At 41.0% G+C, this 57,671-nt stretch carries 52 protein-coding genes (1 of these 52 running past the window's edge); 19 read left to right on the top strand and 33 right to left on the bottom strand.

What is annotated here, in order from left to right; translation table 11 throughout:
* A protein-coding gene (locus ACGF5R_RS06050) for an ROK family transcriptional regulator (protein WP_262980086.1) crosses the window boundary here: on the bottom strand, nt 1–892 show its 5' portion. 320 nt of this gene lie to the left of the window's left edge; the window shows 892 of its 1,212 coding nt (coding positions 1–892); it begins with the start codon at nt 890–892; its stop codon lies beyond the left edge, outside the window.
* Between the two features lie 130 nt (nt 893–1,022).
* Nucleotides 1,023–1,937: a LysR family transcriptional regulator gene (locus ACGF5R_RS06045; protein ID WP_112875970.1), complete on the bottom strand. Its 915-nt coding sequence runs from the start codon at nt 1,935–1,937 to the stop codon at nt 1,023–1,025.
* 192 nt (nt 1,938–2,129) lie between these two features.
* On the opposite strand from ACGF5R_RS06045, the gene ACGF5R_RS06040 reads away from it, so the two are divergent.
* Complete coding sequence (locus ACGF5R_RS06040) at nt 2,130–3,371, top strand: MFS transporter (protein WP_387690178.1); 1,242 nt, start codon at nt 2,130–2,132, stop codon at nt 3,369–3,371.
* Between the two features lie 403 nt (nt 3,372–3,774).
* Here ACGF5R_RS06040 and ACGF5R_RS06035 read toward each other — a convergent pair whose 3' ends face one another.
* Nucleotides 3,775–4,311: a hypothetical protein gene (locus ACGF5R_RS06035; protein ID WP_112875972.1), complete on the bottom strand. Its 537-nt coding sequence runs from the start codon at nt 4,309–4,311 to the stop codon at nt 3,775–3,777.
* 409 nt (nt 4,312–4,720) lie between these two features.
* Here ACGF5R_RS06035 and ACGF5R_RS06030 point away from each other — a divergent pair, with 409 nt between their 5' ends.
* Nucleotides 4,721–4,873, top strand: a complete 153-nt coding sequence (locus ACGF5R_RS06030; RefSeq protein WP_387690097.1) for a type II toxin-antitoxin system PemK/MazF family toxin — start codon at nt 4,721–4,723, stop codon at nt 4,871–4,873.
* Nucleotides 4,874–4,927: 54 nt separating this feature from the next.
* Here the strand turns inward: ACGF5R_RS06030 and ACGF5R_RS06025 are convergent, their stop codons facing one another.
* From ACGF5R_RS06025 to ACGF5R_RS06000, 6 genes are all read right to left on the bottom strand, one after another.
* Nucleotides 4,928–9,802 (bottom strand): RHS repeat domain-containing protein, encoded by a 4,875-nt coding sequence (locus tag ACGF5R_RS06025; RefSeq protein WP_387690095.1) that lies wholly within the window; start codon nt 9,800–9,802, stop codon nt 4,928–4,930.
* 143 nt (nt 9,803–9,945) lie between these two features.
* Complete coding sequence (locus ACGF5R_RS06020) at nt 9,946–10,956, bottom strand: hypothetical protein (protein ID WP_387690093.1); 1,011 nt, start codon at nt 10,954–10,956, stop codon at nt 9,946–9,948.
* A 23-nt stretch (nt 10,957–10,979) separates the two neighbouring features.
* The gene (locus ACGF5R_RS06015) at nt 10,980–11,540 is read right to left on the bottom strand and encodes a hypothetical protein (RefSeq protein WP_112875977.1); all 561 of its coding nucleotides are present in this window, start codon (nt 11,538–11,540) and stop codon (nt 10,980–10,982) included.
* A gap of 52 nt (nt 11,541–11,592) precedes the next feature.
* Nucleotides 11,593–11,838, bottom strand: a complete 246-nt coding sequence (locus ACGF5R_RS06010; protein WP_112875978.1) for an acyl carrier protein — start codon at nt 11,836–11,838, stop codon at nt 11,593–11,595.
* A 12-nt stretch (nt 11,839–11,850) separates the two neighbouring features.
* Nucleotides 11,851–12,627, bottom strand: coding sequence for a hypothetical protein (locus ACGF5R_RS06005; RefSeq protein WP_112875979.1), 777 nt, complete (start codon nt 12,625–12,627; stop codon nt 11,851–11,853).
* A gap of 5 nt (nt 12,628–12,632) precedes the next feature.
* A complete protein-coding gene (locus ACGF5R_RS06000; RefSeq protein WP_240000670.1) occupies nt 12,633–13,886 on the bottom strand; it encodes a beta-ketoacyl-[acyl-carrier-protein] synthase family protein in 1,254 nt (417 codons plus the stop codon).
* Nucleotides 13,887–14,559: 673 nt separating this feature from the next.
* Here ACGF5R_RS06000 and ACGF5R_RS05995 point away from each other — a divergent pair.
* On the top strand, nt 14,560–15,186 hold the full coding sequence (locus tag ACGF5R_RS05995; protein ID WP_387690091.1) for an RES family NAD+ phosphorylase: 627 nt from the start codon (nt 14,560–14,562) through the stop codon (nt 15,184–15,186).
* A 41-nt stretch (nt 15,187–15,227) separates the two neighbouring features.
* Here the strand turns inward: ACGF5R_RS05995 and ACGF5R_RS05990 are convergent, their stop codons facing one another.
* Nucleotides 15,228–15,917: a hypothetical protein gene (locus tag ACGF5R_RS05990; protein ID WP_262980087.1), complete on the bottom strand. Its 690-nt coding sequence runs from the start codon at nt 15,915–15,917 to the stop codon at nt 15,228–15,230.
* Between the two features lie 593 nt (nt 15,918–16,510).
* Here ACGF5R_RS05990 and ACGF5R_RS05985 point away from each other — a divergent pair.
* The 3 genes from ACGF5R_RS05985 (at nt 16,511) to ACGF5R_RS05975 (ending at nt 19,218) form a co-directional block, all read left to right on the top strand.
* The gene (locus tag ACGF5R_RS05985) at nt 16,511–18,121 is read left to right on the top strand and encodes an ABC transporter substrate-binding protein (protein WP_387690089.1); all 1,611 of its coding nucleotides are present in this window, start codon (nt 16,511–16,513) and stop codon (nt 18,119–18,121) included.
* 354 nt (nt 18,122–18,475) lie between these two features.
* A complete protein-coding gene (locus ACGF5R_RS05980) occupies nt 18,476–18,931 on the top strand; it encodes a hypothetical protein (protein WP_112875984.1) in 456 nt (151 codons plus the stop codon).
* Nucleotides 18,928–19,218, top strand: coding sequence for a type II toxin-antitoxin system RelE/ParE family toxin (locus tag ACGF5R_RS05975; protein ID WP_112875985.1), 291 nt, complete (start codon nt 18,928–18,930; stop codon nt 19,216–19,218). Before ACGF5R_RS05980 ends, ACGF5R_RS05975 begins: the two co-directional genes overlap by 4 nt.
* Nucleotides 19,219–19,324: 106 nt before the next feature.
* On the opposite strand, the gene ACGF5R_RS05970 is transcribed toward ACGF5R_RS05975, so the two are convergent.
* From ACGF5R_RS05970 to hcaE, 7 genes are read right to left on the bottom strand one after another with little or no spacing between them, the layout of a single operon-like run.
* Nucleotides 19,325–19,597: a hypothetical protein gene (locus tag ACGF5R_RS05970; RefSeq protein WP_387690182.1), complete on the bottom strand. Its 273-nt coding sequence runs from the start codon at nt 19,595–19,597 to the stop codon at nt 19,325–19,327.
* Nucleotides 19,598–19,648: 51 nt separating this feature from the next.
* On the bottom strand, nt 19,649–20,833 hold the full coding sequence (gene hcaD / locus ACGF5R_RS05965) for a phenylpropionate dioxygenase ferredoxin reductase subunit (RefSeq protein ID WP_112875986.1): 1,185 nt from the start codon (nt 20,831–20,833) through the stop codon (nt 19,649–19,651).
* A 1-nt stretch (nt 20,834) separates the two neighbouring features.
* On the bottom strand, nt 20,835–21,788 hold the full coding sequence (locus ACGF5R_RS05960; protein WP_262980089.1) for a 3-carboxyethylcatechol 2,3-dioxygenase: 954 nt from the start codon (nt 21,786–21,788) through the stop codon (nt 20,835–20,837).
* Nucleotides 21,778–22,620: a 3-phenylpropionate-dihydrodiol/cinnamic acid-dihydrodiol dehydrogenase gene (gene hcaB / locus ACGF5R_RS05955; protein WP_112875988.1), complete on the bottom strand. Its 843-nt coding sequence runs from the start codon at nt 22,618–22,620 to the stop codon at nt 21,778–21,780. Before hcaB ends, ACGF5R_RS05960 begins: the two co-directional genes overlap by 11 nt.
* Nucleotides 22,620–22,937 carry a 3-phenylpropionate/cinnamic acid dioxygenase ferredoxin subunit gene (hcaC, locus tag ACGF5R_RS05950; protein WP_011146458.1) on the bottom strand — a complete coding sequence of 106 codons (318 nt, stop codon included), beginning with the start codon at nt 22,935–22,937 and terminating at the stop codon, nt 22,620–22,622. The genes hcaB and hcaC overlap by 1 nt, the downstream gene beginning before the upstream one ends.
* Nucleotides 22,937–23,479: a 3-phenylpropionate/cinnamic acid dioxygenase subunit beta gene (gene hcaF / locus ACGF5R_RS05945; RefSeq protein WP_112875989.1), complete on the bottom strand. Its 543-nt coding sequence runs from the start codon at nt 23,477–23,479 to the stop codon at nt 22,937–22,939. The genes hcaC and hcaF overlap by 1 nt, the downstream gene beginning before the upstream one ends.
* Complete coding sequence (hcaE, locus tag ACGF5R_RS05940) at nt 23,476–24,837, bottom strand: 3-phenylpropionate/cinnamic acid dioxygenase subunit alpha (RefSeq protein WP_112875990.1); 1,362 nt, start codon at nt 24,835–24,837, stop codon at nt 23,476–23,478. Before hcaE ends, hcaF begins: the two co-directional genes overlap by 4 nt.
* A 136-nt stretch (nt 24,838–24,973) precedes the next feature.
* Here hcaE and hcaR point away from each other — a divergent pair, with 136 nt between their 5' ends.
* The 3 genes from hcaR to ACGF5R_RS05925 all read left to right on the top strand — a co-directional run bounded on the left by hcaR (nt 24,974) and on the right by ACGF5R_RS05925 (nt 27,726).
* Nucleotides 24,974–25,858: a DNA-binding transcriptional regulator HcaR gene (gene hcaR, locus ACGF5R_RS05935; protein WP_112875991.1), complete on the top strand. Its 885-nt coding sequence runs from the start codon at nt 24,974–24,976 to the stop codon at nt 25,856–25,858.
* Nucleotides 25,859–25,971: 113 nt separating this feature from the next.
* Nucleotides 25,972–26,874, top strand: a complete 903-nt coding sequence (locus tag ACGF5R_RS05930) for an alpha/beta fold hydrolase (protein ID WP_240000672.1) — start codon at nt 25,972–25,974, stop codon at nt 26,872–26,874.
* A gap of 69 nt (nt 26,875–26,943) precedes the next feature.
* On the top strand, nt 26,944–27,726 hold the full coding sequence (locus ACGF5R_RS05925) for a fumarylacetoacetate hydrolase family protein (protein WP_112875992.1): 783 nt from the start codon (nt 26,944–26,946) through the stop codon (nt 27,724–27,726).
* A gap of 400 nt (nt 27,727–28,126) precedes the next feature.
* Here the strand turns inward: ACGF5R_RS05925 and ACGF5R_RS05920 are convergent, their stop codons facing one another.
* Genes ACGF5R_RS05920 through ACGF5R_RS05910 form a run of 3 tightly spaced genes read right to left on the bottom strand, consistent with a single transcriptional unit; the run spans nt 28,127 to nt 31,282 of the window.
* Nucleotides 28,127–29,260, bottom strand: a complete 1,134-nt coding sequence (locus ACGF5R_RS05920; protein WP_387690086.1) for an amidase — start codon at nt 29,258–29,260, stop codon at nt 28,127–28,129.
* A complete protein-coding gene (locus tag ACGF5R_RS05915; protein WP_387690084.1) occupies nt 29,257–30,177 on the bottom strand; it encodes an MFS transporter in 921 nt (306 codons plus the stop codon). The genes ACGF5R_RS05920 and ACGF5R_RS05915 overlap by 4 nt, the downstream gene beginning before the upstream one ends.
* A 19-nt stretch (nt 30,178–30,196) precedes the next feature.
* Nucleotides 30,197–31,282 carry an aminotransferase class III-fold pyridoxal phosphate-dependent enzyme gene (locus ACGF5R_RS05910; RefSeq protein ID WP_387690082.1) on the bottom strand — a complete coding sequence of 362 codons (1,086 nt, stop codon included), beginning with the start codon at nt 31,280–31,282 and terminating at the stop codon, nt 30,197–30,199.
* A gap of 812 nt (nt 31,283–32,094) precedes the next feature.
* Between ACGF5R_RS05910 and ACGF5R_RS05905 the strand changes: the two genes are divergently transcribed.
* Both ACGF5R_RS05905 and uspE read left to right on the top strand, forming a co-directional pair.
* Nucleotides 32,095–32,850: an FNR family transcription factor gene (locus ACGF5R_RS05905; protein WP_011146433.1), complete on the top strand. Its 756-nt coding sequence runs from the start codon at nt 32,095–32,097 to the stop codon at nt 32,848–32,850.
* A gap of 121 nt (nt 32,851–32,971) precedes the next feature.
* On the top strand, nt 32,972–33,916 hold the full coding sequence (gene uspE, locus ACGF5R_RS05900) for a universal stress protein UspE (protein ID WP_112875998.1): 945 nt from the start codon (nt 32,972–32,974) through the stop codon (nt 33,914–33,916).
* 63 nt (nt 33,917–33,979) lie between these two features.
* On the opposite strand, the gene ACGF5R_RS05895 is transcribed toward uspE, so the two are convergent.
* From ACGF5R_RS05895 to ACGF5R_RS05865, 7 genes are all read right to left on the bottom strand, one after another.
* Entirely contained in the window at nt 33,980–34,945 is a 966-nt protein-coding gene (locus ACGF5R_RS05895; protein ID WP_112875999.1) for an urease accessory protein UreD, read from the bottom strand.
* Nucleotides 34,942–35,577: an urease accessory protein UreG gene (gene ureG / locus ACGF5R_RS05890; RefSeq protein WP_011146430.1), complete on the bottom strand. Its 636-nt coding sequence runs from the start codon at nt 35,575–35,577 to the stop codon at nt 34,942–34,944. The genes ACGF5R_RS05895 and ureG overlap by 4 nt, the downstream gene beginning before the upstream one ends.
* Nucleotides 35,578–35,629: 52 nt before the next feature.
* The gene (locus ACGF5R_RS05885) at nt 35,630–36,316 is read right to left on the bottom strand and encodes an urease accessory protein UreF (protein ID WP_387690080.1); all 687 of its coding nucleotides are present in this window, start codon (nt 36,314–36,316) and stop codon (nt 35,630–35,632) included.
* Entirely contained in the window at nt 36,313–36,909 is a 597-nt protein-coding gene (gene ureE, locus ACGF5R_RS05880; protein WP_112876001.1) for an urease accessory protein UreE, read from the bottom strand. Before ureE ends, ACGF5R_RS05885 begins: the two co-directional genes overlap by 4 nt.
* Before the next feature lie 76 nt (nt 36,910–36,985).
* Nucleotides 36,986–38,701, bottom strand: a complete 1,716-nt coding sequence (locus ACGF5R_RS05875) for an urease subunit alpha (RefSeq protein ID WP_387690078.1) — start codon at nt 38,699–38,701, stop codon at nt 36,986–36,988.
* Between the two features lie 83 nt (nt 38,702–38,784).
* Nucleotides 38,785–39,162 (bottom strand): urease subunit beta, encoded by a 378-nt coding sequence (locus ACGF5R_RS05870; protein ID WP_112876003.1) that lies wholly within the window; start codon nt 39,160–39,162, stop codon nt 38,785–38,787.
* A gap of 91 nt (nt 39,163–39,253) precedes the next feature.
* Nucleotides 39,254–39,556, bottom strand: a complete 303-nt coding sequence (locus ACGF5R_RS05865) for an urease subunit gamma (RefSeq protein WP_011146425.1) — start codon at nt 39,554–39,556, stop codon at nt 39,254–39,256.
* A gap of 371 nt (nt 39,557–39,927) precedes the next feature.
* On the opposite strand from ACGF5R_RS05865, the gene ACGF5R_RS05860 reads away from it, so the two are divergent.
* Together ACGF5R_RS05860 and ACGF5R_RS05855 are read left to right on the top strand one after the other, a co-directional pair.
* Nucleotides 39,928–40,953 (top strand): HoxN/HupN/NixA family nickel/cobalt transporter, encoded by a 1,026-nt coding sequence (locus tag ACGF5R_RS05860; RefSeq protein ID WP_262980094.1) that lies wholly within the window; start codon nt 39,928–39,930, stop codon nt 40,951–40,953.
* Nucleotides 40,954–41,062: 109 nt separating this feature from the next.
* Nucleotides 41,063–41,236, top strand: a complete 174-nt coding sequence (locus ACGF5R_RS05855; protein ID WP_155416457.1) for a hypothetical protein — start codon at nt 41,063–41,065, stop codon at nt 41,234–41,236.
* Between the two features lie 125 nt (nt 41,237–41,361).
* Here the strand turns inward: ACGF5R_RS05855 and pntB are convergent, their stop codons facing one another.
* Together pntB and pntA are read right to left on the bottom strand one after the other, a co-directional pair.
* Complete coding sequence (pntB, locus tag ACGF5R_RS05850; protein ID WP_387690075.1) at nt 41,362–42,750, bottom strand: Re/Si-specific NAD(P)(+) transhydrogenase subunit beta; 1,389 nt, start codon at nt 42,748–42,750, stop codon at nt 41,362–41,364.
* A gap of 10 nt (nt 42,751–42,760) precedes the next feature.
* A complete protein-coding gene (gene pntA, locus ACGF5R_RS05845) occupies nt 42,761–44,290 on the bottom strand; it encodes a Re/Si-specific NAD(P)(+) transhydrogenase subunit alpha (protein ID WP_387690073.1) in 1,530 nt (509 codons plus the stop codon).
* A gap of 399 nt (nt 44,291–44,689) precedes the next feature.
* Here pntA and ydgH point away from each other — a divergent pair, with 399 nt between their 5' ends.
* Nucleotides 44,690–45,643, top strand: a complete 954-nt coding sequence (gene ydgH, locus ACGF5R_RS05840) for a DUF1471 family protein YdgH (RefSeq protein ID WP_387690071.1) — start codon at nt 44,690–44,692, stop codon at nt 45,641–45,643.
* Between the two features lie 199 nt (nt 45,644–45,842).
* On the opposite strand, the gene stlE is transcribed toward ydgH, so the two are convergent.
* From stlE to stlC, 3 genes are all read right to left on the bottom strand, one after another.
* On the bottom strand, nt 45,843–46,085 hold the full coding sequence (gene stlE / locus ACGF5R_RS05835; protein ID WP_112876008.1) for a stilbene biosynthesis acyl carrier protein StlE: 243 nt from the start codon (nt 46,083–46,085) through the stop codon (nt 45,843–45,845).
* A 79-nt stretch (nt 46,086–46,164) separates the two neighbouring features.
* On the bottom strand, nt 46,165–47,313 hold the full coding sequence (gene stlD, locus ACGF5R_RS05830) for a beta-ketosynthase StlD (protein WP_387690069.1): 1,149 nt from the start codon (nt 47,311–47,313) through the stop codon (nt 46,165–46,167).
* Nucleotides 47,314–48,261, bottom strand: coding sequence for a stilbene biosynthesis aromatase StlC (stlC, locus tag ACGF5R_RS05825; RefSeq protein ID WP_112876010.1), 948 nt, complete (start codon nt 48,259–48,261; stop codon nt 47,314–47,316).
* 935 nt (nt 48,262–49,196) lie between these two features.
* On the opposite strand from stlC, the gene ACGF5R_RS05820 reads away from it, so the two are divergent.
* Entirely contained in the window at nt 49,197–50,588 is a 1,392-nt protein-coding gene (locus ACGF5R_RS05820; RefSeq protein WP_112876011.1) for an amino acid permease, read from the top strand.
* A 388-nt stretch (nt 50,589–50,976) separates the two neighbouring features.
* Here the strand turns inward: ACGF5R_RS05820 and ACGF5R_RS05815 are convergent, their stop codons facing one another.
* The gene (locus ACGF5R_RS05815; protein WP_112876012.1) at nt 50,977–51,819 is read right to left on the bottom strand and encodes an alpha/beta fold hydrolase; all 843 of its coding nucleotides are present in this window, start codon (nt 51,817–51,819) and stop codon (nt 50,977–50,979) included.
* A gap of 593 nt (nt 51,820–52,412) precedes the next feature.
* Between ACGF5R_RS05815 and ACGF5R_RS05810 the strand changes: the two genes are divergently transcribed.
* The 4 genes from ACGF5R_RS05810 to ACGF5R_RS05795 all read left to right on the top strand — a co-directional run bounded on the left by ACGF5R_RS05810 (nt 52,413) and on the right by ACGF5R_RS05795 (nt 57,351).
* Complete coding sequence (locus ACGF5R_RS05810) at nt 52,413–52,943, top strand: fimbrial protein (protein ID WP_387690067.1); 531 nt, start codon at nt 52,413–52,415, stop codon at nt 52,941–52,943.
* A 123-nt stretch (nt 52,944–53,066) separates the two neighbouring features.
* On the top strand, nt 53,067–53,741 hold the full coding sequence (locus ACGF5R_RS05805) for a molecular chaperone (protein WP_262980097.1): 675 nt from the start codon (nt 53,067–53,069) through the stop codon (nt 53,739–53,741).
* A gap of 58 nt (nt 53,742–53,799) precedes the next feature.
* On the top strand, nt 53,800–56,340 hold the full coding sequence (locus ACGF5R_RS05800) for a fimbria/pilus outer membrane usher protein (RefSeq protein ID WP_387690065.1): 2,541 nt from the start codon (nt 53,800–53,802) through the stop codon (nt 56,338–56,340).
* An 18-nt stretch (nt 56,341–56,358) separates the two neighbouring features.
* Complete coding sequence (locus ACGF5R_RS05795) at nt 56,359–57,351, top strand: fimbrial protein (protein ID WP_387690063.1); 993 nt, start codon at nt 56,359–56,361, stop codon at nt 57,349–57,351.
* The last annotated feature ends 320 nt before the right edge of the window (nt 57,352–57,671 follow it).

The raw sequence follows: 57,671 nt of genomic DNA, 5'->3' as shown, positions 1-57,671 counted from the left end.
AGAATGACTCAACGGTCAGTGGTTCACCATTTAGTAAAGAATCGGGTACCATTGCCAACTGCCGTTTTGCTCTGGATAAAATATGACTGATACCTACAACCGTTTCCAGACACCCAACATTCCCACAATAACAGCGTTCACCATCAGGTTCAGCCTGAATATGCCCTACCTCCATGACACCACGGTTGCCAGCATGCAATGTTTGCCCCGCAATAATCACGCCAACACCAACATGTTCATCAATGACCATTTGGATAACATTCTGACAATTTTTTGCTGTGCCATATAGTGATTCAGCTATCGTCCAGGCAGTTATTTCATGTTGAAGAAATACCGGTAATCCGGTGCGACGATGCAGATATTCTCCTATTGGTAATTCCTGAACCTGGTAATAAGGGAAATTGTGGATTAAACCTTGGGTCGGATCAACAATCGCATTTACCGTCATGCTAATTGCCGTCAGACGCTCAAGACGAGATTGATAGCGACCAAAAAATGCATCAATCTCATCAATAATGCTATCTAAAAAGGATTTTTCCTTGTTGGCCGGTAATGGTAAAACATCTTCAACAATTAACTTGCTACTTAAATCACGCAGTCCCAATATTAAACTTCCCAAGTTAATACTAACACACAGGAAATGCCAACTTTCAGAATCAAGCTTCAGTCCAGTCGCCGGGCGCCCTCTAAATCCTAAATCCAAAAATTCCGTTTCCATGACTAAGTGTGCATCGACCAATTCACGGACAATTTTAGTAATACTGGCTGGAGCTAGTTGAGCTTTTTTGGATAGCTCAATACGGGAAATTGGACCATATTGATCAATTAACCGATAAACAGTACCAATATTAATCTGTTTTATCTGATCAATATGCCCTGGTTGTCCATCCATTATTTACCCTTTTACGCTCTAATTACTTCACGTTTCAAAATAATTGTTGGCTGATTATGTCGAGGTTTTAGGCAAAAAGTATGATTCTTTCAATAAATATGTGATATTCAGCACGAAATTTAGCTTATTTCTACTTATTTTTTCCATTCAAAATATTAGATATAAGTAGGTTTATCAGCCTGTCTGCGGCGGCCGATATTGGCCGGTTTTTGTGATTTACCAACCAGACCTCAGAATAAGAGTGGTTATCAGCTAATGGAATATACTGGACACCATCCACTTTCATGCGGGTAAAAGATTCAGTCACAACACTGACACCTAATCCAGCAGAAACCAGCCCAAGAATGGTCATCGCTTCGCCTGCTTCCTGTGAAATCATCGGCGTCACGCCTGCTTGAGCAAGTAATGTGATGATTTCATCATACAAAGCAGTCCCCACTTCGCGCTCAAAAAACACCATCGGATAGCCCGACAACATTTCGAGATTTATTCCCTGTGGAGCATATTCCAACAAAGGATGTCCATCATAAACAGCAAGCATAAAAGGTTCCCGAAATAATAGCCGATACTCAAGGTTATCGGGTAATTGGGTATTACGCATGATACCAACGTCGATCCGTCCCGTCAGTAATGGCGCAATCTGCTGTTTAGTATTCATCTGATGCATATGAATAGCGACTTCCGGGTAACGTTCCCGAAATTGCCGTAAACTCAGAGTGACCTTATTCATAAAAGGTATCGTAGAGGTGAAACCGATAGATATTTCGCCTAATTCCCCTTTTTGCATTCTTGCTGCTTTTGTTGCAGCAGCATCAACCTGAGCCAGGATCAGATAAGCTTCTTTCAGAAACATGTTACCTGCCGGCGTCAAGCTCACATTCCGGTTATTACGTTCTAACAACCGCGCATTTATACTATTTTCAAGTGATTGAATCTGTTGGCTTAATGGCGGCTGTGAAATATTAAGCCGTTCTGCCGCACGACCAAAATGTAATTCCTCTGCCACTGCAATAAAGTAGCGTAAATGCCGTAACTCGATAGCCATAATCACCTTTGAGATCTAATACATATTATTGTTAATGATTAATATATTAGACAAAATATTTTGCAATTCATATGCTTGATCTTCATAAAAGTATAAGTTAGCTAATGAGTTAAGTAAGGAAATTATGTGAGCGCCAGCCCTAGTAGTAATACCAGCCTTAGTAATACCAGCCCTAGTAATAATAGTAGTAGTATCGGTGAAAATTTGACTCCCGGTAATCATCTTGTCCAACATGTTCAAAATAAGAAAAGTCACATTCAGAAAGACGATCCTCTGTATATTAGAGTGACGTTGTCACTCTTCACCGTGGGGTTAGCTGCATTTGCCCTACTCTATTTCGTTCAACCAATCTTACCCATGCTGTCGGATGATTTTGGTGTTTCTCCTGCTACCAGTAGTTTATCTTTATCCCTTTCAACCGGAATGTTGGCATTGGGCTTATTAATCACCGGTCCTCTGTCTGATGCTATTGGCCGTAAAAATGTGATGGTAACAGCGCTATTTGCCGCCGCACTTTTCACTTTACTCAGTGCATTTATCACCAGTTGGCATGGAATTTTGGTTGTACGCGCTCTGGTTGGTTTGTCTCTCAGTGGCGTAGCCGCCGTTGCAATGACTTATCTTAGTGAGGAAATCCACCCTAACTTTATTGCTTTATCAATGGGACTTTATGTTAGTGGTAATGCTATTGGTGGCATGAGCGGGCGATTAATATCAGGTGTTATCACCGATTATTTCTCATGGCGGGTTTCTGTCATCGTATTAGGTTTATTAGCATTAATTGCGGCAATGATGTTTTGGCGTATGTTACCTGAATCGCGCCATTTTAGGCCAAGTTCTCTCAAACCTAAGTCTTTATTAATCAATCTGAAATTACATTTTCGTGATAAAGGATTGCCATTACTGTTTTCTGAAGCCTTTTTACTCATGGGCGGCTTTATTACCCTATTTAATTATATAAGTTATCGTTTATTGGATTCGCCCTATCATTTCAATCAGTCAATTGTCGGTATGTTATCTATTGTCTATCTGGCAGGAACATACGGCGCATCCAAAGTAGGCACATTAACCCACCAATATGGACTCGGAAAAGGGCTGATCGCGATGATAACTATGATGCTAATCGGTACGCTTATTACCTTATTATCATCTGTGGTGATGATTATTATTGGGATGATAGTCCTCACTTTCGGTTTCTTTGCTGCACATGCTGTTGCCAGCAGTTGGGTCGGACGCCGTGCTCGCTGGGCCAAAGCACAAGCGTCTTCCCTTTATCTGTTTTGTTATTACTTTGGTTCAAGTGTGGCTGGTACTTTGGGCGGTATATTTTGGCTCCAATTAGGTTGGCATGGTGTTGTTTTATTTATTGCCATTCTTATCCTTTTAGCTCTACTTTTAGGGTTTAAACTCGCCAAACTTCCAGAGGCAAAATAATAGAAGACCAGAATTTTTTATTATTTGGCGTTTTTTATCCATCAGGTAATGTCCTTCACTTTCTGATTTATTGAAAATTAATATGTTTTTTGCGGTGATATTAAAAAGTGTGATAATATTATTGCTCAACAAAAAAATTAATTAATATATAAGTCAGCGTTAATTATGGGTAATTCCAGATTTGAAGGTTTTACTACAGAGAAAATAAAACCGGCATATGAATTTAATATATTAAATTAATCCTCTTTTGGGTGTGTTGACATAAGTCTGCCATCCGAGAGAGGGTTTCAATCAAGGTGATAAATCTGACGCCAAAGAGAACAGATCATGTAACCACAGCATATCTGAAACACCCACCAGCCCCCTCAGCATCATTTACGCAACAAAGCTACACAGCATGAAGCTAATTAATAATAACGTTAAAATCTGTAGAAATTAAATTTGCTAAAAAATTTGAACTAACTTTACTCTTTACAAGAAGAGCAAGATTTGGAAAGACAGCGCTCTTACCACTATAACTCAATTCCCCATTTTTTATAAAATAACAACATGGATCAATGAAATTTACGCTGTATTCTCCAGCCCCTGTATCATCGGAATATATGCCAAAATTATCAAAACCGTTTTCAACGTATTCCCCATTATTGAAAAACCAATCTTGAGTTGGTTTCTCTCTTGACATTTCAGCCACAGCATTTTTTGGCGTGAAAAACTGCGCGTTAAACGTGAATGCAAGATAGAGATTTGAAATATTTGGATAACAAAATAAGTTGCGAAACTCTGAGGTATTTCGGCCATCCAACCATATAAATCCCGGCGTAAAAATGCGAAAATTCAAATTCTCCGCATTCCACTTCTCTATTTTTCTATCGGGTGTCAATGGGAATTTCATCACGATACCATTTGGAGCATATTTGTTTACATAAATATTAGTCATCATTGTGCCTCATCTTTTAATTGATTTACTTGGCTCAATAGCCCCAACCTTGTTTATTATCTCTTTTTTACAGTATAATGCTATAAGTGGATTACCGCTAATATTCCACGGTCAAAATTACTTCACATTCATCACACTGCTAGAAAAAATAAGAAAATACCGAAATTTATTTAGGGTAAGTGCAAAATATTCACCTGCTGAAAAATTATTATCAGGACTGATATCAATATTAAAATAATATACAGTAAGATTATTCCCATATGGAAATAAACAGGAAATAGAGTAACGAAAATACACTGGATTAATATCTTAAAACCTTTTGGGCTTTTCGCCTTATACCTCTGCCCACATTGGGAGAAGATGTACTATTAGCAGATGCAATTAACGAACTTGCTGATTCAGGAGACTGGGAGTGAAACGGGGAGACTTGATAACAGTTGCTCTACAAGAGGCTTATGGTAAGCCCCGTCCTGCACTGGTTATCCAATCTGACAACTTTGATGAGCATCCCAGTATTACCATTTTACCCATGACTTCAACATTAATTGATGCGCCACTCTTATAAAAGGCGACATACACGTCGCCCCATAGTTATTATTTTGTTCAGCTCGCAGAATCTTTATATTGTCAAACGACGTCGCAACACATTACGGGTTTCAATGGATGATTGGCTAAACAGATTCCCGGTACTATTTCGAAACGTTTGATTAACCTCAACCGCCCGAGGTGGGTTAACATTCACTGCTTCTGGTTCCAGTGGCGTGAAACGAGACAATGTATAGGCTTCACTTCCCTCCGAAGTACCTGCTGATGAACTCAGTTCCCAAATTTGATGATTCACTGCATAAGCTGTGCGCGTAAGCTCAATTATCCCTGAGGTTGTCGATACTGCACCAAAACCAAAGGATACCCATCCCAGAATATTAGCTGCATTCGCATTACTGTCTGCAACCGCAGCCGCCGCTATCCCCGTAGAGAGTGACACCGCATTTGCACCCAACGATATCGAAGATAACGCAATATCCCATCGTCTGCTGGAACGGCTAGCAACTTCACCAAATTCAATAGGTACTGACCCGATAACACCCGCGCTGATTGACTGAGAACCACTCCGTGCCGATTTTATCAGCGAAGAGGTAAAGGTTATTGCACTGATGCCAAAGCTTAAAATCCCAAACCCGGTACTAATCCAATTTAATATCCCGGCTGTTTTCGGATCTTTTTCCGATAATGCTACTGACGCAATCCCTATCGAATCAGCAGCTAATCCAATGACGGTCGCAGTAACTGCAAACGCACTGGTAGAAGCAATCGCCCCCATAGCTCCCCCCGCAGCAATGAGACCCGCACTAATTGCCGCGCCAGCCCCCAGTGACACAATCCCAACAATGATACCAATTGCCCCCAGCACAATGCCTAATATTCCTCCAGCACTAAGATGACCGTTCAGATCAATCCGATTTATGGGATCGCCCTGGCAATAAGTGTAGGGATTAATCCCTCCCCGGCCAAAGGGGCTCCAACTGTCGGGACTATGAAATCTCATGAGAACCGGATTGAAAACACGATATCCGTTACCTAAGAAATACCAGCCTGTTACTGGATCGACCTGCGCTCCATTCAAACCCGGTAATGAAGAAATTAAACTCCTAAAGCCATAAGGTGTGTAGGATAAAGCCATCAACTCGTTTTCGTTCTGACTGGCTATAACCGTACTATTATGGTCAGTGCCATATTGATAATAGACGGACTGGCCATTCTTGGTACTCTGATGACCAAGCCGTTGCTTATCGCTGTTCAACCAGGTAATGGTTTCATCACCCAATTGAACATTCGTCACTTTACCGGAAGCATAATGCTGTCGATTAACAGTACCATTCACCAAAACCTGTGCGGTTAATTTGTTCAATGCATCATACTGGTAGTTGCACACCAGATTACCCAACCGGTCTTTGACCTGTACCAGGCGATTATTCTGATCGTAAATGAGCGTTTGCCCTTTCTCGTCGCGAGTTAAATTACCGTTAGCGTCATAACTTAACTCTATTTGCTGTTTATCGCTGATAATACGAATAAGTTGGGTTGGATCGGCTTGACTGAAATGATAATCCACTGTTTCTTTACCATCTCGATATGTATTATCAAGCCGTTTGATATTACCCCATTGGTCATAATGGTAAATTTGCTGATTTAACACTCGACCAGTATGATCAACCGGAGATTGTTCTCCCTCGCATTGGTACTGGCTTAAGCGCTGATTACTATCATATTGATAACGTTCATTTTTCATAACCACCCCATCGACGGAGGTGATACGTTGACTGATTTGATTATTCTTTGTATAGCTTAAGGTAATGACTTGTATTGAGAAGTCACTAATTAGCGAGCGTTTTATCTCTCGATCAAAAGCATCGTATTCAATTTTTGTGACTAATTGGGATAATGACGTTGTGTCTTTTGTCGTCGTTGTTATTAGCCGTCCAACATTGTCATATTCAAATATAGCGTATTGCGAACTCTGTTCTGTTTTAACTAATCTTCCTTGGGCATCGTAACTATAAACATGATCATGACCAAAACTATCTTTATGACGTTGAATCAAACCAGACATCGTATAACGGTAATCGCCCGATGAAATCGGTTTATTATCCCGAGAAAATGATTCGTGCTGTAATACACCCGATGGAAAATAACTGTAACTGCTCTGGGATACGCCTTCTGTCGCAGATAATAATGCCCCCGTTTTCTGATAGTAATGAAAGTTTTGTTGGCTGGTCTCTGTGGTAAATTTGGACATCACACTACCGAGAGAGTAAAGATAATCGATGTTTTGTTTATTATGCGCAGGCGTGACAGACTGAATAGGTTTGTCACCTTGAGGTCCATATAAATATTCCGTTTTGCGACCACCCACCATATCGCTGATTACCCGCCCAAGACCATCATAAGCTAATGAACCCAATTGTGTTCCATTCACGTTCAGTGCAGAAATTAATTCTTCATGGCTAAAGCTTGCATAAGCGGATTCTAATATTGTTCTGTCTGGCAACGTTTTTTTCACTATACGATCAAATAGATCGTACTCAATTTGGGTAGCGTAACCTTCCGTATCTGTTTCAGTCACCGTACGACCAAATCCATCATAACGATAGGTACGAGTGCTATATATCGCACCATCAGGATACACAACTTTAATTGAAGCAGGCTGTTCAAAGTTATTTTGCTGAATATTTAACATTCCCAACCCTTTGACCCCTTGAGTAATTGTCCTCGTAATAGGGTCATGGATTTCCAGCTCTATCCGACCATCACTGTATTCAGTGCTGTAACGGTTTCCCCAACCATCATATTGATAGGTTTTCGTTGTCACTAAAGGAGTCGTCAAGCGAGTCAAAGGATTAGCAGATAAATCCCATAACCAATCATTTGAAATCTCTTTGACCAATTGCCCCAAAACATCATATTGTCTGGCAAGAACGTTTCGATATGTGCCTTGATAAATCCCCGATGTGCCCCAAATACCATCATCATCTTGTTCTTCAATCGAACAAATACGTCCCATTCCATCGTAATGGGTTTTACGTCTGATGCCTTGAGAATCAATTTCTATCATCACCGGCCAAAAATCATTTTCGTCACCACCAGGATATTGATATATATAACTACGTTTAATTTCTTTTGTCGTACCAGGGTCAATAATTTGTCCTATAATTCGGCCGGAAAGATCATAAGACTGGTCTGTAATGACATGGTTTACATCAACTTTACGGAGTTGCCGATGTGTATAAATGGAGGTCACATTTTTCGATTCCATATATGCACCATCAAAACCCGTCACCGTAGAGTTTGTGGTCATCTCACTATCTGAATATTCATATTTAAACGTGGTAACCGTTTGTTGGTTATTCATCACCGACGTTATTTTTGCTAATGAACCATGAGATTTGTTTGTCGGTGAATTAACATAGTTAAAGGTCCTGACTATTTTACTGTCTATCGTCTCTGAGGCTTTACTGACATATTCCTTAACATAAGCGCCGGTAAAAGTGGGCAGTTTTTGATATGTGTAGTGAGTCACCCTATTCGCGACACTTTGAGCAGCATCAGGCGATCCTTTTTGCGTAACTGATTTTAAAAACCGGGAAAAGCCCAAGGGATCAGCAGGACAATTATTACCCTCACCATTCACCGGATAATAAACGTATTCTTTCTGTATCCCACTGGTATCAGTAATAAGTAGAGTATTTCCCCAATCATCGCTTTTAATATTAACACTCTCTTCTCGTGAAGTATTGGTTTGTAAGTCTGTGTAACGCGTTAACACATGAGAGGGTTGTTGTAAATTTTCTGGTTGTTCGGAAAAGCTTTTTGACGGATCTTCATTGTAAGTAATTTCTGTTGTGATTCTCTTATTATCTTGTGTTTTTGCTTCTTTGGTCATTAAATGAAATTTATCAAACACTCGTTCTGTTATTGAAATAACATTTTGACCGTTTAAAACACGTTCAATGGATGAATAGGTATATTTCCCTGTAACCAGATACAAATTATCTTGACTGGAATCAAAGCTTGTTCGGCCAGAAGAATAGCCCAAGAAATTATGCACTGAGCTATATTCATAGGATTTGCTGATCGCAGGCTGCCCATTACCAGGTTGAATAGTCAGCGCAGAAGCATAAGGAATAGATTCCGTGTCCGTCACTTTATGCCCATTCTCTTTATAACTCACCAGCTCAACATAACCGGTTGGCGTACGAAAAGCGCTAATAACTGGAAATATTCCTTTTAATGTCTGATAGGTCATCTTAAATCTGGCAGAATCAATAGGACCAGAAGCATCATAAGGTACAGTCACAGTAATGAGATAATCATTGCGATAATCGAATGCGATTTTCGCAGAGATATTATTATCATCTGGGTATTCAACTGATGTACAATTATTTCCAGAGTAATTGAGTTTAAGATAAGTTTTACCCGTCACACGGTATTTTATTTCGGATAATGCAAACCTTGAATTATAAATTAAATCAAATGCTTCACCATCTGGAAATTCAAGTGCAATCGTTTTCGCAATGTCACTCGATCCAATTCGTTTAAGTGTTTCTATAATGCCATTTTTGTTATAAACATAAAAGGTATTGCTATCGAGTTTATAGACACGCAAATCTTTTAATTTTTTATCTTTAAAGCTAATATCATTATTATTAGGTGGCAATGGCTTACATTTAAATTGTTCTCCATTAGCTCGGCTAAATGTAAGTGTTTTTACATCTAACATTGTTAATGAAAATCGCCAGCCAATACCAAACCCATTATTTAATGTTGTTAATGGCGAGAATGATAAATTAAGTACCTGTTCAATATTACCGACATTATTTGGTCTCAACGTGATAATATTGATATTTGCGCTATATTGACCTGTTCTGGGATCGACACCGGTATTAATATAAGATCCAAAATTAAAAGCATTGGAATATATATCGTTAACTTTCATTTTAAAGTTCCCGTTTGATTAATATCACAGCCAAATTAAATATCCATTTAGCTATTCTTTTATATACAATAATAGAACATCTTAATTGCTGGTAAACGCACATGCGATTACCAGCATAGATAAAGATTTTTTACTAAGGAAAATCAACTTATTCTCGCTATGCTTAGCGCACGTCCAATATTAACCGAGGATATTCTAAATTTATGCTGGCAACCGTAGTTATCAATGATTGTGACATCATAATCTCCATCGAAATAACCGGTCGTCCATGAACATCCTGTTACATGGAGTACCTCAGCAGCAAGCTGTGTGTCAGGAACAGTTACATCATAAGAGTAGTCCATAACACATCCTCCACTCATATCATTCCTAGCATTTACATATGAAGTTCCTCGTTTAAATACTCTTGCTCTTGTCAAGAATCTATCATCTGATGAATTTTTACCAAGGACATATATATTATTAACAGTCCTGTCATTCCCTTCAAGAATCCTCAAATGATATGGCAATGTCCAGCGATAAAGGTTAATTGTTTGATGATGGGTATCCGATTTCGTTGGTTCTTCTGTTTTATCAAACAATATATTGGTACTTTCATGCAATTGATTTGCATTAATTGCATAAGGAGCAATGGCTTTTAATAAAATCTTGCTGTCAAAAACTTCATCACCAACCGACATATTCGTTGTTAGTGTGCGCTTCCCATTCGTATCTTCGAATGTCATTTTTGCCATTAGGTATTCTGTACTTGTCCTATTACTACTAACATAACAATAGATAATTTCAGGAACACTCTTCACACTGTTCTGATAGTTTTCATTTGTACAGCAATCTCCCGCATGATTTATTACCGGCTCCTCAGTAAAAATATCAGCACTATAAACACCATTTAATAACCCAAGATCATATTTATTTCTCGCATCTGTCGTTGTCCATCCTGAAGGCATTTTTAATTGGTCATATATGAGGCTATCACTCAATGCAGCCACCTGAATCGATCTTTTTTCAGCATTACTAAGTGCTAATTTTACCCAATCACCATTCTTATATTCTTGTTTAAGTACAGAGATTTTTACCATACATTGATGACGCCCATTAGCATAAAAATTGTCATCAGTTTTTTCAATGGTAAATGTTGTTATTTTCTTTTCCATCACACTCTCCATAATATTGTGAATTAAGCTATAATAGAAAGAATATCAAGTTCAAAGCCATAATATGGCCCTTGCAATTCAGGAATAATTCTTACACGATAACGTTTTGATAAATCATCTTCAAATTCCTTCAAGGCGTTCATGATAAATTCGCTGTATTTCCCTTGTGCAAAAAAGATAAACTGCGTGGTTGAAGGATTGATAGAAACATATTTACCAATCGCATGGCGTAATGTCTTAATAAATAGTGAACCATCTTCATTTAATTCGAATAATTTTCTGTCTGTCGTCGTCCTATCCATAAAATTGCCTTCACCTAAAAGATAAATATTTATCTCACGATGGTCTCGACGCAGTAAAAACTGTTTATTGATATCCAATTCGAATATTCTTGGTTTAATAGTTTTATCAAGTAAATGTTCTGGAATAACAAATTCAATCAAGAAACGACGCCCATTCACGATAATAGGTAAATGTTCTCGATCAATTGAGAAACAGCACAAATTTCCAACCCACGAAGAACCTTCTGTTTCCGAATATGCTGAATATAAAGCAGCAACCTTACCTTGCTCTAGAATGTTCATTATAACCTCTTAATATTAATGGTGAAAAAACAGCATTAAATCAAAACTCAGCTTACAGTTTTGATTTTACATAACCAGTAAGATCATCTAATGTTGAAATAGAATGATCTGAAAAAAGTTCAGCTTTAAGCATAATGCCATACGTTTCCAATACAAACACTTGAATTTCCACATAGTCAAGGCTGTCAAATTTAAGTGAAATAAAATAAGATTCTGGTGTTATCTCTTCCTCTTCTATATCCTTCATCATTAATATTCTATTTTTTATTGCAGTAAAGATATCACTTTGTGTTGGCATTTCGCTTTCCTTTTATTTCATCTTAGAGATAATTGAAATCTTTGATACAAAAATAGGGTTTTTATCATATAAACATCGATAATAAAAAATACGGATATAATCTTTAGGGCCATTCTTAATCAATAAAGGAGGATTTAATTCAACACAGACATCCGGAGAAGATAGTAATATTGTACTATTAACAATGTCCTCCCTGATCTTAATCGCTTGTCCGGTATGCAAAGTAAAAGATCGATTCAGATAATCCTGTAACTGGTTAAAATGGTAGTGTTCAAAATCAAGAAAACTTGTCGAATTAATAACAAGATGAAAAGCAAGCGCATCCAGAAACCATCCAATAGATGTGACACTGGGGAAATAATGTCTAAAGACAGCATATTTTTCACAAACTCCTTTCCTTGTTATCGTCAATTTCTGGCAGTTATCTTGAACAATCCAATTTTCAATTGACTCCATTGTATTTTCTACCCTGGTATTGCCAGATAACGCACTTTTTCTGCACGGATTTTCCAATTTAAACGTTTTGCTTTTAGTATCAATTCTCAACTGATGTGGCAATGCAGTATAAACATATTGACGGAATGACGTATCAATATTCAGTATTCTAGATGTAAAAGCGGAGGTTAATTGAGAGAACTGTTGCCTGACATAAAGCAGACTCAACATTCCCTGCACGGGGTACTGCTGCATATTGTGTAAAAATCCACTTTTCGCCGAATAATGGATAGGATTAAAATCCCCAGAGAAATTCGACCAATGTTCAATATCTTCCATTTCAAAAATCAACATATCAGTTACCTTATCTTAGAGATAACCAACGCAGCGTTATGTCCCCCAAAACCTGCACTGATATTAAGCGCCACTTCTGGTTGAGCGGTGTAGCAATGTTGATTAGGTAAATAATTAAGGTCGCAATCTGGATCAGCCCGATGTAAATTCAATGTTGCTGGCAAGCAATTTTCAGTTAATGCCTTTACACAGACAATAGTTTCGAAACTACCGGCGGCAGCAATAAGATGACCGGTATAAGATTTTGTGCTTGATATAGGTACCTGATAAGCATATTGGCCTAGTGCTGCTTTAATTGCCTGAGTTTCATAAAGATCATTTAACGGTGTAGAAGTACCATGAGCATTAATATAGTCAATATCTTCCAGCGAAATCTGCGCCTGCTCGATGGCTTTGGTTATCGATAATATTTTAGGTTCAATATCTTCTGTCGGCCGGGTTAAATTAGCGGCATCTGAATATTGAGCGTAACCTTTGATTTCCGCCAGAATTGTTGCCCCACGCGCGACGGCCGAATCATAATCTTCCAGACAAACCACCGCCGCTCCTTCGGCCAATACAAATCCAGAGCGATCAAGACTAAATGGACAACATGCAAGATTGGGGTCCGTTTGCTCTTTCGACAATGCATTCAGTACATCAATACTCCAAATATTACATTCTCGAGTAAGTGATTCAGCGGCCCCGGCAATCATACATTTTGCCCGCCCTGAGCGAATAATTTCAAAGGCATCACCTATCGCCATTGTACCCGTTGCGCAAGCAGCCATAATGGTATTCTGATAACCACGTAGTCCATACATGATAGAACACGCCGCCGTCATGGAACTTGGCATGGTGATAAGATTACTCATGGGATGAGCTAATTTAACTTCCTCATACTGGCAGGCATGATCTCCGGCATTATCGACAGCTCCCCAGCCACTGCCAAGTATGATCCCACATTCGTATTTATCGTAATATTCAACAGGTGATACGTTCACACCAAATGCTTGGGTAAAAGCTTGATAAGTCGCTTTCAACGCCATTTTTCCGCAGTCAGAAAGCATATGAGTCAACTTTTTTGGTAATAACTGATAACGTGATGGATTGGGTGCAAGGAAAGAAAAGAAACGTGAATTAATGAATGAGTCAGGAAATTCAATTCTGCGAAATTGATGTTGTTTCTCGATAATACTTTGCCAACATGATTCAATATCTTCACCAATTGGTGTTACGGCGCCCATACCTGTAATAACAACTCTTTGAGTTCTCTGCATATTGATTACCATTTATACATGGATTGATAATGTCAATTTTTATAGCTATAAAATAGGCTAATGAAGACATATCACCATAATCATAAATAAGTATTTTCAATACTCCTGGCTAATATAATCGTTATTTGTGAATTACATAAAACTAACTGATAGATTATTTTACCCATGTAATAAAACCGATGATAAATATCCATAAACAAATATATTATTATTTTAATATCATTATATTCAGCCTACAAAATAATTGATTACACCATATTAGACTGTATTATCATGGTAAATCCTAAAAATTTATTTACCATTAACTCATTATTCTGTTTAATAAAGCACATCATTGTATAAAAACAAAATATAAATAATGACTTTAATTATTGCACAGTTGTTTATTTCATAACATATGAATTCAATGATTATATTAACAATCTAACAATGTGATTAAAGAAAAGAGAAATAGTAAATATTTCACATCATCCCTGTGAATAAGTACTGAGGTACATTGCCCAATCTTTCTCTGCATCAAATCTGCATCAAAACATATACCCTGCCCCCTTGTTTGTAATATACTACCCACAACTGGATAAATACACAGCATTATAAGTCTTCATTGTCCAGTTAATGTAATAACACCGGAGACAACATATGGCTGAAACAGGCAAGGATACAGGAGTGTTCAGTGGTAACAAAATCTGAGGCAAGCCCTGACTCAGTGATAAAGCAGCAGTTCGATACCCTCACCGTCGATAAAATTACGCAAAGTATCATTATCATCTCAGCCGGCACAGTTTTTTACCGGCTACAAGAGGGTAAACACGGAGGCAATGGAGTATTCTTTAACCGAGATGGAGGACATACCCGATACGGGTTAACGAACGGCATAAATGGCAATTTATATCTTGCCAGTTCTCCAAGAACATCGATGAAGGAGGTGTTTCAACGTCTGCCAGCTATTACAGACCGGGAACTGGATGGGTACCATATGGCTACATTGGTGATAGAGAAAGATCTACGTATTGTAGACATTACCCGGCTTGCGCCGAAAATGCATATCACCGCCCATCAACTAACCGGCACAGACTACCGGATCACACAACAACTCGCGGCAAAGCTATCACCGCACGCGGATGGACTGACCTACATGTCTAACGTCACGCTTGAACCCTGCATCGTGCTCTGGCATGACGATCCTTCTGGCAAAAGCGTGATACGCACCGAGGAACTCAAGGTGCTCAGGGAATTTGAGTATGAAGGAGAAATTGCCGAGGATATCCTGGTGAACGACCTGGATATTCCCGTAATATGATAAAAGAGGGAGCCGGCGTGTGCCCGTTCCCTCTCTTTTTACTATGCAGCATCTTGAGTGCCAAATAACTTGGCTAAACGGATTATCTGTTGAAGCTTGTCATCCGAAACACCATCTCTCAGCAAATCAATAACAGTGAACTCTTGACCTTCTGGTAAACGGTGATCCAGTACATTACGTTTCTGCACGAAAAATCCGTACTGCATCACACCGCTAAAGTGATTAAGATGAAACAAGATCTCCGTCACCCCCTTGAGCACACCTTTTTCGCCTTTGCTTTCATCATCGGTGAACTGAAAAGCCGGATAAATAAACTCACCATCGTATTCCAAGGCCAGTAATTTACCTGTGTCCTTTTTCTTTTTAACTGTTACTTTACTGACACCGAGCAAACTCGCTACCTCAGCAGAATTTAACACACCACCATTTTCACGCACGTTGTCAAAAAAGCGCGCACGGCTACGCACACGATTGAGTAACCTCTTCTTCTCCGGCGTCAGTTCAGCAAGCGCCCGTGCGGGTATCGCCAAAAACAACATATTCATCAGAAACTGATTATCCGGCAACGCTAGCTGACGCTTGATGTTAACCTTACCCTTACTGCGAATACCATCAGCCAGTTCCTTAATGATATTCACAAGGCGATCAGCCGCTATATCAGCGTCATCGTACTCATGATGAGGTGCCGCTACGTTATTACCGAGTCTGGTCTTCCTATATACAGTTTGCATAATGCACCCCAAGTTAACGATTGACAGCATAAAGAATATACATTCAATCGTTAACCAATGCAAACTTTATCCATCTGTGTCGTGTGCTATTTCTCCTCTTAGTATCAAGAACAACCTTCATCAGCGAATTGTGAATTCATTCACAAAACACGATTTTAAAAGTTAAAAACCAACTAATATCTGAAACAGATAATACTGTCGTTAAATAAATTTTTTTAATCAAAAAATTAACAATGTTCATATGGATTTTTATAAAAATAAGTCATTAAGGTTATTTTTATCACTCTTTAAACAGGGTGATTAGAAAAATAAAATTATCAGTCAACGACATCTGGAATGAAATAATACATATTTATACCCTATAGATTTCAAGATGCATCGCGACGGCAAGGGAGTGAATCCCCGGGAGCATAGGTAACTATGTGACCGGGGTGAGCGAACGCAGCCAACAAAGAGGCAACTTGAAAGATGACGGGTATAGCTATAATTACTTTTGGCTTCACGTTCAGTCGAATTACTTACCCTAGATCCGATTTCAGATGTTACAACTTGCAACATTAACCTGAAAAAAATGCGTTATTATTGGAGAAATCATGATGAAAAAAACAATAAAAAACATATCCTTATTTACAGGAATTATGCTTGGAAGCTTGACATTAGCTCATGCAGCAATTATTCCACCCAGTACACAACTGGCAACCAACCAGAATATTGTTCGTCATAATGGTTCAGAACCTGCTTCTCTTGATGTGCATAAAGTTGAAAGTGATGTTGAGTTTGATATTATAAACGACTTTTTTAGTGGATTAATCAGTATAGGAAATGATGGTAAGTTTAATCCTAATTTAGCTATCCGTTGGGAAACTAACGATAATAAAACCTGGGTATTTCATCTAAGAGAAGGAATAAAATGGTCTGACGGTTCACCTATTACCGCTCATGATGTGGTTTTTAGTTGGAGACGTTTAATTGATCCTCAAATGGCGTCCCCGTATGGCAGTTATATTGAAAACATGTATATAGTAAATGCCAAAGATATTCTTGCTGGTAAGAAAAAAGTCGCTGAATTAGGCGTAAAAGCATTGGATAATTTAACGGTAGAAGTAACATTAGAGCAACCATTATCCTATTTTTTAAATATGCTAGCACACCCCGTTATGGTTCCTATCAGCCAAAAAGCGGTTGAGAAGTATGGTGAAAAATGGACTCAACCAAATGTATTTGTCAGTAGTGGCCCATTCAAACTCTCTGAATGGATCGTCAATGAGAAGGTGATTGGCATCAGGAATCCACAATATTGGGATAATGAACACACCGTGATTAATAAAGTCACCTATCTTAACGTCACATCAGAAACAGCGGTGGTAAACCGTTATTTAGCAGGAGAAATAGATATTACAAAGGGTATTCCATCGGTTTTATTTAAATCATTAAAAACCAAGTTAGGTAATCAAGTTCATATTTCACCTAAATTAGCTGTTTATTATTACGAATTTAATACCCAAAAAGCCCCTTTTAACGATATTAGAGTCAGACAGGCATTAAATCTGGCTTTAGACAAAGATATCATAACAAATAAAGTTTTAGGGCAAGGCCAAAAGCCAGCCTATAATAATACTCCACCAAATATAGGCGGAATGAACTTAAAACAGCCTGATTATGCATCATGGACGTTGGCAAAAAGAATTGAAAAAGCCCGGCAGTTATTGAATGAAGCGGGTTATAACAGAAATAATCCATTGAAATTTAATCTTCTTTACAATACATCAGAGGATCATAAAAGGATTGCTATTGCCGTCACCTCAATGTGGAAGAAAAATCTGGGCGTGGATGCTGTTTTACAGAATCAAGAATGGAAAACAATGTTAGATACCATGCATCAAGGTAATTTTGATTTGGTAAGATACGCATGGATATCTGATTACGATAATCCTGCTTCGTTTTTAAATAATTATGTCACCAATAGTTCTAATAATACATCATTATATCATAATGATATTTATGATATAATGATCAGTAAAGCCAAAGCAACAAACAACATAGAATATTTCCAGCAAGCACAAGATATTCTTACAAAAGATGTCCCAGCAATTCCTATTTATTACTATGTTAGCGCCAGATTAATAAAACCTTATATTGGCGGATATTATATCAGCCCACTTGGTCTTATGTCATCGAAAGATCTCTATGTTATTAAGCATTAATAAGAGATGTTTGTAAGATTAAAATAAAGATTACGGTTTTTTAACCGTAATCTCAGACCGCTGATACATCTCCCGCCGGAGCCGCTCTGAATTCGATATTTTCCAGCAGGAAGCGCCGGACTCTCCCGTATTGCTCCACCATTTCATCATGAAAGTTAGTATCCGAAATATGGCAGATCTGAGAAGTAGGAGAGCATAAAAAGCTGTGGGGCATTTATGTGGTAAGGAAAACTGCCTGTTTTACGTTCATTTATTGGGTGAAAAATAATAAATCGCCTTGCAATTTACTATAATTCGCTCTATAAATTACAGTAGTCTACATTGTGAAATATTCAGAAATTGCGAGGTGACAACATGGCTGAAACTATCGACCACGGCACCCTCTCACATCTAGTGGAGGCCGGAGCCGTTAAAGGAGCGCACATCGTAGGCCAGCCAGGTGGCTGGGCCGTGATAGTGCGCTATGGAATGCACGAACGACCACTGGCCGCACAGCGCAGCCGCAATGTGCGGCTGTTCCGCAAGTTTGAAACGCTGGTTTCCTACCTCAAAAAAATTGGTATTGCCCGCTTCGACGTGGATTCATCAAACTACGCCCCCGCTCCCCCCAATACCTCAACGCGCAGGCCAGATCGTGCCGAAGCGCTCAAGCGTACCCACGAGGCTGCTGCATATGATGCATGGTTTCGTGAGCAGGTGCAGCAAGCCATAGATGAACCCGGTCCGGGTATCCCTCACACTGATGTCAAGGCCAAATTTGCCGCCAAACGTGAAGCCTTGCGTAAACGCATTGTACAGGGTCGCGCATGAAAATCATTTGGCGAAAGATCGCGGAAGCAGATCGAGAACGTATCTTTGATTACATCGCACAAAACAACCCCAGCGCCGCACTTGAGCTTGACGCAGACTTTGATGCTAAAATCGAACTCGCTGCGCAGCGGCCTAAACTGTACCGCCCCGGCCGTGTGCACGGTACCCGTGAAATCGTCGTGCGGCCTAATTATGTGATTGTCTATCGCATCAAGGATGAAAGCGGTACGCTGGTTGTGCTGCGCGTACTCCATGCGGCCCAGCAATGGCCCCCGGCCAAGTCCTGACAGCTCATATTTCCTCAATTAGGCCGATGTGATCGCCCTCCGATGCGCCATTTTTGCCCTTGCCGTACCACATGTCCCCTTTATCCAGCAATAAAAAATAGCTCAGTCACATCATCTTAAGCAACATAATGGGATCGATAGCAGGACGGTCATTATTGCGGCAATACAACGGGGCGACTAGTTCGCGGATAAATTCGAAATCAATGGCAGCATCGACTTTACGGACCAAATGATTTTTAGGAACCAGCTCGTCAAGCGAGAGCGTTTCTGGTGGGAAAGTCTGGAGAGGGGGGGTGTTCTTAACATGGTGGCAAGCTCCGTTGAATGAACGGAACTTAATTAAAACAAAGTACCGGATAAAAAACCAGCACTTTGTCAATAATCTGAGATTACGGTTTTTAACCGTAATCTTTCTCAGAGGCTATCAAAGTCACGCCCACTCTACGCCGGACACCACCTGCGCAGGATTAGCAAGTAATTTCCGTAAATTACGCATTTCTCTTCCCTGATTAATCGCGACAGCACCGACTAAAACTTCATTTTCTGTACCAAATAAAATGGCCTTATCTGATTGCAAATCACCCTGGATATGCCACTCTTCAGCCTGCATATTACCAACCATTTGGATGTTAATGCCCCACTGATCGGTCCAGAACCACGGCGCGCCTGGCTGAGGGGGGTCCAACCCCATCATGGCATGCGCGGCAATGGTCGCCTGACGGTTAGCATTTTCCCAAGTTTCACGGCGCTGTAGATCACCTGTCAGCGGTTCTCTCTGAAGGCAAACATCCCCGGCAGCAAAAATATCCGGTTCAGAAGTCTGGCAACGGCTGTCAATGACGATTCCGCCATCAGTCACCAAACCGGCATCAGCGGCAAGCTGATCCCTGAATTCAGCGCCGATACCATAAATAATAATATCTCCGATCACCTTTTCACCGGTGTTCAATATAAGCACTAATTCACTCCCTTGCTTTTGTGCGGAAACAATATTGGTATCAAGGAAGAATTGTACCCCTTTTTCCTGATGACGATTCAAAAGATAATCCTGCAATAATGGAGGAGCACAACGCCCCATGATGTTATCTGCCTGTTCGATAACCGTCACGTTTGCCCCCAATTCACAAGAGGTTGCCGCCAGTTCCAGGCCAATCACACCACCACCAACAATCAAAATCCGTTTGTCTTTTTTCACCGCCTGACGTAAACGTTGCGCATCATCCAGCGTCCTCAAGGTATAAATATTTTCACCCAGCTGATCGAGCAGCGGAAATCGTCTGGCTCTTGCCCCCATAGTGAGCAGGAGTTTGTCATACCTGAGCTTGCCGCCATTTTCTAAAACAGCACAATGTTTCGATGGCATAATCTGGCTGACCAACTGGCCTATGCGCAGATCTATCTGGTTTTTCAGATAAAAATCTTCGGAGAACAGGTATTTAGGCGCTTCCTCTGGGTTGATTAAATAGTCTTTTGATAAAATTGGCCGCTCGTAAGGCGCATGATATTCCTTACCAATTAAAATAATATCGCCATCAAACTGTTGCTGCCTTAAGGTTGCGGCGGCCATAGCTCCCGCTTGCCCTGCTCCAACGATAATAAAAGTCTGATTCCGCATATTATGCTCCTATCTGAGTGACAGGTTGAGCACTGACCATTGCCATCCCTGCCAGCCACTCCTTAATAGGTTGGTAATAATGCCGTTGCGCTTTATATTCGCCATAAACAGAAAGCGCCGCAAAAGCCGCAATCCAACAGCGAATTTCCTGTCCACCTTTCCCGCCCTGAATGGCGATTCCCCCCTCTGTTAACGAAGCAAGACGCCGAATATCGCCACTACAAAAAATACGCAATAACTCGTCATCCCACTGTGGATTCAACGGAGCAACGACATTCTCGCCACGAGCCAACGATTTTCCAACCTCAATTACCCGGATTTGCCGTTTTTGACGCACTTCTTTTGTCGGATTTCTCCCGGCAATCAACCCTTCTTCAACTTCCGGCGGAACCTGTCCCATTTGTGGTATCGGAGGATCATGTGATAAGCCACCAGAACCTAACAGCAATACCCGCTGATCTGTTGTGAATAGGAATTGACCCACTGCACGACCTAACTCAACAGCACGACGGCATGTCGGTAATGGTTTAGCTGCACAGTTAATAAATATTGGGATAGTTGGATAACGCTGTAACTCCTGACAAAGCAGCATCAATGGTTGAGTAAAGCCGTGATCGACCTGCATACGCCAGGAGTGGGCCACATCAATCCCTGAATCATATAAGGCAGAAATTAAATCCTTCGCGGTGTTTTCAGGAACATTGAGTGGACCTTTACCAATATCCCAATCCCCCACTGCATTCGCTCTTACTCCAACGCAAAATGCCGGCATGAGATCATAAAAAAAACCATTAAAATGGTCAGGAGCGAAAATCACTATCAATTGTGGATCGTAGGCCTTTATCTGTTCAGCCAATTGCTGAAAAACCTGCCGAACATGCTTTTCTGTCGCCTCAGGCGGAGAACCAAAACCCATCAAAGGTGTGTGTGAAGTACAAATCAATTTAACGGTCATCTGAACTCTCCTTCTTGGTCGGAGACATCACTCCCGCTGTCGTTTGGCGAATGCCACGGATACTTAATCCGGCATCAGCCGTTATCATCACCCCCGTTAAAGTGCGATTATTGGCACGGGAAGCCAACATGACATACGGACCGGTGAAATCTTTTGGCTGAGGTATGAATTGCAAAGGCAAAATTGCACTGAGACTTTCTAATGACAGGTTATCTGTAATACATCTATCTTGCTGAGATAGTGAAGCCGCCCCACGAAGATCACTTGGCATACCACAAGGCGCAACACCATTAACCCTGATAACTGGCGCTAATTCATAAGCTAACTGGCGAATCACGCCGACCGCACCGTGCTTGCTGGCGGTATACAATACCCCTCCACCACCAGAAAACCATGACGAGTTTGACAACGTAAAAATCATGCTGCCTTCTGATGCGGTTAGCGCCGGTAACGCGGCTTTAGCCCCTAGAATATACCCTTTCAGGTTAACACCCATCAGCTCATCAAATCCTTTATCAATCTGCTCTGGTGAGGCGTCAAGCAGGCTGATTTTGTGATCCCATATCCCGGCATTACCAACAAAGCAGTCTAGTTTGCCAAAACGCCGAACAGTTTCAGCCACTGCTCGTTCATTGTCCTCAAAAGAAGCAACATCACCGTGAATAACACAGATATCGTTACCAAAACAGTGTGCCAAAGCTGTCGCTTTTTCTGCCGATAACTCCAAAACGCCCACTTTGGCGCCTTCAGCAATAAAACGCTCTATTAAAGCCAAACCTAAACCGGAGCCACCGCCTGTTAATAAAATGACTTGATCTTTGATCCAACTCATTATTGCTCCTCCGATACAGTGATATAAATGTTTCCGTCTTTAACAACAACAGGATAGGTCTTCAATGGATCTGTAGCAGGAAGGCAAAGTGCCTTCCCGGTTCTAAGACAAAAACTGGCCGTATGCAGTGGACACTCAACTGTCGCATTGTCTTCCAAATACCCTTCGGATATAGAGGCATTACCATGACTGCACCGGTCATCAACAGCAAAGAATTCGCCATCATAGTGAAACAACGCAATATCCGGTGTGTATTCAACCTTACGCGCTCCTCCGTCGGGCAATTCTTCAACAGTACATACGAATAATTGACTCATCAGAATAAGACACTCAAGTTATGGAAAGTTAAGACTGCCTGATCCAAGGTAATTTCACGTTTACAAATCAGCCAGCTATCCGTTTTCGGATGACGGCGAACACAATCCAGACGCTTACCAACATAAAAAGCTTCATCTCGCTCTTTTTGTGAACGGTACAGCAAATAATTGGACTGAACATGAAATTGGTCAGGCAAATCCGTTTCAGTAATCACTAAGTTTGTCAGTAGATGACGTGTACGGGATGGGGGTTCCTCTGCCCATGCCATACCGGTCTCCAACCGAGCTATCCGGCGTTCAAGCTGAAATTTATTGTCATTGAACAACCAAGTAGTTGGCGGCTGGATACTCTTACGGCGATCGCGGGTTTGGGCATTAACAATGGTGCGCATGGTATAGCTGAGATCTTCTGATAACAACTCAAGCCAATCGCGAAATCTCCACTCATCCAGCAATGTAATTTCGTAATACAAGAACTGGCTTATTTCATAGTGCAGTTCCGACGATACCCTTTTTTCCTGATTAACAATTAACTCTTTCATTTGACCAACTCCTGCTGATAAACCCGGCTTTTTTCCTCTATCTCATCCCAGGTTTCACTGGTGAGTAAGTCAGCCCAACGCTGATACATGCCACGGGCAACGGTTTCGGAAAAAACATAATTGGTCACACCCGGAATTCCATCATCCCGCACTCTTTCTTGTCCCAATCTCATTTCCATACACAAGGTGCTGTTACGGGCTTTGTAACCTCTAAGTACCTTCTGAATTTCCACCCAATTTTCTGAATCATCCTGTTCGAGAAAACCTGCCGGACCAAATGCACGGGTCGCACTGTTTTCAAAAGCGGCTTTTACTTCCGGAGAAGCGGCTTTATCTGCGATGCAGAACGCCCAAACTTCCACCTGATCAGGTCCACGTGGATGCCACACCCGCATGGTTGCAGTACCGTTAAGCCAGGAAAGTGTCGGGAAAATATTGTTGTGACCGGCAAGACGCAGTGCCCTGACTTTTCCCAACCGCTGCTCTACCTCGGCATAGGTTTCACGGTAGTAACGGGCAACGGCACCATCAACCCAAACGTTGGCATCGGGTTTTTCGGTCAAGAAAAATCCACAACCGTGACCATTCTGAGCAAATTGCACGGCATCTTTTGCCGTTTCCCAAACTGGTCGTGAAGTCTGATCAGCACCTAATGCTTTTTTATCGTCGCCATCCTTTACGCTCAAAACCTGTACGGCGGAGGCATGGCTGAATAAAGCATGGTATTGATCGCCGGCAAACTGTTCAGCGGGTAATTTCCAGTTACAATTGATCACCCACTTTTGCACACCACCAATAACCTCAGTTCCTCCTTCACGGCGATCAAGCACACCATCAAGATACCAAGCCATATCACCGAGATAATCAATCAGAGAGGGGGCTGTCGTATCCCAGTTACCAAAAATCAATCCTTTATAACTTTCCACACACGGCACTTCCTGAAGTCCCCATTGCTCTTTGCAAAGCCCATGTGGATAAGCGCACGCTTCCAACGGAACGTCGATTAATCGACCGTCCACACCATATGACCAACCATGATAAGGGCAAGTAAAAGCACGGGTATTACCGCTATCTGCGTAACAAACCCGCATGGAACGATGGCGACATTGATTTAGGAAAGCTTTAACGGAACCATTTTTTTGACGGACAACAACAACACTGTCCTCTCCCATATAAGTATTGAAAAAATCACCCGGATTGGGAATTTGGCTCTGATGAGCTAGAAACAGCCAACAACGGCCAAATATTCTTTCGAGTTCTAATTGATAGAGCTCGGGATCGATATAAATCTGAGGAGTTACACGACCGGCTCGGGCATCAATCAGGCGGTAAATATCTGAATCTTTGCTCAATGTCATATTATTCAGTCCTCAAGTAAAAGAAAAGTTGACTTTTTGCCAACATGCAAAATGAATGCTATTAATAGATTAATATTTTGTGAAATACATTGTTTGTTTAAATTAAGACTTTTTTTCGATATGTGAGGAAACAGCAATGGAATTAAGACACTTACGCTATTTTATTGCGGTGGCAGAAGAATTAAACTTTACTAAGGCCGCAAAAAAATTGCATACTGCACAACCTTCGCTAAGTCAACAAATAAAAGATTTAGAAGATTATATTGGTTCTACACTATTAGAGAGAAATAAACGCAGAGTCTCTCTAACCAAAGCCGGAGAAGTTTTTTTCCAACAAGCCCGGCTTATTCTTGAAAATGCAGAGAAAGCAAAAAAAATGGCCCGCAGAGCGGCACAAGAACAAATTGTGCTAACTATCGGATTTGTCCCATCAGCAGAAGTTAAAGTATTACCTGAAGTCATCCCAATATTTCGCTTAGCTCATCCTGGAGCAAAAGTAGAACTTATTAGTTTATTTAATCCAGGACAAGAAGAGAAATTATTACAAGGTGACATTGATGTCGCTTTCATGCGCCCGCCAATAAAGAGTGATTATATTGATTTTAAAGTCATTCTTAATGAACCGCTGGTGGTTCTGATGCCTGCTAATCACAGGCTAAGATATTGTGAGAAAATTTCAGTCAACGACCTACAAGGAGAAAATTTTATTACTCCTGATCCAACACAATCTGGTGTATTACAACAGATTATAGAAAATTATTTTACTGAACATAATGTCGTACCTAATATTATTCAAACAGCTAATAATATGCTATTAATTTTAAACATGGTTAGTCTAAATTTAGGGTGTGCAATAGTACCATTCTATATTACCAGCATCATGACAGATGCCGTTATTTGCCGGCCATTATCAGGATATTCTCCCACAATAGAGTTAATAATGGCATGGCGAAAAGACAATACATCAGAATTATTATCGCACTTAATAGATGTTGTTGAAAATAAATATCTGCAAGAATAAAAATAAGCATCATCGTTTTTTTCTTTCAGACTAGACATATTAAGTATTAGTGAATATTACCCGCTATCGTTATATTAATAACGTATTAATTTAAAATAAATAAGGAAGATATCATGATGTCAATATCAGCGAATCCTCAACATAAACTTATACAACCCGAATTACGTTCGCTTTGGTCTGCTATTGCCAGCGGTGAAATCCATCTACATTATCTCGATGTAAAAGGGATAAAAACTCGTGTTCTTGAAGCGGGTAACGGACCTACTCTGATTTTCTTGCATGGTATTGCAGGTCATTTAGAAGCTTATATGCGCAACATACTGCCCCATGCTGCCCATTTTCGTGTACTGGCAATTGATATGCTGGGGCATGGCTTCACGGATAAACCTGTCCGTTCCTATGAGATTATCGATTATGTGGAACACCTACGGGATCTTATTGAAACATTAAATCTGAAGAAAATTCACCTTTCTGGCGAGTCGCTAGGCGGATGGGTTGCAGCCCGGTTTGCGGCAAAATATCCGCAATATATTCACCGTCTGGTGTTGAACACCGCAGGTGGCATGATTGCTGATCCAAATGTGATGGAACGCCTGCGCACACTGAGCTTAAATGCAGTGAAAAACCCAGATCGGGAAGCTACCCGCAAACGCCTTGAATTCCTGATGGAAGATCCTGCAATGGTGACAGAAGACTTGGTTGAAGCCCGTTTTGCCATTTATCGTCAGCCGGGTATGTTGTCCGCAATGGAAAACATCATGTGCCTGCAAGATATGGATACCCGTTTACGTAACCTTTTGACCGAAGATGAACTGGCAAAGATCCAAGCTGAAACCTTAGTGCTATGGACTACACACGATCCGACTGCTGCGGTTTCAGTAGGTCAGCGTCTTGCCGGGCTTATCGAAAATAGCCGTTTTGTCGTGATGGAAAAATGCGGTCACTGGCCTCAATATGAAGACCCGGACACATTCAACCGGCTCCATATCGATTTTTTACTAAACGGCAACAAATAATGTCCCTTTCAGACGAGTGATATTCCAGTTGGGATGTCACTTCTGTGGTTTGAGCAGGAGCAACAACAGATGAATAACGTCATAACCCATCTTGGTGAAAAATTGTTTCAATCATGGCAGAGTCATCAAGCCATCGATCCTATCTCTAGTGAATATCCAGAACTAACATTACACGACGCCTATCTCATCCAGCAAAAAGTTATTGCTTACCGGTTGGAAACAACTGGAGAACGCATTGTCGGTAAAAAAATCGGTATCACTAGTCAAGCAGTTATGGATATATTGAACGTCGATCAACCCGATTTTGGCATTCTCACCTCAGATATGCATTACAAAAACAATGCCACTGTACCCATTGAGCAATTAATTGCGCCGAAAGCTGAAGGCGAAATTGGTTTTATCCTGAAACACAATCTGCGTGGACCAGGTATCACAGCAGGAGATGTACTCAGAGCAACAGATTATGTCGTGCCCTGTATCGAAATTGTCGATTCCCGTATCCGTGACTGGAAAATAAAAATCACAGATACTGTTGCTGATAATGCCTCATCAGGGTTATTTGTCATTGGCAATGGTGCCCGTATGCCCTCAGAAATTGATTTAGCTGCCGTGACAATAACGTTGGAGAAGAACGGTAAACTGGTTGACACTGGCATTGGTGCCGCTGCACTAGGACATCCAGCCAACTCTGTTGCCTGGCTAGCGAATATGCTAGGAACACTGAATATGGCGTTACTCCGTGGAGAAATCATTCTCTCTGGCTCCCTCACCACCATGGTGCCTGTTAATACGGGTGATCAGTTGAAAATTAACTTACTCGGTGTGGGATCTGCCAAGGTAAGTTTCGCCTGAAAAATTAGCTTTAGTCTCCAAATAGGAGTTATAAAAAGCCCCACCAAAGCTATTGGCAACTTAGTGGCAGGAGCGTATGTTCATTTAAAAGAAAATAACTGGACACTAAAACAAAAGATTGCATTGACATGCCGTATACTTTTTGAAATGGGACACGATTCTGGATTGGCCGGGCAAATAACAACAAGGGGTTCTGCGCAAGGAACCTAGTATACGATACGGCACTCAATCAATTCCGCAAGAGCAAGGGCGTTTTTTTCTTTTTTTCGGTTACATACGATCTGTAATGAAAATGGTAACCCCTGACTGTTTAATCCTGTTGGAATGGAGACCGCGCATAAGTCAGCAAAGTTCACGAAACGGGTGAAGTCATTTGGGGGTTGATGTTCATCTTTTTCAGCTATAGGCCAAGAAGGTTCTGGGGTGGTTCTGGGGTTGTAGGAATTACTAACGCATCCACATTCTGAAACCAATTCGAAAATATCTTCCGTACGTAACGACAGAATATCAATGCTTCCGAATACTCTTTCTCCTTTATCTCTTTGCCACGTTCTAATCTTACTTTAATTGTATCGCTGAGGGAGTTCTGTGAATTACACAAATATCCATAATTCTGCCAAGCCTCAAACGCAGTAATTATAGAATTAGCTTTCATGCACTGCGATAAAGGATATGGGAAAGGTTTCTTTTGAGTTACCATACCCATTTGAGAAAAAACTTTCAGCAATGACGCATAATGCGAATCTGTTTCCTTATCTAAAATATGTTCTTCTTCTGATGGTAATATGCCAATATTCAGATTATTAATGCATGAGTGATACGCTAAATTTGGGTTCAGCTGATTATAGATAATGAATATATCAGATGCATATCTGGCAATAATTCCCACAGTATCCATCGTCTGGCTTAATGGAAGCATACCTGATGATGACAAATTGCCCATCGATGGCCGAAACCCACTTACGCCACACCAAGCGGCGGGTATACGTGCAGATCCACCCGTGTCAGTTACAAGAGCTATCGGTGTCAGACCGGCTGCCACTGCTACAGCGGAGCCATTACTTGAGCCACCTGGAGCAACTTTCTGTGATTGTCCCCAAGGGTTGAGTGGCGTCGGGCTATTTTCCATGATGCCCGCTGCTCCCATACCGAGCTCTACTGCTCTGTGTTTTCCTGTCAGAATCATTCCCTGTTTCAAGAGGGTGGCCACGACTGGTGCCGTAACATATGCTTTTTGACTAAAACAGTTTGTGCCTCCTCCAGTGACCTTACCTTTCAGATCAAAAAAATCCTTAACAGCAAAAGGAATGCCATGGACAGGGCCACGCCAATTTCCTGATCGTATTTCCTGTTCAGCACGTTTTGCTGCAGTCCGCGCATCAGCTTCATAGACTTCTGAAAAGGCGTTCAACTTCTGGCCGTAACATAAAATACGCTTCATGTACTCATCTAAAATCTCAACAGGTGATATCACGCCGTTCCGTATTCTGTCTCCTAATTCATTAATTGAAAGACTGATAATTTCATCCATCATTTATCTGCCTTTAGTGTTATGGAACTGTGATATTCATCAATATCATTTTTTACAAAAAGAAAATTGATAATCAAGATGGATAAAGTAGCTATGATAATAGTAATAACCGCATACTTCATGTTTAAAATAAAGAGTTTTTCACTGTTTACCATTTGCCCAAAAACTGCCACGGCAAAAGCGGAACCTATCTGACCAGTTGCACGGGAAACTCCTGAAGCAACGCCTGTGTACTGTTTCGGAGTACTTTGCATAAATAAAGATGTTGACATTGGTGATCCCAGCCCTCCACCAAAACCAATCAACACAAGTGGAACAAAAAGATAAATATAGTCATTGTTGAACTGTGTAACCAGTAATCCACTGAAACCGACCAATCTTATCATGGCCCCAACAATCATCATGTGGCTCGTCTGGTAACGGTGTGCAAACCATCCAGAGACCTTATTTCCCAATATGACACTGATTGAGAGCGGTAACAGGGCCATACCCGTTTGTGTTGCACTCAGGTGCTGAATATCCTGAAACCAAAACATAAGCCCAACAATTTCAAAGGCATCCGAATGAAACCCAAGCTCCCTATTAGACATATAGCCTCGATTATTCGGATTATTTTTCTCATTTACCTTGTTGTTATGCCGACGTAACAGAGACGCATCAATTTCCTCGGTAGGAACCCCCAGACGATTGAGACCTTTTATCATCCAGGCTACCTCATTTTTGAACCGGCCTTTATAAGTGACAATGGCTACTCTTCTGGCTGGCTCTCCGGTACGTTCGCGATGAGTTTCCAATAATGTCTCAAGAAATAAATCGGGATTTTGGACAAAGGGCTGAAAATCGGCGCTGGCTTCAATACCTTTTAGTAAAGGGTTTGACACCTTTGACCACAATGCACCTGCAACCCCATTCTGGATCACTCCCCCGGGACAATCGGTATTAGTTTCCAAGATCTGATAAAATTCTGGTCAAAGGGGTATGATTTGGCAAATTAAATAAATAATGTTCGCTTTTCTTGTAAGTCAGAAAATATTCACGTATCGAGACATTTTCCACCCATGCATGAGCGAATTTTTCAAATATTCCTGTAAAACGCTCACCGATGCTGGCGAGTTGCCGAATCAAGTTATCAGACAAAATAAGAGAGCGAATTGAAACCGGATAGCTTTTGCCTTCAAAATTTAGTCCTCCATCAGCGAGTTTCTGGCTTAGGCTTTTCTGCGCTTCTAATAAAGAGGATTTTTCATTTTCGTCAAGACTAAGTAGTTTTTTTTCAATCAAGGCTTCATCCTGATAAAACAGAGTGTCATGAGGTATTAATAATGAAGTGTTTATTTTATTCTTATTCGCCATGCCTAACCGAACGGAAACCTGTTTCAGGGATTTTTCAAGTAATAATAATCCCTGCTCAAGGACATTGATTTCGATAGTCAGCGGAGGAAGTAATTTGATGACCTGTCCCAGTGGACCACATGTTTCTATAATGAGACCTAACTCAGTGGCTTGGTTTCTGACATTTTCTGCTGCCTGCGAAGAAAAGAGTTCTAAGCCCCACAACATTCCTTTTCTCGGATTGTTCTGATCAATTGGGGGGTATTGTTGATGCAGGCCCAGCAGGTATTCATGCACGATTTCCGATTTATTTTTAAGACTTCGCAAAAAATGTGAATCATGCCAGTAATCAAGAGCATATGTAGCACCAATAAATGCAAGGTTATTACCACGGAAAGTTCCGTTATGCTCTCCAGGCTGCCATATATCCAATTCCGGTTTCATTAAAACAAGAGACATGGGAAGTCCATATCCTGAAACAGACTTTGCAAGGCAGATGATATCCGGTTTTATTCCAGCGTCTTCGAAACTGAAGAAAGTGCCTGTACGACCACAACCAGCCTGAATATCATCAACAATAAGCAAGATATTGTTTGCAGCTGCGATCTCTGCTACACCCCGTAACCATTCTACGCTCGCCACATTGACTCCACCCTCTGCCTGAATAGTTTCCAGAATAATTGCTGCAGGCAAGTCAATACCGGAACCCGGAGAATAAACATTTCATTGATTAAACCATAAATTATCTTAACAAGCATTTCAATAAACTATTAATCACGCAAAGCAATAAATATTCAACCATTTGAAAAATAAAATTAATATCTTTATGGGAGTATGGTAAGTACCAATATCGACTAATTTTTTATGAAATAATTTCAAAGTGAAATAATTACTCATTGATATTACGTAATGTATATAAATAGATACATGGACACCGACTCGATTCAAGTAGATGAATAAATCTTCTGGCAACGAAGTCGCAAACATATATTCAGCTTCAATGAGCCCGGATGAAAATCCGTACTCTCTGCCCTCATTATTTCAATTGATGCTATAGGGTTAATTCTTATCGCATTAAGTTACGTTTTAACAGTAATTAAAGACGGATTACTGTCTATTGTCGATATTGGTTCGCCATCGAAGGACTAGCAAATCTACTTTCAGCAATATCATTCACACTGCAATTGATATTTCGCAAAACATAATAATCAGGTTGCTGTAGCTGTGCTGGTTGAGCAGGAAAAGGATCTTTTAATGTTTTGTCATTTATCAGTAATATTATCGATAATATCATAAATATTAATGAAAAATTACAACCCCTTAGCCTTGAGATGGCAATAGCAAAACATCAGCTTTATACATACAACGCAATAATTTCTTATGGATAGAATAAACAGGTAATACATTTTCCTAAATAAATTGCAGAAAGCTATTATAGCTCTTACCAGAATCATCAAGAAATGCTAAAGTTGAAGGATATGAATATTTCAAATGAGCATGCCATAATGATCCAGGAAAAACGTGTTATTCGTCGAATCCAGTCTGGTGGTTGTGCGATCCACTGCCAGGATTGTAGCATTAGCCAACTGTGTATTCCTTTTACCTTGAATGAGCACGAGCTTGACCAGCTTGATAATATTATTGAGCGTAAGAAACCTATCCAGAAAGGGCAAACGTTATTTAAAGCAGGTGATGAGTTGAAATCTCTTTATGCTATCCGTTCTGGCACAATTAAAAGCTATACCATTACTGAAGAAGGTGATGAGCAGATTACAGGTTTCCACCTCGCAGGGGATTTAGTCGGTTTTGACGCCATCCTCAATACTCAGCATCCAAGTTTTGCTCAAGCTCTGGAAACATCAATGGTCTGTGAAATTCCGTTTGAAACACTCGATGATCTGTCCGGCAAAATGCCTAATCTCCGCCAGCAAATGATGCGCTTGATGAGTGGAGAAATTAAAGGCGACCAAGAAATGATATTGTTGTTATCTAAGAAAAACGCTGAAGAACGGTTAGCCGCATTTATTTATAATCTCTCTCGTCGTTTCGCTCAGCGTGGTTTCTCACCAAAAGAATTCCGTTTAACCATGACCCGCAGTGATATTGGTAATTACCTGGGTTTAACGGTTGAAACTATTAGTCGTCTGCTTGGGCGTTTCCAGAAAAACCAAACTCTCGGTGTAAAAGGTAAATACATCACAATTGAAAACATGGATAAGTTGTCTGAGTTAGTCGGAAAAAAATCTGTTTCAATTACCTGATCTTAAAACCAGATCATCTTATTTTGTTGATCTGGTTCTCCTCTGACCTGTTCGGTTTGCTTATATTGGTTTATCTTTAGTATTGAAGCGTGTTTTGTCTAGCCTCTGTGAGGATACTATTATGGCAAACTATCAAAACCTTTTAGTTGCAATTGACCCAAGTCAGGACGATCAACCGGCATTAAGACGTGCAGTTTATATAGTGCAACGTAACGGTGGCCGGATTAAAGCTTTCTTGCCCATTTATGATCTCTCTTATGAGATGACCACCTTACTCTCCCCAGAAGAAGGTAGTGCTATGCGTAAAGGTGTTACCAGCCAACGCACTGCCTGGCTTAAACAACAAGCGTACTACTATCTGGAAGCCGGTATTGATATTGAAATAAAAGTGGTATGGCATAATCGACCTTATGAAGCGATTATCCAGGAGGTCATTACAGGTGATCACGATTTACTTCTGAAAATGACGCATAAACATGACAAGCTTGGCTCCTTGATTTTTACCCCGCTTGACTGGCAGTTACTCCGCAAATGCCCATGTCCAGTATGGATGGTAAAAGATCAGATATGGCCGGACCAAGGCTCCGTTGTCGTCGCGGTCAATTTATCTAATGAAGAATCATACCACCATGAACTGAACCTGAAACTGGTTAAGGAAACTCAAGAACTGGCAAATCAAGTAATGAAAAATCCGGAAATTCATTTGGTCAGCGCTTATCCTGTTGCGCCACTGAATATCGCTATTGAGCTACCCGATTTCGATCCAAGTGTTTATAACCATGCTCTACGTGGCCAACACCTTATTGCCATGAAAGAATTACGCCAAAAATTCTGCATTGATGAAAAATATACTCATACCCATGAAGGACTACCAGAGAGTGTTATTCCCAAAATGTGCGATGAGATGAATGCGGGCATTATCGTTCTTGGTATCCTCGGCAGAACTGGGCTGTCCGCTGCTTTTCTGGGAAATACCGCAGAACATGTGATCGACCATCTTAAATGTGACCTTCTAACGATAAAACCTGATGGTTTTGAATGTCCAATTAAAGCCGTTAAAGAGTGATAGTAATAGCATGACAACCATCCATTTGGCGATAAAGCCCGAAACAGATTCTTATCCCAGGTTTTATCGCCAGATAAACGGCTCAGGCAGTGTAACACCCAAGATCTCCTCACGGGCTATACGCCAGAAAAGGCGAACACCCGCTTTAACTTGATAAGTTTCTTTTCCCAATACCTTAAAGATTAAACCACATTGATTAGGTAAACGACTGGTACCACTCGCTATACCCGTTTCAGCATCGTACTGAGGCGTCATACGCGCCAGAATACGATCGTGGTGAACTTGAGGCGTGAGCAAGATCACATTGCCGAATACATGAAACGGCCCCATCACCCCTACGCTGTTCAACGGTTGTTTTTTCGGCTCCAGTACATAACGTTCCGCAAACAATATCTTGCCATCAAAATCAGTTGCCGTAATTCGTGATGAGTAAACATCAAATTTAAACCCTTGATCAGCAGGGTGGTATTTGCGACCGGACATAATAATTTCAGAATAAATCAATGTGGCAGTCGAGTGAATGGTTATTTGAGTGTCTGTGATAAACCGAGAACCACTGTGGGGTATAACCGGATCGGGCATCATTTCCAGATAGCCTCCCTGCTCTATCTGGATAGTTTGCACTTGCGCCGCATAGTTATTCACCATCGAATGAATCTTAGTAGCCGATTGGGTAGTAACATGACCAAACGCCTCTGGAGCAACATGAATGTCCAGCGCCAATCTATCTCCTTGTAAGATACATCCCGACGTGGAGATCATAAATACACACGGCATCTGCGGCAGTGCCTCATCCCAATACAGCGCCCGCTGCACCAAATAAGGAACCCGGCGTTTCATTTGCGCCAAAATGCTACGATCACCACGCCGGGCAAATCCCAACTGTAGATAGCCACTTTTACCTACATCACCGCTTGCCATCTGAGGCGGTTCATCCTGAAATAGTGCAAATTCCGGCGCGTTGGCACCAAGATTATTTGCCCGTTGATACACTTCGCCAATATTTTGCGGCGAGCTGGTGGAAGTCATTGTGTCGCCTGTAATGAATGGGTAAACAGGAAGTCACGCATGATCATATTTACCAGCGTTTCAACACCCTCACCTGTTTTGCAATTGGTAAGGATATAAGGGCGCTGACCACGCACAACTTGAGTGTCATGCTCCATCACCGCCAGGCTGGCGCCAACATAAGGTGCTAAATCAATTTTGTTGATCACCAGAATATCCGCCTGTACCAGACCCGGTCCGTTCTTGCGCGGAATTTTCTCCCCTTCGGCGACATCAATCACATAAATATAAAAATCTGCCAGCGCCGGACTAAAAGTGAGTGTCAGGTTATCACCACCACTTTCAATTAACACAACATCGCTGTCAGGAAAACGCGCCTCCATCTCCTCTACCGCCGCAATATTCATACTGGGATCTTCGCGCACCGCTGTATGAGGGCAAGCACCGGTTTCCACACCAAGTATCTTTTCTTCATCTAAAATGCCTTTCAAGGTACGTTTAACCTGTTTAGCATCCTCGGTGGTAACAATATCATTGGTGATAATCAGAGGTTTTATTCCGCGTTGAATCAAAATAGGAGTGATCACTTCAATAACGGCAGTTTTGCCTGAACCCACCGGACCGCCAATACCAATTCGAGTAATTTTTTTCACAGAGATTTCCTCACATGATTAAGAGGTGGTTAAAAGCAATATCAGGATTAAGTTAGTTACTGAACAGCCGGGTGAACGCGCTAACATGTAGTGCCGCTAGAACATCCGTCATAGGTGCATAAGATGTCATTTGGTCAATTCCCCCCTTTTCCGCCTCATCACAAAACAGTTCAATATCCTGATTTAATGAGAACAAGATACGTTGAATTTCAATATGGGTAACACGCATCAGGCGTATAGCCGCACTGAGTATCGTCATTGCAACGCCATATTGATGTATGACGATCACTTCACGTGGAGAAGCACCCAATGCGCTCATGACGACCGCCAAAGTAATCGGATAGGTACCTGCGGCAATATCGCTCTTTATTTGTGCTAACCACCATGCAATTAACGACTCACCGGTGACTTCAACTGCCATTTCCGCTAACTTTTTCCCCATCCGCGTAACCATGGTGCGACTTTCTTCATTTAATTTGCGGTTAAGTACCGCCCAATCGTGGGAAATAGCAGCGTCATGCTGCCCACAATTCAGCGCCTGACACGCGGCTACGACTGCGCGGCCATCACTACTCACTGCCTGTAATAGCGCTGTCCGCGTAAACTCGCTTAACGTTGCCACGTCATACACGATTTTGCTCTGAATGGCTGATTCCAAACCGTTTGAGAAAGAAAATGCGCCAACAGGCAATACTGAATCCGCAAATTGCATGATTCTGATTAAGCGGAGAGCGTTCATTTTAGTTTAATCACATGCTGGTTCAGAAACGTATTATCGACATGAACGTGTGTTGCAGAATCCTCTGCGCCACCGAATAATAAACGAGCTTCGGCGTTACTAAGAGAAGGCAATATCTCTTCGCCTTTAACAAAGGAGTAAGGCAATGCGTGAAAACCATGGGTTTTCATGACTGAATCCATGACCTTAGTTGATACTGTTAGCGGAATATAAATCTGGTGATTTTTAATCACTGACTTCCAATGCTGGTTACCTAGGGCATGACCAAGTTCAAAGCTGGTTTTCATTACCGTCTCTGAATCTAGTGACAGCAATGATTTCAAATGAATAACCATCACATCACGCAAGCTCATCTGGACAATAACCGCCAGTCCTTTAGCTTCATCCCACAATAAAACATCGCCGTCAGACAATACCTGATGACGGTCAAGGGAAATACCTAAATCCAATCCGTTAAGGGTGGATTTACGACAACGGCTTTTTTGCGCTTCCCATTGCGAAAGCACCAAGATATCCGGCGAGATCCCTTGCAAGCGATCTCGCCAGAAAACATCTTTTTTGGCATTACCAAGAATCTGTTCAATAACAATCATAAGATAACCCCTCTGAACGCGTGGATCGGTTAATCCAGCCAGAAAAAACACGCTCTGACCGGCAGCAAAAAATAGACTAACTAAAGAAATAGCGCTGATTGAGCGCGACTGTCCTGACCGGTTTTACTGTGGCATATTCACCATTCACCTTGACGGCAAAGGTTTCAGCATCCACTTCAATGGTGGGCGTTTCAGCATTACGCACCATATCTTTCTTAGAGATAGCCCGGCAGTTGCGAACCGCCATCACCTGACGTTCCAAACCAAGACTCTCTTTTACCCCCAGTTCCATTGCCGCCTGAGATACAAAAGTGACACAGGTTTCCTGAAGGGTTTTGCCTAATGCGCCAAACATCGGACGATAAAATGTCGGTTGTGGTGTCGGCAATGAAGCATTTGGGTCCCCCATCACCGCCCAATTAATCATACCGCCTTTGATGACTAACTTAGGTTTTACGCCAAAGAAACGTGGCTCCCACAGCACAAGATCAGCCATTTTGCCCACTTCAACCGAACCGAGCACATGACTTATTCCCTGAGCAATCGCCGGGTTAATCGTAATTTTGGCAATGTAACGTAATACACGGAAGTTATCGTTATGTGCTGCATCTTCCGGCAACTTGCCACGAGCCGCTTTCATGGCATGAGCAGTTTGCATCACGCGCAGCCAGTTTTCTCCCACTCGTCCCATTGCCTGAGAATCACTGGAAAACATCGACAGTACACCCATATCATGTAAAACATTCTCCGCCGCAATGGTCTCCGGGCGTACACGGCTTTCCGAAAATGCAACATCAGCCGGCACTTTGGGATTAAGGTTATGGCAAACCATAATCATATCAAATAGTTCTGCCTGACTATTGATTCCGTAAGGCAATGTGGGATTAGTCGAGCTAGGCAACACATTCATCTGGCTGGCAACTTTAATGATATCCGGTGCATGTCCACCACCGGCGCCTTCAGTGTGGAAAGTATGAATAGTGCGACCTTCAAAAGCATCAATGGTATCCTCAACATAACCTCCCTCATTCAGGCTATCGGTATGTACCGCGACTTGAATGTCCATTTCATCCGCTACACGTAAGGCATTACGCAATGCAGAATTAGTTGCGCCCCAATCCTCGTGCACTTTCAGACCGGCAACGCCAGCTTTGATCTGTTCAACCAGCGGCGTTGCTACCGCAGCATGGCCTTTTCCCAAAATACCTACGTTAACCGGTAAACCTTCAAAAGCACGCAACATACGGTGGATATGCCACGGGCCGGCGGTAACAGTAGTGCCGTTAGTGCCATCAGTGGGGCCAACACCACCGCCAAAGAAAGTTGTCACACCATTGGATAAAGCATGTTCAGCCTGTTGAGGAGAAATAAAATGAATATGGGTATCGATGCCAGCGGCCGTGAGGATGAGATGTTCTCCGGATATAGCATCAGTACTGACACCAACCACCATACCGGGCGTAACGCCATTCATCATGTTGGGGTTACCGCTTTTACCTATCCCGACAATGCGCCCCCCTTTTAGGCCGACATCCGCTTTAATGACTCCTTGTCGGGCATCCAAAATCGTGACACTGGTAATCACCAAATCCAACACGTTTTCGCTGGTCATACGGTTATCCGCACCCATACCATCACGCAGTGATTTACCTCCGCCATAGACCGATTCATCACCATAACCACGCAGATCTTTCTCAATTTCAATAAATAGATTGGTATCACCCAAGCGGATCTTATCGCCGGTCGTTGGGCCAAAAAGACCTACATATTCCTGTCGGGAAATGGTTGGCATAGTTTATTCCTTTGTTCGAAAGATTTTCCAACGTTCGTCAACTCTACCTTGAATTTATTCGATAACTTTATAACTCAATTCTACTACCCGGCATGCAACCAGGTTTTTTCCACAGGTTCATCAATAGCAACTGCCCAACCATCGACTAAATTATTAAATCCATAAACGTTTTGTTTCCCACCAATCGGGATTAATGACACTTCAATTTCGTCACCAGGTTCAATACGGATAGCGGTTGTTGCCGTGATATTAAGTCGTTTACCAAACGCCGCCGCACGATTAAATTGTAAAGCTTTATTTACCTCAAAAAAATGGAAATGAGATCCCACTTGAATAGGACGATCACCAGAATTACGAACTTTTAATTGAATAACCGGACAATCTTCATTAAAGGAGATCGGGTCTTTAGCCAGAATATATCCCCCCAACGGAGTAATATCTTCTTTATTATTTTTTTCCATCGGAAAATCTCTACGTTAAGACGTGAGTCAAGACATAAGTTAATATTTTGTCTAGATAATTTTTCCTGCTATTTACAATTTGTTTCAGCAATCATTGAATGGGATCATGCACCGTGACCAAACGACTACCATCAGTAAATATTGCTTCAACCTGTACATGCGGAATAAGATCAGCAACGCCATCCATCACATCCTCTTTAGTCAGAACATGCCTGGAATCATCCATTACCTCTTCCAATGTTTTCCCCTCTCTGGCGCCTTCCAATGCAGCCGCAGTAATAATCGCAACGGCTTCAGGATAATTGAGTTTTAAACCACGAGACTTACGCTTTAATGCGACATCAGCCAGTGTATATACCATGAGTTTTTCGATTTCCCTTGGTGTTAATTGCATAAAACCCCCTAATCATTGGTTATTCCATACGGTCACACTGCTATGTCAATATATAACTTAATACGATTTTTCCAACAAACTTTATTCAAAAGCTGCTGTCCCTATCCAAATATTGATTGAGATAATCTTTTAGTAAAAAAGCTTTGACACAAAGACCATAATATGTCAATTAAGATCATTCTTCTCAACACAGGTTAGTCCTCTTACCTCTTATTTAAGTTTATCCAAGGTAATATTACAAGCTGATTAGTATGCCTACTTAGTGAAAAAATTATAGGTCATGAAGTCAGAAAATACTTACTGTTTTTTTGACTTCTAACAATCACCCGTAAGGCGGGTTTTACATTTACAGATTTACAGGTATTCCATATATGAATAATTTAACGGATAAAAAACGTGCTGTATCTCTTCTTGTTGTTTTGATTGCCGCCAACGTACTGGCTTGGGTTTGGGCATTTATCGCTTTCCGTCATCATGCGGTTATGATGGGAGCAGCCCTGCTGGCTTACGGTTATGGACTGCGCCATGCGGTCGATGCTGATCATATCGCAGCAATTGATAACGTCACCCGTAAATTGATGCAACAGGGTAAATCACCCATTGCCGTCGGCGCTTTCTTTTCTCTTGGACACTCTACCATTGTTATTCTAGCCTGCTTCGCCATCGTCCTGACCTCTATGGCGTTTAAAGATCAAATGGGCTGGGTTCACGACTATGGCGGTATTGTTGGCACCTTAGTTTCTGCCTGCTTTCTGCTAGCAATAGCACTGATTAATTTGCTGATATTAAAAAGCGTCTATCAAAAGTTTCAGGCGCTCAAACGTGGAAGAGATCTAGCTAAAAGTGATTTTACCGAACTGGCAACAATGCCAGGGGGAATCATGACGCGCCTGTTCCACACGGTTTTCCGACTGGTAAGCAAAAGCTGGCATATGTATTTGGTCGGTTTTCTGTTTGGATTGGGTTTCGACACCGCTACCGAAGTTGGGCTATTAAGCATATCTGCCGCCGGTTCTCTCAGTGGACTTCCTCTGTGGTCGTTGATGGTATTCCCGGCGCTATTTACCAGCGGTATGGCACTCATCGACTCGCTGGATAATTTTGTGATGGTGGGTGCCTATGGTTGGGCGTTTTCCCAACCGACACGCAAACTCTATTACAACATGACCATTACCGCCGCTTCCGTTGCCGTAGCACTGTTCATTGGTGGGTTGGAAGCGCTTGGGCTTATCGCTGAACAGTGGGATTTGCATGGCGTTTTCTGGAACACTATCGGGGCATTAAATGACAATATGGGCAATGTTGGTTTTTGGGTTGTCGGGATTTTCATTTTGTTCTGGACCTTATCAGTGATGAATTATCGCTGGCGGGGGTACGATACGCTGGAAATTAAATAACAAACGCAGAACTCTTCACATACCGTGCGATGTATTACATCCTGAAACGCTGCTATTCTTACTTCCCAATGGCAACGTTTATTTTATTAGTGATATTTGTAGAAAGATTATGCATAAACAAACTAATACTCTGAAATCCAGACAACAATTTTTACGTGATGCTGAAAACGCTTGGTTAGAATATGAAGCTACCGGCTTGCATTTAACTGGCAATGAACTTTCTGACTGGTTAGACGCTATTGCACGTGGCGAGGATAAGGATCTCCCTGAATGCCACCTGTAGTCTGGCGCCAAAGGATAAATTTACAGGGTTGACGGTTGGAAACTACCAATTTCTTCTGTCTCTCAATCATATCTCGATTGAGAGACAGTAAATCCATCAAATCTGTACGTTAAAAAGATAGAAAATCACAGTGCACGCAGGATTGCCTCTACACTCGCTTTCGCATCACCGAACAACATCTGACTGTTGTCTTTAAAGAACAATGGATTTTGCACACCGGCGTAACCTGTGTTCATTGAGCGTTTGAACACAACAACATTTTGTGCTTTCCAAACCTCCAGAACGGGCATACCCGCAATTGGGCTGTTGGGATCTTCCTGTGCCGCAGGGTTAACAGTGTCGTTGGCGCCAATGACCAACACAGTATCGGTATCAGAGAAATCATCATTGATTTCATCCATTTCAAGAACAACGTCGTAAGGCACTTTTGCTTCTGCCAACAGCACGTTCATATGCCCAGGCAAACGCCCCGCGACGGGATGAATACCAAAACGGACGTTGACTCCTTTCTCACGTAGTTTGTCCGTGATGTCATGTACCGGATATTGCGCCTGTGCAACAGCCATACCGTACCCCGGCGTGATGATAACAGAAGTTGAGTTTTTCAATAGTTCAGCAACGTCTTCCGCTGTGGTTTCACGGTACTCACCCATCTCTTGCTCATCACCGATTGAAGAACCATCAGTACCAAACCCGCCGGCAATCACACTGATAAAAGACCGATTCATGGCTTTACACATGATGTAAGAGAGAATCGCCCCCGAAGAACCAACCAGTGCACCCGTTACAATCAACAAATCATTGCTCAACATGAAACCCGCTGCGGCGGCTGCCCAGCCCGAATAGGAGTTCAGCATTGAAACCACCACTGGCATATCCGCACCACCGATGGAAGCAACCAAATGCCAACCAAACGCCAATGCAATTGCTGTCATAAGCAACAATGTGAACACTTGCAGGCCTGTACTTTCCGTTTTCACAAAGGTAATCAGCAGCACAAAGGAGATCACAAGCGCTGCAAGGTTTAATTTATGACGATTTGGCAACATCAACGGTTTAGAAGAAATTTTTCCACATAATTTACCAAATGCCACAACAGAACCGGTGAAGGTAACCGCACCAATGAAAACCCCCAAGAAAACTTCTGTCAGATGGATATTTTCCATCACGGGTTCTGCAAAACTATCGTGAGCAATAAAGCTATTAAAACCGACCAGCACGGCGGCCAAACCAACAAAACTGTGCAGAATAGCAACTAATTCCGGCATTTCAGTCATTTCAACTTTATTTGCCAGACGAATACCAATCACCGCACCGATCACCATCGCCAGAATAATCCAGACAACACTTCCGGTATCAGGCCCGAAAATAGTCGCAATCAATGCGATTGCCATTCCGGTGATACCAAAAATATTTCCGCGTTTAGAACTCTCATGACGAGATAAACCTGCCAGACTGAAAATAAATAAAATGGCGGCAACAATATAGGCTGCTGTAACGACTCCACTCGACATTAGTTACCCCTTAGTCCTTACGAAACATTTTCAGCATACGTTGAGTGACAGTGAAGCCACCGAAGATATTAATGCTGGCAATAAGAACAGCAATAAATGAGAAGAAACTTACCCATCCGCCATCACCAATTTGTAATAACGCCCCAACGACAATAATCCCCGAAATGGCATTAGTTACCGACATTAATGGTGTGTGCAAAGCATGGCTGACATTCCAAACCACGTAATAACCCACCACACAAGCCAATGCGAAAACAGTAAAGTGAGATAAGAATTCTTTTGGCGCAGCATTGGCTAACCAACCGAATAAGATAACAACCAATGCCAATAAACCATATTTCAACCAAGGTGAAACGGGTTTTGCCGCTGGCTTTTCTGCTTTAACTGATGCCGGTTTTGCTTGCGGCTGAACCGAAACTTGAATGGGTGGCGCCGGCCAGGTGATTTCGCCCTCTTTGACAACTGTCACGCCACGAATAACAACATCGTCAAAATCAATATTGATTTCGCCATTTTTCTCTTTGCACAGTAATTTCAGCAAATTAACCAAGTTAGTGCCGTAGAGTTGTGAAGATTGTGTTGGCAAGCGACTTGGCAAATCTGTGTAACCAATAATTTTCACACCATTTGCAGTAATAACCAATTTATCTGCTTGCGTTAATTCGCAGTTCCCTCCGGTCTGAGCGGCCAGATCAACAATCACACTACCCGGCTTCATGGATTCAACCATCTCTTTGGTGATAAGACGTGGAGCCGGTTTCCCTGGAATTAACGCTGTTGTTACAATGATATCAACTTCTTTTGCCTGTTCAGCAAAAAGCGCCATCTCCGCTTTAATGAAGGATTCAGACATGACTTTTGCATATCCGTCACCACTACCGGCCTCTTCTTCAAAATTCAGCTCAAGAAACTCCGCTCCCATGCTCTGAACTTGTTCTTTAACTTCAGGACGAGTATCAAATGCACGAACAACCGCGCCCAAACTACCCGCAGCACCCACAGCAGCTAAACCAGCGACACCGGCACCAATAATCATCACCTTGGCTGGCGGGACTTTTCCTGCCGCAGTAATCTGACCAGTAAAGAAACGACCAAATTCGTGAGCGGCTTCGACTATTGCACGATAACCGGCAATATTTGCCATAGAACTCAACGCATCCAACGACTGTGCTCTGGAAATACGCGGTACTGAATCCATTGCCAACACCGTGACTTTGCGGTCTGATAACTTCTGCATTAACTCAGGATTTTGCGCTGGCCAGACAAAACTCACCAACGTACTCCCTTCCTTCATTAATGCAATTTCATCATCCTCAGGAGCATTAACCTTTAAAATAATATCTGAACGCCAAATATTATGACGATCAGTAACTTCAGCACCTACTTGTTGGTAAGCACTATCCTCAAAGCTAGCTAAATGCCCTGCGCCACTCTCAACAACGACATTAAATCCCAATTTCAGCAGGTGTTCCACCGTGTTCGGTGTGGCTGCAACACGTGCTTCATTGACAAGTCGCTCCTTCGGTACACCAATACGCATAATGTTCCCTTCCTAAAGCCTAAGATTAATGATGATTATTGCTTGTTACAGTCAATTTAGCGACTAAATTAACTTTATTACTGCCATCAGTAAAATCTATCAACAAATATTTTGATAACAAATTGAAAATATTATCGATGATAGATAACTAATGCGTAAAATAACTAACTAGTATTACCGGTGTAGTATTACCAGTGCAAATCGCAATTTTAACTGGACTACCCGCAATGTTGATAAAAACTTATGGCGCCCTATCCTATAAACTTGCATTCATTCATACTGATAGCATAAATTCGTGGGACATTAGCTATTATTACATGTAATAATTATCGGCTATGTGATGCATAACCATGTTCAGCAAGTTACAACTATTTAATGCGCAAGGTGGAAGAATTTTTTATGAAGCTGAAAACAACGATCATTGCAGCAGCGGTATTCTCATTAACGGGTATTACCACTGTTCAAGCAGCTCAGGAGTTATCCCCGGAGAAAGCGGCAAAGCTGAAACCATTTAAACGTATTACGGTTACAGGCCCTTTTAATGCTATTTATGAAGCTGCCGATGCGGTTTCCCGTCGTGCAGACAAAATGGGGGCAGATGGGTTTTATATCCAAAGCCTTGACGATCTAAATAATAGCGGCAATCTGCGCGTTACAGCTGATCTGTATCACAAAGATGCAGAGGAAATTGATAATTCACCTAAATATCGTATATTCCGCGGCATCAAAGAATTACCTAAAGCAGAAGCTATAACGTTGGAACCATTCGACACAGTCACTATTAACGGTTTTTACGACAATGAACCCGATTTGAATGAAGCCATTGCAAAAGAAGCCAAGAAAAAAGGCGCAGCGGCTTTCTTTATTGTTCGTCAGGTTGCAATCAATGATGGCGGTAATCAGACAGTGACAGCTTATGTTTATAAAGATGATGCGCCAAAACGCCAAATTCAGGCTGATGAAGCTGTTATCCCGGCAGATTCCGATTCTGGACGCATTGCATTGGCTGCTGGTGGCGAATCAGCTAAGAAAGTAGAAATTCCTGGTTTAGCCTCTTCAACTTCAACCAGTAATTCTGTTGGTCGCTTCTTTGAAACCCAGTATTCTAAAGGTGAGCGTTACACTGTAACTCTTCCTAATGGCACAAAAATCCAAGAATTAAATAAAATCAGCGCTGCTCAGATGGTTCCTTTTGATTCCATCACCTTTTCAGGTTACTACAACAGCATGCCTGATGTTTCCTATGAAGTCGCTAAACGCGCCGCGGCTAAAGGTGCTAAGTACTATCATATTACCCGTGAATGGCAATCTAGTGGTGGAACCTCCACTATCAGTGCAGATCTGTTCAAATAATCTATACCCGTCATCTTTCAAGTCGCCTCTTTGTTGGCTGCACTCGCTCACCCCGGTCACATAGTTATCTATGCTCCCGGGGATTCTCTCCCTTGCCGTCGCGATGCATCTTGAAATCCATAGGGTATATAACCAAAAAAAGGCACACATGATAATCATATGTGCTTTTTTACTTATACAGAGAATAAAGTTCTTCAAATTAGTTAGCGGATCCCAACTTCGAATCGATACAATCAATAGCATTCTGGATCGTCACTATTTTTTCCGCTTCTTCATCATCAATAGTTATTCCGAAATGCTCTTCCAGAGCCATAATCAGTTCAACATTATCTAACGAGTCGGCACCTAATTCCTCGAATGTTTGTGTATTAAGAATCTGGGTTTCGGGTATTCCAAGTTGTTCTGCAACAACACTTTTGACACGATTCTCTAAATTTTCCACGCTGTATTTTCCTAGATGTACCAATTACAAGGGGAAACAGGTTGTTTCCCCATTCTTCATTAACACTAAGATTAAATATTTACACGACAGTCAGGTGCATGAATGCCCCTGTAAATCTGGCACTTTCAGGGATAAAACATAACAGACGCTGATCTTTCTTCAATTTACCCGACTTCATAAGCTCATCCAACATGATATAAATAGAAGCCGATCCGGTATTTCCTTTCATTGTTAAGTTAGTAAACCAACGTTCTTGTTCAATACTAAAATTAATATCATCAAGACCCGCAGAAAATTTCATGCGGAAATATTCAGATGAATAATGAGGCAAGAACCAATCAATAGATTCTGCCGATAAGTTACGAGCAGCAACTATCCGTTTCAATGGTTCGGTAAGTGTGTATTTAACGACCCTCTCATTTAAATATCTGACATCTTGTTTGATGCAGAAAACAGAATATGTAAGCCAATCAGCCTGACTCATTTGTGACCAGCCTTTTAAACTGCCATCTGCTAACTTTTCTCCACCTGAGTACATACATGTCTCTTGCTCATTAGCAAAAGAGTACATATCTATCCAATCAATTCGCAATGAAATGCCATCAGGTCGAGGTTTATTTTCAAGTAAAGCAGCGCCGGCGCCATCAGAAAGCATCCAACGCAGAAAATCTTTTTCAAAAGCGATTTCAGGGCGTCGTTCCAGTTCTGCAACCCGAGCTTCGTTTTCACTCTGGAAATTGCGGGCATGCAATACAGTGGAAGGTACTTCCGACGTTGTTGAAACCGCATTACTTGTCGCTCCTGAGAGAACGGACAAATAAGCATATTTCATCGCTGTCATACCCGAGGCGCAAGCACCGGCAGTTGAGATAACTTCACAGGATTTATTTTTTAGCTCTCCATGAACCATAATACCATGACCCGGTATAATTTGATCAGGAGTACCACTGCTTGCTGACAAACTTTGCATATCATCTAAAGAAAAGTGTTCATCAACCAAACCTTTTATTGCCTCAGCCGCTAATTGAGCAGATGAATAAGTTGTCTCGCCTGTCTCCGGATCCAAGGCATAATGGCGATATTTGATACCATTATTGCGAAGGACTATATGACGAGATCTTGACGGACGGCCACCAACAAAACCAAGAACAGATTCCATTGTATTATTATCTATCGGGTTTCCCGGCATAAACGCGGAAACTTTAGTGATATAAACGTTGTTACTCATTTACTTATTTATCTCCTTATCATCATAGCGGGCAGAACCAGAAGGTTGTTCATAGTATTTCTGTAACTCATTAAGACGTTCTTTAAGTAATGGGGTAAGCAAACGGCGAACAACCACTGAAATAGGAAAAACAACTAACACCATCAATATTAAATAGGTTACAAACAACGCTAATAAAGAGCGTCTTACCCATATCCCTCGTTTGCCCACACGGCAAATCAACCCGGACCAAAATCTAAATCCTCGATGCGCCGCACGTTCACCGAAAATAAAAGCTTGGTCGACAACCGCTGCTCCCATACCTTTCAACATTGGAGCATCAACTTTCTCTTTATCCGTTTTGAGCGCTGCCAACAATGCATCACCAAAACGTGTAGCATCTTTAACGTCTTCCTCCGATACACCCGCCCGCGGTAAGCTAGGGAATGGCTGTCTTTTTCCTGTCATTAGCCATATCGGGGTTGTGAATACTGTTGCAAAAAAGTTTGCTTTATCAACAAAGACCACGTTATCGCGCAAATATGCTCCACTTTCATGCAACAATCTTTTGACAGTTTCCTGAGCTATCAACCACATGTTTCGGCAAGCAATAACTGTCACCACCGGTCGGCCATTAAGTAAACGCTTTCCTTCTTCACTCTTAAGAAATGCCACTATCGGAGGAGCAGGTGATAAATACCAAACTTGGTAGCCTAATATGACCAAATCAAAAGGTTCTTCGTCTTCCAGATTCAAAGGCGCTAGCTCAGGCGGATGTAACTGCACTGTTTCTGGGAAAACATCAACAAATTTAGAAAACTTCCAGGGAAATTCAAATTCTGGAATCGGTTTCAGAATAACTTCACGGATGTATATCTCGTCAGACTCTTGCAGGGGTGAAATTAAGCTTTTTACCACCTCGATCAATTGGCCGCTTTGGGAATACGACACCACAAGAACACGTTTCATATGTTCTAACCTTTATGAATATTTAATACTGAGCCATTCATCGGCACCTAAAAGACAAAAATTTTAATAACAGCTGTCCTCTAACCATCTGAGAATATTTTTTGGCATAGGTACATATAATCATTCCTGAAAATTAAAAACATATACAAGAAAAATAAGTTAATAAATCACAGAGTAATATTTTCACAAACAATATAAATCAAAACAGTCGTTGTCAACATGATTTTTTTATTTTTATATAAGATTAGTTTTATATCACATTGTAGGAAATTAATTAGTTACTGATATAAAAATCAATGAAAAATATATTAACTTGAATATAAGATTAACATAATCAATTAAAATCAAAAAAATATTTAAATTAAATCAATGAATTAAAAAATATTCCATCTTTTTTAATTTAATAAGATATTCATAACATTATGAAATTACATATCTAATGGATTAATTTAATAATCTGACATGAAAACAAGAGATTATTATTACTTAGCAGTAATATTACATAACAAAATGAAAATTAGAGGTAAAACTTTATCTTTCACAACTATTTTTATTAAATTTTGAGATCGATCGAAAAAATTAAAATAAAAATTACTTAATTAGTAATAACACCATAGTAATTCATGCTTATTACCTATTTACCTTAGTACAATAAACAGCATTATAAAAATAACTCATATCAGCTTATAAAAACAAATTGCATCTCACTAAATTCACCATCAAACAATGCATAAATTTTATAGTTATTTGCATAGAAAACCATTGCATCCAGCTCATACCCTTCGTAGAATCCCCCCCTATTTCTAGGTTCAATCAGTTTGTTTCTCCGTCCTGTACAGCTTGGAAACGATGAAAACCCGATACCCAGTTCATCTTTATGATCAGGATAACAAACTGGTTAATAATGCAGTTTATGTCATATTAGGAACATATTTTTGGAAAAGAAACTAGGTCTCACAGCTCTTACTGCTCTGGTACTCAGCTCTATGGTCGGTGCGGGTGTTTTCAGCTTACCGCAGAATATGGCTGAAATCGCCAGCCCGGCAGCGTTAATGATCGGCTGGGGAATAACAAGTGTCGGTATCCTGTTCTTGGCTACCGCACTGTTACTGCTCTCTCGTCTTCGTCCGGATCTTGATGGAGGGATTTTCACTTATGCCAAAGAGGGCTTTGGTGAACTAATAGGCTTCTGCTCTGCCTGGGGATATTGGTTATGCGCAGTCGTTGCCAACGTTTCCTATCTGGTTATCGTTTTTGCCGCTCTGAGTTTCTTTACTGATAAAGAAGGCATTGTCATCTTTGGTGACGGCAATACTTGGCAGTCCCTATTAGGAGAATCTATTCTACTCTGGTTCGTACATTGGTTAGTACTCCGCGGCGTTCAAACCGCAGCCGGAATCAACAAATTGGCAACAATGGCAAAATTGCTGCCTTTAGGTGCTTTCATCATACTTGCCGCCATAGCTTTCAAAACGGATACCTTTCATTTCGACTTTAAAGGCATCGATCTAGGGGTTCCTGTCTGGCAACAAGTAAAAGATACCATGTTAATTACCCTTTGGGTTTTTATTGGTATTGAAGGTGCTGTTGTGGTTTCAGCCAGAGCGAAAAAACGGACAGATGTGGGTATTGCAACCATGCTGGCTGTCATTGCGGCGTTAGCAATATACATCTTGGTCACCTTACTCTCCCTTGGATTAGTACCACGACCTGAGTTAGCAGCAATGCGCAATCCATCAATGGCAAACCTGATGGTAAGACTTATTGGCTCCGCAGGTGAAATCATTATTGCTGCCGGATTGATTGTCTCCGTCTGTGGTGCTTATCTGAGTTGGACAATCATGGCAGCCGAAGTGCCATTTATCGCTGCCCAACACGGCTCTTTTCCAAAAGTATTTAACCGGCAAAACCGCAATAATTCGCCATCATCTTCATTGTGGTTCACTAATGGCGCTGTACAACTCTCTCTCGTTTTGATCTGGTTGAGTGGAAGCAACTACAATTCATTGCTGACAATTGCATCAGAAATGATTTTAGTGCCCTATTTCCTTGTCGGAGCATTTCTTTTAAAAGTCGCTTTTGATCGTAGCAATAAGGGGTTATTACTCATTGCTGTTGGAACATGTATTTATGGCATATGGCTGCTTTATGCATCTGGTTTGATGAATTTGCTATTGTCTGTTGTCCTCTATGCGCCAGGTCTTATTGTTTTTTTGTATGCACGCCGCCAAAACCCGCAGAAAAATAGCTTACATCTGGCTGAAAAGCTCACTATTGTCGCATTGCTGATAACAGCAATCCCTGCCACTGGGTTGCTAATCAAGTAATCCCGTCAGATCTAGCCATTATTCCCCTGTAATGGCTTTCTGGATTTTTATATAGCAGTTTGTTTGGTTTTTCGTTGTTCTGTCATATTTTTGTTATTGTTATCTTTTTAAGTATGTTGTAACTAATATTGTTAATGCAACTTGATTGGTATGGTTCTTAATCAATTCTTGTCGAATTCGAAAATGACTCACAATATGTTAGAGGATGAAACCAAGATGCCTCTTCAAGGCGACAATGTTGGTGAATGTATTCCAGAGCATCATCAACAAAAGTGTAAAACTTGAGGTAGGATGTCCTTTTGTCCTATCGGAATCGCCTCTGCCTGGGGCATTCGCATTGAATTTTTCCGGTACGAATGCCCTGATAGAGACTAGATAGTGTTCTTAATTATTTCAGTTTGTTAGCCCAATCCGCAATTACATCCCCCGTCTCGATCGGCTTTTCGGCAGGTAACGCATGGCTGGCTCCTTCAATCACTGCGATAGTAACGCGATTACCGAACTCGTCCTTCGCCTCCATCCGAGACGTTTCAGGCCGGAACGGGTCGGATTTCGCCTGTAGATCGAGGATCGGCACCGTCCCGCCAGCCCACCAATCCTGACGATTGGTCAGCTCACGCGCCGCAGACTGACTTTTTATGACATCGGAATGCCATCCCTCAAGCCAAGGTGTCGGGTCGTTGCCTTCCGCAAAGAAGGCAAGTTTAAGTCCCGCTAATCGCTCCTCACGGGTGGATTTCGGATCGCTAATCACAGTGATCGCATCCGAAAGCTCCGAGGGCCAAGATTTCGCAGCCCCTGCCAGAAGTACTATGCCACGCGTCATTTCGGGATAATCCGAGGCAATCGTCTTGGCAATCCAATGGCCATAAGCATGCCCTACCACGATTGCCTTACCTCCCTCCGCCGCAGCCACCGCCGCAAAATCGTCAGCAAAGTCGTGGAAGGTCACATTTTCCATCGGACCGGTCGACCCCGATATTCCGCGTGGCTCGGGCAGAGCAACGCGATAGCCGCGCATCGCCAGTCGATCTGCGAGTGGCGCAAATTCTGCCGTTCCCCGCCCAGTTGAAGCAATCACCAAGAGCAGTGGCCCTTCCCCACGCACCGAATATTCGATCGATACCACGCCATTGGTGACGGTTTTCTGCTCTGCTTGCATGGCCGAAGCTGGATGTGAGACTAAGAGCACGATGGACAAAAAGCCCAATACAAAGACAAACTGTTTCATTTTCCCCCCTTACAGGGTTAATTGCGTTGAGGATTCATAACGCCAACTGAGATAGGCATTGCTATAAACAATAAAATAGAGAGATAACATGAGAAAACTATAGCGTAATTTAATCCAGATAACTTATCTCTATCATAATAGACACTCTCAAAGAGAAAATGACAGCGAGAGGTAATAACATGAAAATAATAGAACAAAAAAATAAATTCTTAAGTGTAATAAATTAATTGTGATATAAATCACAATTAATTTTATAACCAGTTATTAATCAAAAGATATTCTCATTAATTAGCATAATGATTTATTACATACAATAAATCACGTTAATGTTAAAAAATAATCCTGTTTAATAAATAAATACAGATAAAAGTCTTAAATACAATACATTATCGAGTCATTCTTTGGATTTTTCATAATTAATCGCTATGATCGCCTAACTTTATCCCTAAAAAGACACATTTTGAGTTATCGTTGTTGTTATCGGATAAAAACTATGAATATTTACATGCTGTATTGATGTTTATACAGTTCCAATTAAATCAATATTTCTACTTCCCTGACGCCATGCACGTTAGGGTTAGGATCTATTTACAATGAAAGCTAAACTGATTATTTCATCCTTACTTGTATCTTCTGTACTTATTCCTGTAGCAAATGCAGCGGACGGAAAGATTAACTTTACCGGTAATATCATCTCTAATGCTTGTAAAATCGATACTGACTCTGCGAACCAAAACGTAAACATGGGAACAATTAGCTCAAATGCATTTAGTGGCGTAGATAGTACCGCAGCTGTAACACCCTTTAGCATTAAGATGAGTGATTGCCCACCAGAATATACTCATGCACAAGTTAAATTTGACGGGCAGATAGATAATAGAAATAACAATCTTCTGGCCTTATCTAATGATAAAGGCCAGGCAGTCGCCGATGGTGTTGCTATTGGTATCTATGAAGAAGATAATTTAACGCTAATTCCTTTGGCACAAGCTTCCAAACTCCAAGCTTTTACTGATCAAAAAACCGCAGAACTGAAGTTCATTGCAAAATATGTTGCTACAGCTCAAGCAATCAGCCCAGGTTCGGGTGATGCCGTCGCCAATTTTACGATTGTTTATAACTAAAACAGGCTAAATTTAGAACAAAGCTTCATTCACGTTTTATTTCTAATAAAGCAGTACAGGGAATGGATGCCCACAAATCCCATAAAATAACGCATAAAAACACGATAAAACGGAGATGTTACCGTGCAGTATCAACGACTATTCACAATAATTTTTCTATATATTATCAGTGTAAATTTCGCTATCGCAGGTGTCGTCATTGGTGGAACCCGTGTTATTTACATGAGTGACAAAAAAGAAGCGTCTATTTCTATAAATAACCCGGAAAAAGATGCCCCTTACCTGATTCAATCTTGGATCCAAGATGAAAACGATAATATGAAGACCCCTTTTATCGTAACGCCACCCATCTTTAAACTCGCAGCAGGCCATGAAAATATCCTGCGTATTGTAAAAACAGAAAGTAACCTACCTCAAGATCGGGAATCACTTTTTTGGTTAAATGTGAAGTCTATTCCTACCTCTGTGAAATCAGATCAGAATCAATTACAAATAACAGTTAAGTCAAAATTTAAATTGTTTTACCGCCCTGCAAATTTGGCAGAAAAATCAAGTACCGCATACCAAAAGCTCAAATTCCGTACGGAAAATAATTCACTGATCGCTGAGAACCCTACCCCTTACTTCATTTCATTCTCTTACCTTAAAGCAGATCAACATGAAATAAAACCTGCGGGCATGATTAAACCCTTTGGTCAACTAAGCTGGCCTCTGCCGGCAATTAACATAAAACAGGTAAATTGGAAAGCAATTAATGATTTTGGTGGTGTGACTGCCGAGGAAAAAACAGCCATTTGAAAAAATAACTCGTTAATAAAACCGTTACATTACTTTACTCTATACCAGAAAGTTAATTATGGGAAAGTGCTCACAGCATAAGATTAATCAGCAACCATACAATATTGAACATTCATGGCTCTTATTATTGCCATTTGTAGCTGTTGGCATGCTTTTTTACCCAGCTAAAACTTATTCTGAAGATTATTTCAACATTCATGCACTGGAAATAGGTACTGATTTTGGTTCACCTGAAAACATTGATCTCTCTATTTTCACACAAGACGACTATCCGCCCGGTATTTACTGGGTAGATATTTACCTTAATAGAGATAAAATAGATACCAGGAACGTAACCTTTGTCACGATAAATAATAAATTGCTGCCCAAGCTGACAATTCAACAATTACAGGATATGGGAGTAAAAATTGATAACTTTCCAGAGCTATTCAGTTTACCACCAGAAACAGAGTTGTCTGATTTAAGTCAATATATTCCAGCTGCAAGCACTGTCTTCAATTTTGGTCAACAAAGGCTAGATATCAGTATTCCACAAGCAATGTTAAACAATCAGGCAAGAGGTTATGTTTCGCCTGAATTATGGCAGCAAGGATTAACTTCATTATTGATTAACTACAATTATAGTGGTTCAAATACCTGGCAAAATAGCCCATCTGGCTCTACGCAGACCCATTATCTGAATCTTCGAACAGGCGCTAATTGGCAAGCATGGCGTCTGCGCAATTATTCTACCTATACCAGTCGTGATAAGAGTTGGAAAAGTATTAACACCTACTTACAACGGGATATTCACGCACTAAAAGGACAATTAACGCTAGGTGATAGCTTTACCCCCTCCTATATTTTTGAGGGTGCCCAATTCCGCGGTTTACAATTAGCTTCTGATGACAATATGTTACCAGACAGCTTACAAGGTTTCGCCCCTAGTGTCCGGGGAATTGCTCAAAGTAATGCTCAAGTTACAATCAAGCAAAACGGTTATATCATTTATCAAACTTATGTTTCGCCCGGTCCATTTGTCATTAATGACCTTTTCCCAACCACAACAAGTGGAGATTTGGAAGTTATTATCAAGGAAGCAGATGGTCAGGAATATCGATCTACTCAGTCCTTTTCGGCTATACCGATTATGTTACGGGAAGGAGGCTTCCAATATTCGATAACACTGGGCCAATATCAATCATCAAATAATCATGGGCGAGAACCTAATTTTACCCAAGGTGCATTAGTCTATGGTTTTTCTAATAATATCACTACCTATGGTGGTACAATTTTTTCAAAAGATTATCAATCCGTTGCTTTAGGATCAGGTTATAATTTTGGTATATTGGGTTCTCTCTCTTTTGACATCACTCACTCTAACACCGATTTACCATCTAATATAAGTACCAAAGGGCAATCCTACCGTTTTCAATATGCAAAAGATCTTTCGTTAACAGGGACTAATTTTACTCTGGCAGGTTATCGCTATTCGACACGTGGTTTTTACGATTTTAAAGAAGCCAATGACATAGATAATGCCAATAAAAGTGACTGGCGTTATCGCACCAATAAAAGAAGTAAATTGCAACTACATATTAATCAATCTTTAGGAAATTTTGGCAGTTTATATTTGTCCGCTTTTCAACAAAATTATTGGCAGCAACGTGGCTATGAACGTAATATCAACGCAGGTTATAGCACCAATTATAATAATATTAATTACAGCCTGAATTATACCTATAGCCAACTTCCAGATACAGATAAAAATGAACAGCTTTTTTCATTCAGCATACAGATTCCATTAGATCGCTGGCTAAAGAATAGCTGGACCAGCTATAATTTTAATACCAATAAAAACAAAGATATTTCCCATCAAGTAAGTTTAAGTGGCACAGCACTGGAAGACAATAATTTAATTTATAGTTTACAGCAGAGTTACACGAATCACGGTACTGGCGCTGGCGGTCATATTCATGCGGAATATAAAGGCGCTTATGGTCAATTTAGTACCGGTTATAGCTATGATCGCTATTCTCACCAACTGAATTATGGCCTCCAGGGAGGCATTGTTGCTCATCCATACGGAATTACTCTTTCACAACATTTGGGAGATACATTGGCATTAGTCCGGGCTGATGGTGCTCAAGGAATAAAGATCCAAAATAATGTTGGTATTGCCACCGATTGGAATGGTTATGCGATTATTCCTTATGTTAGCAGTTACCGGAAAAATCGGATTGCACTGGATACTCATTCATTAGCAGATAATGTCGATATTGACGTCAATACCCAAACCGTTATTCCTACTCGTGGGGCATTAGTCCTGGCTGATTTTAAAACCCGGATAGGTCACAGAGTTCTAATCAATCTCTATTATCAAGAAAATCCTATTCCTTTTGGTGCAATTGTCACGTTAGAAAAACGCCATGATATTGATGAAGTAAATAGCGCTATTGTTAGTCACGAAGGGCAAGTTTACCTCACGGGTTTACCCGATAGTGGACGATTATTCGTTAAATGGGGTTATAAAGATATTCAGGAATGTATCGTTAATTACAAACTACCAGAAAAAAGTCCTTTATCCGATATTTATATAATAGCAGCACACTGTAAATAATTTCCACAGGAAAACGCTATGTTTAATATTTACAATAAATTTAAATATTTTCTCGTTATTACCAACTTATTAATTGGTTTGACAGTCAGTTCTTATAGTTTTGCCGCTAACTGCCAGTTTACGAAAGGATTTAAACCAGAAATCACTCATCTCTCTTTTGGAACCTTATATGTCCCAAGGGATCAACCGATTGGCACAACCATTTACGAATATCGTGCAGATGAATTAGACAATAAAAACAATATTTTCTATTGCGATACAAACGTTAATACGTCATGGGGATATACATCCTACAAAAATGCAGAATACAACAAGGATGCTATTTACGAGTCCGGTGTTCCCGGTGTTGGTATCAGAATAAATACTTGGAGTCCCGGCTATGGTATCGATTGGTTACCGCGCATTGCTAATAATCCCGTAAGCTGCGACAATTCCGGTCGTTGGTATTGTGGTAAAACATGGGGTTATTTGACAATTCAGCTAATAAAAATAGCGCCAACAACAGGTTCTGGTTTTGTCAGAAACGAACAATTAATTCAGGCGCGGGTAAATAACCATATCGTGCATACTTACCGTTTGGGAAATACCCGCATTATTACTAAAAGTTGCTCACTGAAAAATAGCAATATTACTGTGCCTATGGGTGATATTAAAAAAAGCGATTTTTCTGGCATTAATAGTATCGCAGGAGGGAAAGATTTTGAGGTTATTTTAGATTGTGATAATGATGTTCAAATTCAATTAATGCTTGATGGAAAGAAAGCAAAAAATAACTTATATCACGTATGGGCGCTTGATCAAAATGATAATAACACAACTGCTTCCGGTGTAGGTATGCAAATTCTTTATAACAACCAACCTGTTATTATTCATTCACAAATAAATATTGGTAACAGCTATTCAGGTGGGAAGTTATCTATTCCTTTACACGCCCGCTATTTTCAGACCGATCTCAATATTACCCCCGGCCAAGCAAATGTAACCGCAACAATGACATTAACTTATCAGTAATAAATTTATCTGCATCAGTTATAGAAAGTTTATTTCCTGGCTGATGCGCTGTTATTTTATTATTTTCACCTGAAAAAATTTTAAGAAAATTCAGCAGATTATGCCCACTAATTCACATGTTATGTGTTAGTAATAATAGCATCAATTGCTGAGAGAATTTATCCTCGTGAAATGACAACATTACATATAAAATCTTTTTTCTTTATTTTATTAACCTCAGCTTCGTTTAAAAATAGCGATATCACAATCCCGTAAATTCAAGCTCGGTTTTTTAGGTTGGAATGTATAAGCAATTAAGCCCGCGACGATTTCCAATAAAA

The sequence above is a fragment of the Photorhabdus sp. RM71S genome (assembly GCF_042879355.1).
In the GTDB taxonomy this organism is placed as follows: domain Bacteria; phylum Pseudomonadota; class Gammaproteobacteria; order Enterobacterales; family Enterobacteriaceae; genus Photorhabdus; species Photorhabdus kayaii.
Note: the sequence above shows the minus strand (reverse complement) of the source record. Positions and strands in the feature narration are given on the sequence as shown.

What these genes read in the sequence shown, in the direction of transcription:
- ACGF5R_RS06045 (WP_112875970.1), bottom strand. Translation starts at nt 1,937, where the DNA reads ATGGCTATCGAGTTACGGCATTTACGCTACTTTATTGCAGTGGCAGAG.
- ACGF5R_RS06035 (WP_112875972.1), bottom strand. Translation starts at nt 4,311, where the DNA reads ATGATGACTAATATTTATGTAAACAAATATGCTCCAAATGGTATCGTG.
- ACGF5R_RS06025 (WP_387690095.1), bottom strand. Translation starts at nt 9,802, where the DNA reads ATGAAAGTTAACGATATATATTCCAATGCTTTTAATTTTGGATCTTAT.
- ACGF5R_RS06020 (WP_387690093.1), bottom strand. Translation starts at nt 10,956, where the DNA reads ATGGAAAAGAAAATAACAACATTTACCATTGAAAAAACTGATGACAAT.
- ACGF5R_RS06015 (WP_112875977.1), bottom strand. Translation starts at nt 11,540, where the DNA reads ATGAACATTCTAGAGCAAGGTAAGGTTGCTGCTTTATATTCAGCATAT.
- ACGF5R_RS06010 (WP_112875978.1), bottom strand. Translation starts at nt 11,838, where the DNA reads ATGCCAACACAAAGTGATATCTTTACTGCAATAAAAAATAGAATATTA.
- ACGF5R_RS06005 (WP_112875979.1), bottom strand. Translation starts at nt 12,627, where the DNA reads ATGTTGATTTTTGAAATGGAAGATATTGAACATTGGTCGAATTTCTCT.
- ACGF5R_RS06000 (WP_240000670.1), bottom strand. Translation starts at nt 13,886, where the DNA reads ATGCAGAGAACTCAAAGAGTTGTTATTACAGGTATGGGCGCCGTAACA.
- ACGF5R_RS05990 (WP_262980087.1), bottom strand. Translation starts at nt 15,917, where the DNA reads ATGCAAACTGTATATAGGAAGACCAGACTCGGTAATAACGTAGCGGCA.
- ACGF5R_RS05985 (WP_387690089.1), top strand. Translation starts at nt 16,511, where the DNA reads ATGATGAAAAAAACAATAAAAAACATATCCTTATTTACAGGAATTATG.
- ACGF5R_RS05980 (WP_112875984.1), top strand. Translation starts at nt 18,476, where the DNA reads ATGGCTGAAACTATCGACCACGGCACCCTCTCACATCTAGTGGAGGCC.
- ACGF5R_RS05975 (WP_112875985.1), top strand. Translation starts at nt 18,928, where the DNA reads ATGAAAATCATTTGGCGAAAGATCGCGGAAGCAGATCGAGAACGTATC.
- hcaD (WP_112875986.1), bottom strand. Translation starts at nt 20,833, where the DNA reads ATGCGGAATCAGACTTTTATTATCGTTGGAGCAGGGCAAGCGGGAGCT.
- ACGF5R_RS05960 (WP_262980089.1), bottom strand. Translation starts at nt 21,788, where the DNA reads ATGACCGTTAAATTGATTTGTACTTCACACACACCTTTGATGGGTTTT.
- hcaB (WP_112875988.1), bottom strand. Translation starts at nt 22,620, where the DNA reads ATGAGTTGGATCAAAGATCAAGTCATTTTATTAACAGGCGGTGGCTCC.
- hcaC (WP_011146458.1), bottom strand. Translation starts at nt 22,937, where the DNA reads ATGAGTCAATTATTCGTATGTACTGTTGAAGAATTGCCCGACGGAGGA.
- hcaF (WP_112875989.1), bottom strand. Translation starts at nt 23,479, where the DNA reads ATGAAAGAGTTAATTGTTAATCAGGAAAAAAGGGTATCGTCGGAACTG.
- hcaE (WP_112875990.1), bottom strand. Translation starts at nt 24,837, where the DNA reads ATGACATTGAGCAAAGATTCAGATATTTACCGCCTGATTGATGCCCGA.
- hcaR (WP_112875991.1), top strand. Translation starts at nt 24,974, where the DNA reads ATGGAATTAAGACACTTACGCTATTTTATTGCGGTGGCAGAAGAATTA.
- ACGF5R_RS05930 (WP_240000672.1), top strand. Translation starts at nt 25,972, where the DNA reads ATGATGTCAATATCAGCGAATCCTCAACATAAACTTATACAACCCGAA.
- ACGF5R_RS05925 (WP_112875992.1), top strand. Translation starts at nt 26,944, where the DNA reads ATGAATAACGTCATAACCCATCTTGGTGAAAAATTGTTTCAATCATGG.
- ACGF5R_RS05920 (WP_387690086.1), bottom strand. Translation starts at nt 29,260, where the DNA reads ATGATGGATGAAATTATCAGTCTTTCAATTAATGAATTAGGAGACAGA.
- ACGF5R_RS05905 (WP_011146433.1), top strand. Translation starts at nt 32,095, where the DNA reads ATGATCCAGGAAAAACGTGTTATTCGTCGAATCCAGTCTGGTGGTTGT.
- uspE (WP_112875998.1), top strand. Translation starts at nt 32,972, where the DNA reads ATGGCAAACTATCAAAACCTTTTAGTTGCAATTGACCCAAGTCAGGAC.
- ACGF5R_RS05895 (WP_112875999.1), bottom strand. Translation starts at nt 34,945, where the DNA reads ATGACTTCCACCAGCTCGCCGCAAAATATTGGCGAAGTGTATCAACGG.
- ACGF5R_RS05885 (WP_387690080.1), bottom strand. Translation starts at nt 36,316, where the DNA reads ATGAACGCTCTCCGCTTAATCAGAATCATGCAATTTGCGGATTCAGTA.
- ureE (WP_112876001.1), bottom strand. Translation starts at nt 36,909, where the DNA reads ATGATTGTTATTGAACAGATTCTTGGTAATGCCAAAAAAGATGTTTTC.
- ACGF5R_RS05875 (WP_387690078.1), bottom strand. Translation starts at nt 38,701, where the DNA reads ATGCCAACCATTTCCCGACAGGAATATGTAGGTCTTTTTGGCCCAACG.
- ACGF5R_RS05870 (WP_112876003.1), bottom strand. Translation starts at nt 39,162, where the DNA reads ATGGAAAAAAATAATAAAGAAGATATTACTCCGTTGGGGGGATATATT.
- ACGF5R_RS05865 (WP_011146425.1), bottom strand. Translation starts at nt 39,556, where the DNA reads ATGCAATTAACACCAAGGGAAATCGAAAAACTCATGGTATATACACTG.
- ACGF5R_RS05860 (WP_262980094.1), top strand. Translation starts at nt 39,928, where the DNA reads ATGAATAATTTAACGGATAAAAAACGTGCTGTATCTCTTCTTGTTGTT.
- ACGF5R_RS05855 (WP_155416457.1), top strand. Translation starts at nt 41,063, where the DNA reads ATGCATAAACAAACTAATACTCTGAAATCCAGACAACAATTTTTACGT.
- pntB (WP_387690075.1), bottom strand. Translation starts at nt 42,750, where the DNA reads ATGTCGAGTGGAGTCGTTACAGCAGCCTATATTGTTGCCGCCATTTTA.
- pntA (WP_387690073.1), bottom strand. Translation starts at nt 44,290, where the DNA reads ATGCGTATTGGTGTACCGAAGGAGCGACTTGTCAATGAAGCACGTGTT.
- ydgH (WP_387690071.1), top strand. Translation starts at nt 44,690, where the DNA reads ATGAAGCTGAAAACAACGATCATTGCAGCAGCGGTATTCTCATTAACG.
- stlD (WP_387690069.1), bottom strand. Translation starts at nt 47,313, where the DNA reads ATGAGTAACAACGTTTATATCACTAAAGTTTCCGCGTTTATGCCGGGA.
- stlC (WP_112876010.1), bottom strand. Translation starts at nt 48,261, where the DNA reads ATGAAACGTGTTCTTGTGGTGTCGTATTCCCAAAGCGGCCAATTGATC.
- ACGF5R_RS05815 (WP_112876012.1), bottom strand. Translation starts at nt 51,819, where the DNA reads ATGAAACAGTTTGTCTTTGTATTGGGCTTTTTGTCCATCGTGCTCTTA.
- ACGF5R_RS05810 (WP_387690067.1), top strand. Translation starts at nt 52,413, where the DNA reads ATGAAAGCTAAACTGATTATTTCATCCTTACTTGTATCTTCTGTACTT.
- ACGF5R_RS05800 (WP_387690065.1), top strand. Translation starts at nt 53,800, where the DNA reads ATGGGAAAGTGCTCACAGCATAAGATTAATCAGCAACCATACAATATT.
- ACGF5R_RS05795 (WP_387690063.1), top strand. Translation starts at nt 56,359, where the DNA reads ATGTTTAATATTTACAATAAATTTAAATATTTTCTCGTTATTACCAAC.